45 protein-coding genes (2 of these 45 only partly in view) are annotated in these 57671 nt (G+C 64.2%); 22 read left to right on the top strand and 23 right to left on the bottom strand.

Annotation, left to right across the window (positions count from 1 at the left end; genetic code table 11):
- From VGN72_02175 to VGN72_02220, 10 genes are all read right to left on the bottom strand, one after another.
- Positions 1 to 131, bottom strand: the 5' portion of a protein-coding gene (locus VGN72_02175) for a hypothetical protein (protein ID HEV7298142.1). The gene continues 622 nt to the left of window position 1, outside the view; only the first 131 of its 753 coding nucleotides appear in the window; its start codon is at positions 129 to 131; its stop codon lies off the left edge, out of view.
- Between the two features lie 93 nt (positions 132 to 224).
- Entirely contained in the window at positions 225 to 1994 is a 1770-nt protein-coding gene (gene ngg / locus VGN72_02180) for an N-acetylglutaminylglutamine synthetase (protein ID HEV7298143.1), read from the bottom strand.
- A 9-nt stretch (positions 1995 to 2003) separates the two neighbouring features.
- Entirely contained in the window at positions 2004 to 3776 is a 1773-nt protein-coding gene (locus tag VGN72_02185; protein ID HEV7298144.1) for an N-acetylglutaminylglutamine amidotransferase, read from the bottom strand.
- Between the two features lie 357 nt (positions 3777 to 4133).
- The gene (locus tag VGN72_02190; GenBank protein ID HEV7298145.1) at positions 4134 to 5132 is read right to left on the bottom strand and encodes a DUF4886 domain-containing protein; all 999 of its coding nucleotides are present in this window, start codon (positions 5130 to 5132) and stop codon (positions 4134 to 4136) included.
- Positions 5133 to 5189: 57 nt separating this feature from the next.
- A complete protein-coding gene (locus VGN72_02195) occupies positions 5190 to 6536 on the bottom strand; it encodes a GDSL-type esterase/lipase family protein (protein ID HEV7298146.1) in 1347 nt (448 codons plus the stop codon).
- Between the two features lie 141 nt (positions 6537 to 6677).
- Positions 6678 to 7766 (bottom strand): right-handed parallel beta-helix repeat-containing protein, encoded by a 1089-nt coding sequence (locus VGN72_02200; protein HEV7298147.1) that lies wholly within the window; start codon positions 7764 to 7766, stop codon positions 6678 to 6680.
- Between the two features lie 16 nt (positions 7767 to 7782).
- The gene (locus tag VGN72_02205) at positions 7783 to 8532 is read right to left on the bottom strand and encodes a hypothetical protein (protein HEV7298148.1); all 750 of its coding nucleotides are present in this window, start codon (positions 8530 to 8532) and stop codon (positions 7783 to 7785) included.
- A 127-nt stretch (positions 8533 to 8659) separates the two neighbouring features.
- Positions 8660 to 10141 carry an alpha-glucosidase/alpha-galactosidase gene (locus tag VGN72_02210; protein ID HEV7298149.1) on the bottom strand — a complete coding sequence of 494 codons (1482 nt, stop codon included), beginning with the start codon at positions 10139 to 10141 and terminating at the stop codon, positions 8660 to 8662.
- A 50-nt stretch (positions 10142 to 10191) separates the two neighbouring features.
- Positions 10192 to 11133 carry a PEP-CTERM sorting domain-containing protein gene (locus tag VGN72_02215; protein HEV7298150.1) on the bottom strand — a complete coding sequence of 314 codons (942 nt, stop codon included), beginning with the start codon at positions 11131 to 11133 and terminating at the stop codon, positions 10192 to 10194.
- A 240-nt stretch (positions 11134 to 11373) separates the two neighbouring features.
- Positions 11374 to 12234 carry a DUF1559 domain-containing protein gene (locus VGN72_02220; protein HEV7298151.1) on the bottom strand — a complete coding sequence of 287 codons (861 nt, stop codon included), beginning with the start codon at positions 12232 to 12234 and terminating at the stop codon, positions 11374 to 11376.
- 164 nt (positions 12235 to 12398) lie between these two features.
- On the opposite strand from VGN72_02220, the gene VGN72_02225 reads away from it, so the two are divergent.
- The gene (locus VGN72_02225) at positions 12399 to 13562 is read left to right on the top strand and encodes a substrate-binding domain-containing protein (protein ID HEV7298152.1); all 1164 of its coding nucleotides are present in this window, start codon (positions 12399 to 12401) and stop codon (positions 13560 to 13562) included.
- Positions 13563 to 13679: 117 nt separating this feature from the next.
- Entirely contained in the window at positions 13680 to 14099 is a 420-nt protein-coding gene (locus VGN72_02230) for a RidA family protein (protein HEV7298153.1), read from the top strand.
- Positions 14100 to 14112: 13 nt separating this feature from the next.
- Here VGN72_02230 and VGN72_02235 read toward each other — a convergent pair whose 3' ends face one another.
- Entirely contained in the window at positions 14113 to 14766 is a 654-nt protein-coding gene (locus tag VGN72_02235; GenBank protein HEV7298154.1) for a tetratricopeptide repeat protein, read from the bottom strand.
- Positions 14767 to 14835: 69 nt separating this feature from the next.
- Complete coding sequence (locus VGN72_02240; protein ID HEV7298155.1) at positions 14836 to 15036, bottom strand: hypothetical protein; 201 nt, start codon at positions 15034 to 15036, stop codon at positions 14836 to 14838.
- A 152-nt stretch (positions 15037 to 15188) separates the two neighbouring features.
- Here VGN72_02240 and VGN72_02245 point away from each other — a divergent pair, with 152 nt between their 5' ends.
- Both VGN72_02245 and VGN72_02250 read left to right on the top strand, forming a co-directional pair.
- On the top strand, positions 15189 to 15887 hold the full coding sequence (locus tag VGN72_02245; GenBank protein ID HEV7298156.1) for a hypothetical protein: 699 nt from the start codon (positions 15189 to 15191) through the stop codon (positions 15885 to 15887).
- Positions 15872 to 16693 (top strand): methyltransferase, encoded by an 822-nt coding sequence (locus VGN72_02250; GenBank protein HEV7298157.1) that lies wholly within the window; start codon positions 15872 to 15874, stop codon positions 16691 to 16693. Before VGN72_02245 ends, VGN72_02250 begins: the two co-directional genes overlap by 16 nt.
- Positions 16694 to 17831: 1138 nt before the next feature.
- On the opposite strand, the gene VGN72_02255 is transcribed toward VGN72_02250, so the two are convergent.
- Positions 17832 to 19007 (bottom strand): response regulator, encoded by a 1176-nt coding sequence (locus tag VGN72_02255; GenBank protein HEV7298158.1) that lies wholly within the window; start codon positions 19005 to 19007, stop codon positions 17832 to 17834.
- A gap of 97 nt (positions 19008 to 19104) precedes the next feature.
- Complete coding sequence (locus tag VGN72_02260; GenBank protein ID HEV7298159.1) at positions 19105 to 21405, bottom strand: HDOD domain-containing protein; 2301 nt, start codon at positions 21403 to 21405, stop codon at positions 19105 to 19107.
- A 266-nt stretch (positions 21406 to 21671) separates the two neighbouring features.
- Between VGN72_02260 and VGN72_02265 the strand changes: the two genes are divergently transcribed.
- Complete coding sequence (locus tag VGN72_02265) at positions 21672 to 22040, top strand: metalloregulator ArsR/SmtB family transcription factor (protein HEV7298160.1); 369 nt, start codon at positions 21672 to 21674, stop codon at positions 22038 to 22040.
- 21 nt (positions 22041 to 22061) lie between these two features.
- Positions 22062 to 22508 (top strand): SRPBCC domain-containing protein, encoded by a 447-nt coding sequence (locus tag VGN72_02270; protein ID HEV7298161.1) that lies wholly within the window; start codon positions 22062 to 22064, stop codon positions 22506 to 22508.
- 90 nt (positions 22509 to 22598) lie between these two features.
- Here the strand turns inward: VGN72_02270 and VGN72_02275 are convergent, their stop codons facing one another.
- Together VGN72_02275 and VGN72_02280 are read right to left on the bottom strand one after the other, a co-directional pair.
- Positions 22599 to 23162: a response regulator gene (locus VGN72_02275; GenBank protein HEV7298162.1), complete on the bottom strand. Its 564-nt coding sequence runs from the start codon at positions 23160 to 23162 to the stop codon at positions 22599 to 22601.
- 590 nt (positions 23163 to 23752) lie between these two features.
- Complete coding sequence (locus VGN72_02280) at positions 23753 to 24352, bottom strand: DUF4202 domain-containing protein (GenBank protein HEV7298163.1); 600 nt, start codon at positions 24350 to 24352, stop codon at positions 23753 to 23755.
- 140 nt (positions 24353 to 24492) lie between these two features.
- Between VGN72_02280 and VGN72_02285 the strand changes: the two genes are divergently transcribed.
- The 3 genes from VGN72_02285 (at position 24493) to VGN72_02295 (ending at position 27060) form a co-directional block, all read left to right on the top strand.
- Positions 24493 to 25263 (top strand): YggS family pyridoxal phosphate-dependent enzyme, encoded by a 771-nt coding sequence (locus tag VGN72_02285; protein ID HEV7298164.1) that lies wholly within the window; start codon positions 24493 to 24495, stop codon positions 25261 to 25263.
- Positions 25264 to 25538: 275 nt separating this feature from the next.
- Positions 25539 to 25844, top strand: a complete 306-nt coding sequence (locus tag VGN72_02290) for a hypothetical protein (GenBank protein ID HEV7298165.1) — start codon at positions 25539 to 25541, stop codon at positions 25842 to 25844.
- A gap of 283 nt (positions 25845 to 26127) precedes the next feature.
- Positions 26128 to 27060: a hypothetical protein gene (locus VGN72_02295; protein ID HEV7298166.1), complete on the top strand. Its 933-nt coding sequence runs from the start codon at positions 26128 to 26130 to the stop codon at positions 27058 to 27060.
- A gap of 441 nt (positions 27061 to 27501) precedes the next feature.
- On the opposite strand, the gene VGN72_02300 is transcribed toward VGN72_02295, so the two are convergent.
- A complete protein-coding gene (locus tag VGN72_02300; protein ID HEV7298167.1) occupies positions 27502 to 27834 on the bottom strand; it encodes a KGG domain-containing protein in 333 nt (110 codons plus the stop codon).
- Positions 27835 to 28376: 542 nt separating this feature from the next.
- Between VGN72_02300 and VGN72_02305 the strand changes: the two genes are divergently transcribed.
- Positions 28377 to 31292, top strand: coding sequence for a 2-oxoglutarate dehydrogenase E1 component (locus VGN72_02305; protein ID HEV7298168.1), 2916 nt, complete (start codon positions 28377 to 28379; stop codon positions 31290 to 31292).
- Positions 31293 to 31573: 281 nt separating this feature from the next.
- Complete coding sequence (odhB, locus tag VGN72_02310) at positions 31574 to 32908, top strand: 2-oxoglutarate dehydrogenase complex dihydrolipoyllysine-residue succinyltransferase (GenBank protein HEV7298169.1); 1335 nt, start codon at positions 31574 to 31576, stop codon at positions 32906 to 32908.
- 428 nt (positions 32909 to 33336) lie between these two features.
- Here the strand turns inward: odhB and VGN72_02315 are convergent, their stop codons facing one another.
- The gene (locus VGN72_02315; protein ID HEV7298170.1) at positions 33337 to 33690 is read right to left on the bottom strand and encodes a hypothetical protein; all 354 of its coding nucleotides are present in this window, start codon (positions 33688 to 33690) and stop codon (positions 33337 to 33339) included.
- A gap of 366 nt (positions 33691 to 34056) precedes the next feature.
- Between VGN72_02315 and VGN72_02320 the strand changes: the two genes are divergently transcribed.
- Both VGN72_02320 and VGN72_02325 read left to right on the top strand, forming a co-directional pair.
- The gene (locus VGN72_02320) at positions 34057 to 35277 is read left to right on the top strand and encodes an FAD-binding oxidoreductase (protein ID HEV7298171.1); all 1221 of its coding nucleotides are present in this window, start codon (positions 34057 to 34059) and stop codon (positions 35275 to 35277) included.
- Between the two features lie 50 nt (positions 35278 to 35327).
- A complete protein-coding gene (locus VGN72_02325; GenBank protein HEV7298172.1) occupies positions 35328 to 36992 on the top strand; it encodes a glycosyltransferase family 39 protein in 1665 nt (554 codons plus the stop codon).
- 706 nt (positions 36993 to 37698) lie between these two features.
- Here VGN72_02325 and mutS read toward each other — a convergent pair.
- Positions 37699 to 40350, bottom strand: a complete 2652-nt coding sequence (gene mutS / locus VGN72_02330; protein ID HEV7298173.1) for a DNA mismatch repair protein MutS — start codon at positions 40348 to 40350, stop codon at positions 37699 to 37701.
- A 420-nt stretch (positions 40351 to 40770) separates the two neighbouring features.
- Between mutS and VGN72_02335 the strand changes: the two genes are divergently transcribed.
- The 5 genes from VGN72_02335 to VGN72_02355 all read left to right on the top strand — a co-directional run bounded on the left by VGN72_02335 (position 40771) and on the right by VGN72_02355 (position 46960).
- Entirely contained in the window at positions 40771 to 42219 is a 1449-nt protein-coding gene (locus tag VGN72_02335; protein HEV7298174.1) for a circularly permuted type 2 ATP-grasp protein, read from the top strand.
- A gap of 159 nt (positions 42220 to 42378) precedes the next feature.
- On the top strand, positions 42379 to 43416 hold the full coding sequence (locus VGN72_02340; protein ID HEV7298175.1) for an alpha-E domain-containing protein: 1038 nt from the start codon (positions 42379 to 42381) through the stop codon (positions 43414 to 43416).
- A gap of 147 nt (positions 43417 to 43563) precedes the next feature.
- Complete coding sequence (locus VGN72_02345; GenBank protein ID HEV7298176.1) at positions 43564 to 44556, top strand: transglutaminase family protein; 993 nt, start codon at positions 43564 to 43566, stop codon at positions 44554 to 44556.
- 545 nt (positions 44557 to 45101) lie between these two features.
- A complete protein-coding gene (locus VGN72_02350; GenBank protein HEV7298177.1) occupies positions 45102 to 45884 on the top strand; it encodes a hypothetical protein in 783 nt (260 codons plus the stop codon).
- Positions 45885 to 46084: 200 nt separating this feature from the next.
- A complete protein-coding gene (locus VGN72_02355) occupies positions 46085 to 46960 on the top strand; it encodes a M48 family metalloprotease (protein ID HEV7298178.1) in 876 nt (291 codons plus the stop codon).
- A 575-nt stretch (positions 46961 to 47535) separates the two neighbouring features.
- Here the strand turns inward: VGN72_02355 and VGN72_02360 are convergent.
- Positions 47536 to 50064 carry a DNA gyrase subunit B gene (locus VGN72_02360; GenBank protein HEV7298179.1) on the bottom strand — a complete coding sequence of 843 codons (2529 nt, stop codon included), beginning with the start codon at positions 50062 to 50064 and terminating at the stop codon, positions 47536 to 47538.
- Between the two features lie 267 nt (positions 50065 to 50331).
- Here VGN72_02360 and VGN72_02365 point away from each other — a divergent pair, with 267 nt between their 5' ends.
- The gene (locus VGN72_02365; protein HEV7298180.1) at positions 50332 to 52086 is read left to right on the top strand and encodes a hypothetical protein; all 1755 of its coding nucleotides are present in this window, start codon (positions 50332 to 50334) and stop codon (positions 52084 to 52086) included.
- Between the two features lie 192 nt (positions 52087 to 52278).
- Entirely contained in the window at positions 52279 to 53070 is a 792-nt protein-coding gene (locus tag VGN72_02370; GenBank protein ID HEV7298181.1) for a 6-carboxytetrahydropterin synthase, read from the top strand.
- A gap of 98 nt (positions 53071 to 53168) precedes the next feature.
- Here VGN72_02370 and VGN72_02375 read toward each other — a convergent pair whose 3' ends face one another.
- The 3 genes from VGN72_02375 to VGN72_02385 form a co-directional block, all read right to left on the bottom strand.
- Positions 53169 to 53369, bottom strand: coding sequence for a hypothetical protein (locus VGN72_02375; GenBank protein HEV7298182.1), 201 nt, complete (start codon positions 53367 to 53369; stop codon positions 53169 to 53171).
- 158 nt (positions 53370 to 53527) lie between these two features.
- Positions 53528 to 54985, bottom strand: a complete 1458-nt coding sequence (locus tag VGN72_02380; protein ID HEV7298183.1) for an ATP-binding protein — start codon at positions 54983 to 54985, stop codon at positions 53528 to 53530.
- Positions 54986 to 55239: 254 nt separating this feature from the next.
- Positions 55240 to 56040, bottom strand: a complete 801-nt coding sequence (locus VGN72_02385) for a response regulator (GenBank protein ID HEV7298184.1) — start codon at positions 56038 to 56040, stop codon at positions 55240 to 55242.
- A 230-nt stretch (positions 56041 to 56270) separates the two neighbouring features.
- Here VGN72_02385 and VGN72_02390 point away from each other — a divergent pair, with 230 nt between their 5' ends.
- Both VGN72_02390 and VGN72_02395 read left to right on the top strand, forming a co-directional pair.
- Positions 56271 to 56813, top strand: a complete 543-nt coding sequence (locus VGN72_02390; GenBank protein HEV7298185.1) for a cob(I)yrinic acid a,c-diamide adenosyltransferase — start codon at positions 56271 to 56273, stop codon at positions 56811 to 56813.
- Positions 56814 to 56940: 127 nt separating this feature from the next.
- On the top strand, positions 56941 to 57671 hold the 5' portion of the coding sequence (locus VGN72_02395; protein HEV7298186.1) for a TIGR02206 family membrane protein. It continues 82 nt past the right edge of the window; the window shows 731 of its 813 coding nt (coding positions 1–731); it begins with the start codon at positions 56941 to 56943; its stop codon lies off the right edge, out of view.

Here is a 57671-nt window from a genome sequence, read left to right on the forward strand (position 1 = left end):
CCGATCGCCATGCCGCCGGCGAACGACAACCACCTGCTGCGCGGCGTGCCGCGCAGCGCGTCGATGCCTGCCGCCACGATCAGCACGATCGCCAACACCGCCGTTGCGATGAAGGCCACGACCATGACCATGCGTAGCCACCTTTCACTGAACGAGAGGACACCAGCGCGAGCGGGCCGCATCTGGGCGACTGCGCTGCCCGGTGGGATGCCGTGGCACACAGCCTACTCTGGCGCGGCCGTCATCATCTGCGGAAAGAGCAGGTCGACGAAGCGCTCGGCGGTGGGCTGCGGTTCGTGGTTGGCCAGGCCGGGGCGCTCGTTGGCTTCGATGATGACGTAGTCGGGGCCGTCGACGGCGGGTACGAGGAAGTCCAAACCGGTGACGGGGATGTCGATCGCGCGGGCGGCGCGCTCGGCGGCGTCGGCGAGCACGGGGTGCAGCTGCGCGGTGACGTCGTGGATCGTGCCGCCGGTGTGCAGGTTGGCGGCCTTGCGCACGGGCAGGACGACGCCGTCGGGCAGGACGCTCGTCATCTCGTAGCCGCCGGCGCGGACGCAGCGGTCGGTCTCGGCGTCCATGGGCACGCGGCTCTCGCCGCCGGTGGCGGCCATGCGGCGTTTCGTGTGCTGCTCGATCAACTCTCGCACGGTGTGACGGCCATCCCCCACCACCTGCGCGGGCCTGCGAATGGCGGCGGCGACGACCTTGAAGCCGATCACGACGATGCGCAGGTCGACGCCCTCGCAGAACTGTTCGAGGACGACGTCCTGGCATTCCTGGCGGGCGAGCTCGATGGCGGCATCGAGGTCGGCCGGCGTGCGGAGGTCGACCGAGATGCCGCGCCCCTGCTCGCCTCGCGCGGGCTTGACGACGACGCGCTTGAAGCGGTCGAGGAACGCGTGGTTGTCGCTCGGCAGGCCGGCCATCTGCTGCACGGGCACGCGTAGGCCGGCCTTGTCCAGCAGGCGCAGCGTGCAGCGCTTGTCGTCGCAGCGGCTCATGGCGACGGCGCTGGTGAGCTCGGACAAACTCTCGCGGCAGACGATGCGCCGCCCGCCGCAGGTGAGCGCAAAGTAGTTGGCTTCCTCGTCGAGCACCTCCACGCCAATGCCGCGCCGGCGGGCCTCGTCGACGATGATGCGCGCGTAGGGGTTGAGCTTCGCCTCGGGCTGGGCGGGCACGAACAGCGATTCGTTGATCGCGTTCTTGCGCTTCAGGCAGAAGACGGGGACGCGCTCGAAGCCGACGCGCTCGTAGAGCCCGATGGCGCGCGTGTTGTCGTGCATCACCGACAGGTCGACGTACGCGCGGCCCGCGGCGGCGTAGCGGTCGACCATGTGCTGCACGAGCGCGCGGCCGATGCCCGGGCACGACGCCTGCGGGTCGACCGCGATCGACCAGAGGCTGGCGCCGTTTTCGGCATCGGCAAACGCGCGGCGGTGATCGACGCCGGCGGCGCTGCCGACGATCTCACCGGTGTGCGGGTCCTCGGCGACGATGAACTGCACGGCGCGGTCGGCGTGGCGGGCGGCGGCGATGTAGTCGGGGTCGACCTTCACCATGTGCCGCGTGCCGTAGATGCGGTTGATCTCGGCGGCGTCGCCGATCGACCGCGCCGGGCGGATGAGCAGCGACGAGGGCGACTCGGCCTGCCGTTGGTAGCGGTGCAGCCAGAGGCGGTACGTGTGCGAGGGGTCGAGGAACAGCTCGTGCGGGGCCATGGAGACCAGCACGTGCGGGTCGCGCACGTAGAACGCGACGTCGCGCTTCCCGACGCCCTCGGCCAGAATGGTCGAAAGCAGCGCGTCGTTATCGGCGAACGTGTGCGCGAAGATCAACCGGCCCCACCCCATGTCGACGACCACGTCCTGCTGCGCGCCGGCCGGCTCGGGCGGGCGCAGCCAGTTCAGGATCGACGGCCCCACCTGCGCCAGCGGGTCGACGGTGGCCGGATCGTTGATGTTGGAAGCGCCGTGTGACATGTCGGCCATCGCCATCGCTTACAACCCCTGCAATTGCAGCCACAGTTCCAGCGACGCCATCTGCCAGAGCTTCGAACCCCGCAACGGCGTGATGTGTCGCTCGGGCTCGCGCAGCAGCATTTGCACGTAGTCCGGCTTGAACAGTTGACGCTCGCGCGCCTGCTTCGATTCGAGCACGTCCCGCACCATCTCCAGGTACGGGCCCTTCAGGTATTTCAGGGCCGGCACGGGGAAGTAACCCTTAGGCCGATCGATGACGCCCGCGGGGATGACCTGCCGCGCGGCCTCCTTCAGCACGTACTTGCCCCCCTCCTTCACCTTGAACTCGGCCGGCACGCGGCCGGCCAGCTCGACCAACTCGTGATCGAGGAACGGCACGCGCGCCTCTAGGCCCCAGGCCATCGTCATGTTGTCGACGCGCTTCACCGGGTCGTCGACCAGCATGATCGACGTGTCGATGCGCAGCGCCTTGTTGATCGGACGATCGGCCCCGGGGCGGGCGAAGTGTTCGGCCAGAAAGGCCCGCGCGTGGTCCTTGGTGACGAAGCGGTCGTCGACGGCCTGGCCGTACTCGGCGAAGTCGCGATCGAAGAAGACGCGCGCGTAGTCGCTGGCGGCGTCGGTGCTGTTCATCAGCGGCGGGTACCAGTGATAGCCTGCGAAGACCTCGTCGGCCCCCTGCCCGCTCTGCACCACCTTCACGTGCCTGGCGACCTCCTGGCTGAGCAGGTAGAAGCCCATCGCGTCGTGGCTGACCATTGGCTCGCTCATCGCCGAGATGACCTCGCGAATCGCCGGCAGCGCGCGGCTGGAATCGATGAAGATCTTGTGGTGGTCGGTGGAGTAATGCTTGGCGATGATGTCGCTGTACTCGAACTCGTCCCCCTTCTCCTCGCCGACCGATTCGAAGCCGATCGAGAAGGTCTTCAGATCGCGCTGCCCCTGCTCGGCCAGCAGCCCGACCACAAGGCTGCTATCAAGCCCGCCCGACAGCAGCACGCCCACCGGCACGTCGGCGATCATGCGGCGCTTCACGGCGAGGCGCAGCGCGTCGAGCACGCTGTCGCGCCACTCGCCGAACGGGCGATCGTGCTCGTCGGGCCGCTGGTTGAAATTCGGTTCCCAATACGTGCGTTGGCGGCGCGAGCCGTCGGGCTCGATCGTCATCACCGTGGCGGGCGGCAGCTTGCGCACGCCCTTGAGGATGGTGAACGGCGCCGGCACGACGGCGTGGAACGTCATGTAACAGTGCAGGGCGACGGGGTCGATCGTGGTGTCGATCCCCCCCGCCGCCACCAGCGCGGGCAACGTGGAGGCGAAACGCAGCGCGCCATCGGGCAGCTCGCTGTAGTACAGCGGTTTAATGCCAAGGCGATCGCGCCCCATGATAGCGCGGCCAGTGTCGCGCTCCCAGATGCAGAACGCGAACATGCCGGCCAATCGGTCGACGAAGTTTTCGCCCCACGCGTGGTAGGCCTTCAGGATGACTTCCGTGTCGCCGGTGGAGAAGAAGCGATACCCCTTCTCCTGCAGTTCGCGGCGAAGCTCGGGGTAATTGTAAATCGCGCCATTGAAGACCAGTGCCAGTCCCAGTTCGGGGTCGACCATCGGCTGGGCGGCTTTGTCGGACAGATCGATGATCTTCAACCGGCGGTGACCGAACGCGACGTTCTTCTGCGCGTAAACGCCGGTGCCGTCGGGCCCGCGGCGGGTGAGGCGCTCGCTCATGCGCGTCACCGCGTCGGGCGTAGCCGAAGTCTCTCGTCGTAGTTCACCGCAGATTCCACACATGGGCTTGCCTTCGCCTTTCGGGCTCCGTTGGGTCGGTCGACTTGTGATCCGGATCGTTCGTACTACCAGAATGCTGGCGAGGGATGAACCCAAAAACAGGCCCGGCGGCGGCCTAATGTTTTGGGTGGCAGGCTCTAGGGAAATGCGAAACCGCACAACGTGCGGCCCCTGATGCTGCCGCTGTGCGCTCGTCGTCGCTGAATGCGACAGTATTATCGGTGGGAAACCACTAAACGTACCGCAGCAGGGCGCAGCGGGGTTCGCCGGCAGATGAGCCCGCCACTACCCTGAAGCCGATGCAAAAAAATTGTGAATAAGCGGCGACAGGTTCAGCCGGTGAGCGACGAATTCGATGCGCTATTGAGCGGTGACGGGCTGGGTGGTCGCGCCGGCGTTTCGCATTGTGTCGTGGGCGACCTGCTGCAGAAACGCCGCGTCGGCCGCTTCAACCTTCGCCGGCACGAACGTGTTGCCGACCGGGCTCTGGCCGAACAGGAACTCGTAGAACACGCACGCGCCCAGGTACGAGCCTTGCACGTTGGCGTGGAAGCCATCGAGCACGAAGCGATACGTGCCATCGAGCCTCTTGGCCCACCGCCAGCCGGCGTGCAGCGTGTGGACCTCGATCGGCACGAGCGGATAAGCGGGGTTGGCAAAGTTGAACGTCGAGTCCGGCTGGTACGTCCGGCTGGGATCGGTGACGGCGGTGTACATCGCATCGCCGACGGGCACGATGCGCAGGTCCAACCGATCGGCGAGGTTGTGATAGTTCCTGCGGATGGCCTCGTGCATCTTCTGCGGGTTCGACTTGCCATCCTTGAAGCGCGGGTGATCGAAGCGGTAGGCCCACGTCTGATGGATCAACACCTCAGCCTGGGGGGCGTGCTTCTTGATGTAGTCGTGCAGTTGGATCGCAAACGGGTAGTACGTTTCTTCGTTATCGCTGAGCGGGCTGGCCTGTTGGATGGTGACGTAGTCCCACTTGTCGCGTTCGAGCATCTGCCGAAGCGACGACTTGGGCTTGTTCGGACCGTTCGTGTAGAGCAGCCCGTTGGGGTCGGTCGGGTCGGCCTCGAACGCCTCTGCGTACTGCCAGTGCTTCTCGAGCGACGCGCCATTGGAATTGGCCCAACCGAGGATGACGGTGTTGCCATTGGCCTTGGCCAGATCGCGCAGGTATCGCGTCGAGTTGTACGCGAAGCTATTGCCCACGGTCAGCAGCCGGATCGTCCGCCCTTCGGTCGCGGCGGGCTGGGTGGCGGGCTCAGTGGTGGCCGGTTGCTGGGCGAATGCCGGCCCGCCGATCAGCAGGACGGCGAACAACGTGACGATGATGTTTTGAGCGCAACGCATCATGGTGCTGCGGTTCCTGAATGTGCGGCAGCCGATCGAAACTCAGATCGGTAGCCTGATCTACTCGATAGCCGACTTGATCAACGGCACAACGGCGTCGGCCCACTTCTGGTAGGCGGGGGTGGCCAGGTGCAGGTAGTCGGGCATCGTCTCCTTGCTGATCGTACCGTCGGGCTCCAGCAGTTGCTGGGTAATGTCAACGTAATGGATCGCCTTGCCGTCGGCCAGCTTGGCGATCCACTCGTTGGCGAGCGTTACCTTGCCGCGCACGGCATCGGTGGGCTTGGCGCTGCGCGGAAAGATGCCGGTGAGGATGATCTGCGCATCGGGCAGCTTCTCGCGCAGACGCTTCACGACCGCCTCGACGCCGTGCGCCACCTCCAGCGCGGCGTAACGGCCAGTGTTGTTCGTGCCGATCAGCAGGACGACGGCCTTGGGGTTCAGGCCATCCAGCGCGCCGTTGTCGATGCGCCACAGCACGTGTTGCGTCTGGTCGCCGCCGATGCCCAGGTTCAGCGGCCTCAGGGGCTTCAGCGTGTTTTCCCACACCGTCTTGCCCGCACTGCCCCAGGCGGCGGTGATGGAATCACCGAGGAATACGACCTGCGCGTCGGCCGTGTTCTTGGCGCGATCCAGCAGGTCCTGGTGCGACTTCATCCACTTCGGGTCGACCTCGCCACGCTTATCGGTGCGCGGCGACGCGACACCGGGATCTTCGGGCACGATCGACAGCGCCGAAGGCGTTTCGCCCGGTTGTTCACCCACCGGCAGGACGGCGATGCGGAAGTCGTAGCTGTAGCCGTCGGTGAGGTCGTGGCCATCGGGCCCGACGGCCACGTAAATCGTCTCGCCGCCGGTCACGTTGCCAAGGTTCACCGAGAACGTGCTCGGCTGTTCGGTCGACTTGAACGTGTCCTGTTGCTTCAGCTGATCGTTGAGGTAGATGCGAAGTTGCACCGTCTCGGCCGTCGTCGACGTTTCGGACGTCTTGCGGGCGTCGCGCAGGAGTTGGCCGTCGGTTACCCAGGCGACGCCGGTCTTACCGGCCGGAATGGTGTAGGCGGCGATCGCGTAGCGGTCGACCTTGTTCGGCGTCTGCGTCGCGCCGCGACCGGGGTGCCCGCCCCACTGGCGCATCGCCAGGTAAGCTGCCGGCGCTGGGGCGGGCAGCTTCTCGTCCGTGGGGGCGTAGGTCTTCTGATCTTCTGTCCACTTCAACGGTTCGTAGCTCTTCGCCGAGCCGATCTCGCCCTTGGCGTTCCACAGATAGGCCCAGCCAGCGGCAGGCTGCTTGGGTTCGAAGTCGCCACGGTAGCGGGCCAGCACCTCCGCTTCGGCCGCACTTGCGGTGGCAAGAGAAAGAGCGAACGCACAGGACGACACGATCAGACGAGCCTTCAACGACATACGCAACCTCCACAGACATGTTAACAAAGTTCTGCTGTACCACGGGCGGCTCGCCCGTGTCTTTCTTGTCGGAACAAAGACATGGGCAAGACGCCCATGGCACGGCCGGTCTGAAACGCCTCTTTCACTTTACCAGCCGAACTACTCCGCACTGGCCGGCGCGGCGCCCTTCAGGGTGAAACCGCTCTCGACGCCGCTCAGACCATTGGCATCGCGGCCGGTCGCCAGCGCCTTGGTGGCGGTGCCACCGTCGAGGTCGATCGTGTTGTTCTCGAACGTCGCGCCCTCCACCGCCGCTACGAAGACTGCCGCTGCCGGGTCGACACCGAAGCGCTTGCCCGACACGGTCGGCCCCATGCTCCACGGCGCGACGATCGTGTTGTCCTTCACCACCAGGTTCGTGGCGGACGACAGGAACATCGCCAGGCCAGCGGGGTTCTCGATGCGGTTGTTCTCGATCACGATATTGGCGTTCTCGGCCGCCGATAGCTCGCGGTCGAGCGTGAGCGAGCGCACGACGATCGCCGCGATGTCGGCGAAGTTGGCGTTGCGGCGCCCCTCGCCGCCACGGCCCGTGCCGCGGATCGTGTTGTTGCGCACGACGACGTTCTTGACGTAATCGCTGCCCAGCCAGACCGACAACTCGGGCCCGAGCGTGATGCCGGCGAAGTTGATGTCCTCGACGGTGTTGTTCTCGATCACGCCGTCGCCCGCCTTAATCTGAATGCCGCGGGCACGGTGAAACCGGCAGGTGTTGTTGCGGATGACGTACCCATTGCCGATGCGCTGCGGTGAGGTGATCAGATCGCCCACCTCGATCGCCGTCGGCCGATCGATGCTAACGGTGTAGAACTTGCGCCCCTTCTGGTCAACGCGGTACGTCTCCCAGAGCTTGTCGACCGCTTCCGACTCGCTCGCGGCCGCGGGCTCGGTCTTGGTCACCTTCGCGGTGGCCTTCACCTTGTAGGTCTTGCCGTCGACGATCGTCAGGTCATCGCCCACCTCGAAGGGCAGCTCGAACTTGGGCGACAGCGTGATCTGCTCACCGCCCGAGGCCGCGGTGGCCAGGGCGTAGGTGCCGTGGATGGCGATCGAGTCGTCGCCCATCCATTCGAACAGGCTGTCTTCAACGATCGGCCCTTTGGTCACGGCCGACGAGTGGAAGCCGTCGGCGTTCAGGCTGTGCAGACGCGGCGCGGTAGCGCCGGTGGGCGCGGGGCCGCGCGTCACCGTGAGCTTGAAGCGGTTACCCCCCCTTGCCGCTGGCCTCGTGCATGCCGATGCCACCGGCGGCATAGATGGTGATGCCGTCGACGTTCGTGTTCTCGCAGTAGTTCAACCGCACCGCCGACGATGTCCGCCGGCTGATGACGATGCGATCGCCCGCGACGCCGTTGTTACGCTTGAAGCTCTCGGGCGTGGCAAAGGTGAGGCGCACCGTGAGCGGCTCGACGATCTCGAACTTGCTCGGGTACATGTCGAACGCGTCGGTCTTCCACTTGCCCGATTCCCCGTCAAACAAGTACGCCGCCATGCGGCCACCGACGAACGTGTTGTCCGACCCGGCGAAGAACGTCGGGTCGGGCAGGTAGCCGTCGTCGATCTTGATCAGGTACGCGTTCCTGTCCGGCTCGGCGGCCACGATCGTGCCCTGCGTGAAGGGCAGCGGTTCGTAGTCGATCTTGAAGCCGCGCAGCGTCAGGCCGTTGCAGCGGTTGAAGTAGATGCCGTTCTTCTCGGGGTCGGTGAAGATCAGCGTGGCGCCCTCGCCGGCAATCTCGAGGTTCTGGGCCCCTTCGAAGACCAGATGGGCGGGCGCTTTCGGGTCGAGCGGCTGTATGCGGTGTTCGCCGGCGGGAATGACGACCTTCGCATGCTTGGCGGCAATGGCATCGTTGATGAGCTTGCGCACGTCCAGCTCCGCTGCGCTCGCGGCGACGGCTTGGCTGAGGCTGATGAGGGCGGTGAGGCCGATCGACAGAAGGTTCAATCGCATGATGGATTCCCTGTAGCGTGATTATACGTCAGGTGAGCGGCGCAGGGGGCCGCACGGCGGGGGCTCCCGGGGGGGGGGAAAAGAGCACACCCGCGCGTGCGGCTTGTCTGCGACCAGACGAACTTGCCTACCGATAGCCCGGCAGGAACTCCTTCTCGGCCTCGAACATCTCCAGCGCCATATCGCGAATCTGCTGCGGCGTGCAAACCGCCTGCGTAAGTGGGTCCAGCATGAGCGCGTGCACCGCCGCTTCCACGCCGCGCTCGATGCAGGCCGTGGCGGCCAGGTCGAACATGCGCATGTTGCTGTCGCACACTGCCGCCATCTGGGCCGGCAGCGCGCCGTAGCGGGTCGGGTGGATGCCGTTGCGATCGACCAGGCAGGCGACCTCAACGCAACCGTCGGCCGGCAGGTTGGTGATGAGCTGCCCACGGCCGGTGCCGTCGTTGTTCATCACGTTGCCGTGGATGCGCACTGGGGCGTCCTTTTCCCGACCCTCAATGATCCAGCTGGCATATTCCCAGCTACGCGGCCAACCGACCGGCGACTCGCCACGCACCATTTTCATGCGGCCCTCGTCGGCAGTGGTGCGCCACGTTGGCCAGCCACTGGCGTAGAACCGACTGCCGCCGCAATAGCCGGGGCCGGCGTACTTCTTCAGCGCGTCGGCGTTCTTGCGGTAGTACGGCAGGTACTCGGATAGGTGGCCGCTGCTCTCGGTGATGAAGGCGCCGAACTGCAGCATCATGTCCTTGCGGATCCAGTCGGGCCGGTCCTTCTCATGCTCGGCGACGACGCCGCTGGCCATTTCCTGCCTCGCCATCTCCATCAGGCGCGGGTAGAGGTTCTGACCGTCGTGCTCCAGCGTCGTGTACCACGCCAGGTGGTTGATGCCGGCGCACTCCCAGGTCATCTCGTCGTACGCGATGCCGGCGCGCTTGGCCAGCACGTGCCCGGTGTGCTGCACGCTGTGGCACAGCCCCACCACGTCCACCTTCGGCACCGCCCGCCCGGCGGCCAGGCAGAGGATGTTCATGGGGTTCGTGTAGTTCAGGATAATCGCGCCTGGACACAGCCGTTCCACGTCGCGGCAGATGTCGAGGAATACCGGCACGGTGCGCAGCGCCTTGAACAGCCCACCCGGTCCGATCGTGTCGCCGATGCACTGGTCGATGCCGTACTTCAGCGGGATGTCGTTGTCCCACTTCACGCAATCGACGCCCGACACCTCGATGCAGTTCACGATGTAGTGACTGCCCGGCAGCGCCTCAGTGCGGTCGACCGTCGAGCTGATCGTCCAGCCGGTCTTCTCTTCCTGGCGAATCAGGCGCTCGAGCACCTGGTGCATGGTGGACAGCCGGTCGCGGTCGATGTCGACGAGCACGACGTGACCGCGTTCGGCGCCGGGCATGTGCAGCAGATCGCTGACGAGCCGCGGCGTGAAGCCCGAGCCGGCGCCGAGCATGGTGACCTTGATCGCCCGGTTGAACTTGCCCGGCAGGCCCTGAGTTTGCTCAGCGGCCTGCGTGTGGGCGGCGTGACCGTTGGCGTTGGCCTTGTCCTTCACGGGGGCAAGGCGGCGTTCTTCCTCAACACTAATGGCGGACATTGGAGATTTCCCTGTTTAAGTAACGAACTCGGACGCGCTGCGTGCTCGCGTTACCGGCGACGACGCGCCAGCAACCCACACGCGGCCACGCCAATCAGACCGAGCGACGTAGGCTCGGGGACGGCGGTAAAACTCATGTTGTCCACGTAGATCTGACCCGTGCCGCCCTGCGGAAGCACGATGCCCATTGCGTCGGTCGGCGTCGCGCCGGCGAGCGCGCCTCCCTTGAACTCGAATTCAGACCCCTGGGGTAGCGACCGCGTGAATGCCACGCTGGACGAGTCGGAGAGCCGGGTAACCGCGCCATCCACCACGCCGCTGCCACCGGTGAAGGTGAGCGAGAAGCGGTAGAACTCGTCGTTCGTGTCGTTGGCGGCGGCGTTGGCCGAGTCATACTGGCCGAAGTTGAAGCCACTGGCGAACGACGTACCGTCCCAACCGATCGCCGACGCCGCCGACGACTCGATCGTCGAGGCCGACGACAGCGCGTCATCCTTCGCCAGGGCCTTCAGGAACAATTCGTTGCCCGTCACGCCGTCGATGTTGGCGTAGCCCAAGCCGATCGTCATCGTGCGGGCACGGTTGACGCCGGCGAGCTGGTACTGGTCCTGCAACGTGACGCGGAACGTGCTGATGTTCGAACAGACGAACGAGTCGACGCGGAAATCGAACGTAGCGGTGAACGTCTTCTGGCTCGGCAGGCTGGTGTCGAACGACCCGAAGCGCGAAAAGTTCACGAAGCTGCTCGAGCTGATCGATGTCGAGGTATCCGATCCCGAGTAAGCCAGGCTTCCGGTCGTGTTGGTCACCGTCTGCGATATGCCGGTACCCGTACCCACGCTCCAGTCATTCCCGGCGGTAATGACGTAGTTCTGCTTCGGCGCAGATCCAACGGTGTCGTCGGAGAAATCCTCGGTCCACACCGTCGCGCCTTGCGCAACGCCCGTGCCGCTGAGGACGGCGATCGTCAAGGCCGCGTGAAACTTGCTCATCTGCATCATCGTTCCTGTCTCCTGAAGGGTTGATCGAAAACTTCTTAAGTCGTCGTGATGGCGACGGGCGCAAGTGCGACGGGTGTGCTTAAATCCGGCTACGGCGCAGGCACGGCCTGTGCAGCGATGGGATGAACCGCTCCGGTCGCCAGGGACGCAGTGGCGGCTTGAGAGTGTCGGCAGGCAGGTTCAACATTAGCTGGCTGCTCAACCTCATCCATCAACAGTCGGAGGATCTAGTTAGGGATTCCGAGCCCGCGACCACCACGAGAGCCGAGTGTTTTTGTACGCGTCGCGTGGATCTTCGAGCGTCGCGTGACCATCAACCCACAACACGGCCATCCGCTTGCCGTGATGGGAAAACTCGTTGTTCCCATAGGTGAACTGACCCCCGGGAGCGAGGTCGCCCAGCCCTAAGTAGCCGAGAGTCCCACCATAGGCTTGGGCCCACTGATAGTTTTGCGTGGTGGCCGTTGAGAGGCGCTCGAAGATGTAAGCGCACTCTGTCGGGCGGCGGACATCCGTCACCTTTACCGGCCGCACACCGGCGTTGTAGTTCGTCTCTCCGAGCACCACGCCATCGAATGGCAGCGACGTCGGCTGATTGCGCATGAGGTTGACCGTATACGATCGTGCAAACCGGCCCGGCTCGAGACCGTCGCGCACGTCCCGCGGGCACTGGAGCACCTTCAGTTCAATTGCCGGAAAGGTGTTGGGCACCGCAACGCTCTGCCACTGCACCTGTTCAACTTTCACACCGAGGAATGGCGCGATGGCTCGGTCCCAGTTCGAATGGACCGCTCTGGCGTGCATCGGGAACACGCCCTTATTGGCATTCTGGTACATCGTCGTCGCCATGCCGAGTTGCCGCAGGTTGCTCACGCACTGGACGTCCTGCGCGCTCTTGCGGGCCTTCCCCAACGCCGGAAGCAAAATGCTGATCAGCAAGGCGATGATACCGATGACAACCAGCAGTTCCACCAAGGTGAACGCGCTTGAACGGGACGGGTGTCGAGCGGACATGATGGGAACTCCTCTTACGTACAGACCGACCCAACGCCGCGGATCGAAGGGAATGAACTTACGGGAAGTATGGGCCATGAATGGTCCATCGGCCAGTCGATATTGCGACCAAAAAATTAGGATTTGCGTCAGAAAAGAGGTACTCTGCGGGGTAACGAACAGACCGCTCTCTCGCGCGTAAGGACCGTAGCAGTAACGAACTAACGGTTCCCCGCGAGCTGCGGGTTTTCACGGAGGCACGGGTGGCTCAGGATCATGTGAAGGTCGCGGTACTCGTCGACAGCTCCACCGGCTGGGGTCGGCGGTTGATCCAGGGCATCCTGCAGTACGCGCGGCAACACGGTGAGTGGAAGATTTGGGTTGAACCGCGTGGCCAGCACGAGCATTTGCGCCCGCCGCCGGGGTGGGTTGGACATGGCGTGATCGCGCGCGTCAGCACGAAGTCGATGGCCGACGAACTGGCGGCGATGCGCCTGCCGATCGTGAACGTCTCCGGTTTGAAGCTGCCCAGCGTGACGTTCCCCACCGTCACCACCGACCCCGATGCCTCGACGCGCCTGGCGGCCGACCATTTTCTCGATCGCGGGTTTCAGCATTTCGCCTACTACGGCACGCCGCGCTTCCCCGCGGCGCGGGCGCACTACCAGTCGTACGCCGACGTGCTGGCGCAGCATGGGAAATCGTGCGCGTTTTACACCCCCTCGGCCGGCATCGCGGGCTTCGAGGCGCACCAAGCCGACCTGGCGCGTTGGCTGACGACGCTGCCGAAACCGTGCGCCGTCCTCTGCTGGGGCCTGCGTGGCTTGGCCTTGCTCGATGCGTGCGCCTCGGCGAAGCTTGACGTGCCGGGCGATGTCGCGGTGCTGTCGGGCGATTACGACGACTTGCTGTGCGAGGCGGCCACCCCACCGCTGTCGGGCATCGAGACGCCGTCGGAGTTGATCGGTCATGAGGCAGCGTCGCTGCTGGACCGGTTGATGCACGACCGGCCGATCGACCACCAGCGCGTGCTGGTGCTGCCGACGCGCGTCGTCGCACGGCAGTCGTCCGACGTGTTGGCGATCGACGACCCGGACATGGCCGCAGCGCTGCAGTTCATCCGCAACCACGCCGGCGAGCCAATCGACGTCGACGCGATCGTCGCCAGCATCCCCTGCAGCCGGCGGTCGCTCGAGCGCAAGTTCGAGCGGTGGCTCGGCCGCACGCCGGCGATGGAGATCCGTCGGGTGCAACTGGAACGGGCCAAGCAATTGTTGGTGGAGACCGACCTGCCGATCCCCCGCGTCGCCGCGGCGTCGGGGTTCGGCTCGGGCATGTACATGTCGCAGGCGTTCAAGTCGGCGATCGGGCTGACACCGTTGCGCTACCGTAGCCAGATGCGCGCACGATCAGCGGGTGGGCGGTAGCTGCAGCTTGCGGAAGTCGAAGGCCTGAAACCTCTGGAAACGGCGCGACTTTCCCCTTGGGACGGGTCGGCGTATCATGCCGCCCCACCTAACCTAACACCAAGGAGCCGATCGAGCATGGCCAGCAGCGACATCAACATCACCGTCACCCAGCGCGCGGGCCGCGCGACCGCCAGCAGTGGATCGAAGTGGGAGCCGCTGATGGGCTACAGCCGCGCGGTGCGCAGCGGCAACGTGATCGCCGTCACCGGCACGGTCGGCGTGAACGCCGACGGTACCTATTCACCCAACGTGGGCGACCAGGCCCGCCGGTCGCTGGCGATCATTCAGGCGGCCATCGAGTCCTTGGGTGGCAAGGTCGAGCACGTCATCCGCACGCGCATGTACGTGACCGATGTGACCCAGTGGGAAGCGGTCGCCAAGGTGCACGGCGAAATCTTCGGCGAGATCCGCCCCGCCACCAGCATCCTGGAAGTGCCCCGCCTGATCGACGCCGATGCGAAGATTGAGATCGAGGCCGACGCGATCGTCGCTTGAGATGTAGTGGAGCTTACCCTTCGCCCTTCAGCTCTTTGATCGTCTGCTTCACGCAATCCAGGTGCGGGTTCAGCACCAGCGCGCGCTCGTAGGCGGCGATGGCCTCGTCGGCCTGCTCGAGATGCGCGTAGCAATGGCCAAGGCCAGCCCAGGCGCCGAAGTGTTCGGGCATCAGTTCGACGGTCTTGCGGCAGTCGTCGATCGACTCGTCGTATCGTTCGCGAAGGTAGTGGACGATCGCCCGCTGGTTGTACGGCTCGGCAAAGTCGGGGGCGATCTCGACGGCGTGGGTGAAGTGGTCGGCGGCTTCGTCAAACTCGCGGCGGTTCAAGCACTGCAGGCCGTGCATTAGTTCCTTGTTGGCCTGCGGCGGGCCAAGTCGGAACCAGATCGACCAGAGCGCGTGCTCGGCCATCTGGTTCACGATCGGGTCGACGTCGCGCAACTGGCGGGCCAACTCACCGATACACCGTCGCCCGCCGACCAAGCTCAGCGCCAGTGCCGCAACCTTGCGCACGTCGCACTGGTTGCTCGACAGCAGATCGGTGATCTGCCGTGGCGTCCAGCGATCCTTCAGCAGGCCGCACAGGCCGGACAGGTCGCGCGCTTCCAGCAGCGGCTGGACCGCTTTCACGAAGGTCGCGGGATCGATGGGTTCTACTGTCATCACCGAAGAACGATAGGCAGCGTTTGCCGCCGGTTCCACGATTGCCGCAGCGGTTCAACCCGCTTTGGACTAATTCGTGTTCGGCCGGCGATGCATGGGCGCGGCGCGATCGGAATTGGGCACCTGCGCCTCAGGCGAGAACGGCGACGCGTAGTACGCCCGCCGCTGCAATTCGCTGTCGCCCAACCGGCGCGGCTTGTAGCCCGTCTCCAGGCGATCACCGCAACCGCAGGCCATCACAACGCCCACGCCGATCAAAACATGTCGCAAAATCAATGGCACGTTAAAACCATAACCTGCATTGGCGCTATCGTCCACGGCACCGGGTGACCTTGCGACGAACGAGCCGAATGGCGCTTATCGGACCCGATCGTGAAATTCATCACATTGCGTCGCGCGCAGTGTTGCGACAGAATGCCACGATGGCCAAGTACGAGCCCCCCGCTCACATCGAGATCGCCGCCTTGCGGGCACAGCAGGTGCAGGACATCGATTTGATGGCATCCGGTCCTGGCATTCCGTGGGAAGACCGCGGCACGCACGGTCCCGTCAGTGGATTCTTCAAGACGGCCGGCCAAAGCCTATCAAAGCCGGCCCACATGTACTCGCTGCTGCGCCGCCCGAACACAACCGGCGACGCGCGCAACTTCATCTTCGCCTGCGGCACGATGTGGTCGCTTGGCGCGCTGCTGCACGGCATCGTGACGGCTACCGGCATTCGCGGTGGTGACGCCGCGCGTAGCAGCCTGCTGCCGTACGCGCTGCTGATCATCGCGGCGCCGTTCGTGTTGTACGGGCTAATGTCAATCGCGACGGGCATCTTCAGCACGATCATCGAAAGCGAGCTGAAGAAGGGAACGCCGCGTTCGCTTGCGACCAACGTCTTCGCCTACGCCGCCGGCCCAAGCGTGCTGGCCCCCCTGCTGCTGCCGATCCACTGGGCCGGCGCGGCAATCGTGGTGCTTTGGATGACGGTGACGGTGATCGTCGGCGCGCGCACGCGCATGCGACTGAGCGTCACCGGCGGCACGATCGGCGCGGTGCTCAGCATGGCGGCGATCGTCGGCATTACCGTCGGCGCGTACTTTGGACTGAACCGCCTGTGGTGGATCATCTCCTAGTGAACCGCGCCGCCCCCCACGACCTCCGGACGCGCCGCGCCCGCCTGCTGGCGCGCATCCAACGCAAGTACGATACGGCCGACGATGTGCTGTCGATCGGGCCGTTGCGCGTGCCGTTCACGCGCGTGAAGGACCCGGACGTGGTGCTGGACCAGCTTGCCGAGGCCGCCGACCAACGCGAGCGAGAAACGGGCGAACGCATCGACCTCCAGCACCTGCCCTACTGGGCCGAACTGTGGGACAGCGCCTACGGCGTCGCCGAGCGACTGGTGGCGCGATCGAATGCATGGGGACTTGGCGACCCGAAGCTCGTGCTCGATCTCGGCTGCGGAATGGGGCTGACCGGCACCGTGGCGGCGCAGCTGCGGGCGAGCGTGATGCTAGCCGATCTGGAGGCTGAAGCGTTGCTGTTCGCGCAGTACAACGCCTCCCAGACCGGCGACGCCCACCTCGTCCCGCGGCACATTACGGGTCGCCATCGCAGGGGGCTGCAGTACAGGAATTACCGCCGATGGGTGCCGCGCGTGCGCGCCCGGCAGATCAACTGGCAGACCGACCATCTCGGCGAGCAGTTCGACCTGATCCTCGGCGCCGACATCCTCTACGACAAGACGCAGTGGCCTTTCCTGGACGCATTCTTCCGCGAACACCTCGCGCCCGGTGGCGTCGTTATCTTGGGCGAACCCGGCCGCGCCACCGGCGATCTATTCGTTAACTGGATTGTCGAACGCAACTGGTCGCTCGACCGCATCGAAGTGCTCGTGCCGACTCGGGGCAAGCCCATCCGTATTTTTGAATTGCACTGAAAAGCACTCGCTCGCGCCCAGCATTTATGCGCGTGCCGGTTCTAAGTCGTCCTGAGAGCGTGTCAGATAACGACGCCGCGTCCGCTCCGACCGTAGCATGGGTGTCCCGCCCATGGAGCCGCGGTACCCCGCGGTGTCGGGCCGTACTCGGCCCGAGGTAACGAGCGCAAGCGATCTGCTCTTCCATTGATACTGACAACCCCTTCGCTGGCGCAATTGCTATTCGGATGGTTTACCCTCCGACGTGTCGGCATAACGACACTATGGGCTCTGGCGTCCATGCTACGGTGACGACCGGCCCCGACCGCGTTCTTTATCACTCTCTGAGGTGCTCCGAAGGATCTCTTTCTTTTTGAGTGAATACGGGGGGGAGATCCTTCTGAGTACCTCAGGATGACGAACGGCAGTTACGCGGCTTTCCAAGCAGAATGCGCGTCCAAAGAAAACGCCCGGATCAGATGATCCGGGCGTTTCGAAGACAAAATAAAACAGAGTTCCGCACGTGCCGTGTGAGAGCGGTTCAGTCAAACCCATGTAAAATAAACGGGGCCAGTTCCGATCCGGAGGGTGCTCCGGTCTATCCCACCGTCAGTTTCCTGTCTATGGCCCAACGTCGCACAGACCGTTGGACACCGCAGGCTTACATCGGGCAGGCGGAAAGCCTCATGGGTTGATTATAGGTTTAACCAAATATGTGCCCTCAAGCTCGAACACTGAAGAACATCCGTTTCATTGAATACTATCGGTGCGAGTCGTCGTTGACAATCAGGAAATACGGCGATTCCCGCGTCGCATCACCGGACGCACCGGGATCGGCACCGCCGAGCGCGATCGCATCCGCATGACCGTTTCAAGCCGCACAACCAAGCCCACAAACAGGACGGCGGCCGCGATGAAGTACGAGGTGATAAGCATGTGAGATTATACGCCTGCTACATGCACGCGTTCGAGCGGGAACGGCGGATTTGAAAGAGAAAGTGGGATTTATTTTTTGGCTGCTGCAAGGCTCAATCCGTCATCCTGAGATACTCCGAAGGATCTCCCCCCGTCTTTGGCTGTGGGGCGGAAGAGATCCTTCGGAGTACCTGAGGATGACGGTGGTACGTGGGTGGCGCTGGCGGCTTGCCTTTGATCAGGCTTAGAACGGTGGCGCTTCGCCGCGCTTCCACCAGTCGGCATCGGCCTTCTTTTCGCGGGCCTTCTTCTCGCCGCTGTTGCTCTTGGTTGGCGGCTCGTTGGAATCGGGCTCAACGTCGAAGCCTTCGCCACCGTCGTCGCCCTCGTCGCCACCATTGACCATGCTGGCCAGAGACAGCGCGAACAGCGGGCCGATGCCCTTCATCGCGTCGACGTGCTCGTCCTTGAACGGCACCGACGCGTCGCGGAAGAAGACGATCGACGCGAGCGATTCGCCGAGGTACGTGCAGTTCATCGCCACCAGCGACTGCTTGTCGATGTAGTGGAACGCCTCCGGACTAACGCGTCCCTTCAGCTCGCTGGCCTGCAGTTGCACGAAGCCCTCACGGGTGGCCATGGGCAGCACGACGTCGCGGATCGCATCGGTCAGGGTGGCGTCGCCGGGCGTGGTGTACTTCATGTAAGCGCCAAGCTGAAATTCGCCTTCCTCGCTGGCGAGCCAGACGGCGCAATTGGCGTAGCCAAGCTGGCGAAGCAGCCAGTCCATGCTGTGACAGAGCAGTTGCTCGAGATCCTTCGAGCCTTCGATGGCCTTGCGGAAGCCTTCCTCGGTGCGAACGCTGCCCATCTGCCGGGAGAGTTCGCCATATGCGCCGATCAGGTCGTTGCAGAGCAGGTCGACCTTCTTGCTGATCGTCTTGCGCGCCTTGCTGAGCCGGCGGACGGCCAGCTTCAGGCGCTCGAGCTTGCGCTCGTGCTTGGCAGCGGCGTTCTGCCGCACCAGGGCAAGCTTCACGCGGTCGACCAGTTGTTCGCCGGTGAACGGCTTGGGCATGAAGTCGACCGCGCCCTCGCGCAGTGCCGAGACCGCGGTGGCGACCGTGGCGGCACCGGTGATGACGATCGCGCTGGCGGCCGGCGCGTTCCTGCGCAGGGCGGGCAGCAACGACATCCCATCGCCATCGGGCAGGTTCAGGTCGGTCAGCAGCAGGTCAAATGGTTCGTTGTCGGCCATGGCGGCGTGAGCGGCGGTAACGGAGTCGGCAATCGTCAGATCGCACGCGACGCCGGCGCTCATCACGTCCACGATGGCCTCTGAGACCGCTGGCTCGTCGTCAACGATCAGCACGCGTGGGCGGACTGCCTTGGTCTTGGTCGTGATCGTCGCGTTTGCCATTGCGTCTCCGAACAAATGGTGATTGGTCTCGTCTGCTACTGTCACTCGATCCGCTTCTCGCCACTTCCGACGTCCGCGTTCCCACTTCCACTTCACCTCACGCCAGCCTGCGCGTCTCCTGAACGGGCTCGGCGTGCGCCTGAACCGCTGGCAGCAGCACGGTCATGCGCGCCCCTTGCCCCGGGCGGCTTTCCAGGTGGATGGCACCGCCCGAGCATTCAACCCAGCGCATCGCCTTAGCCAATCCCATTCCGCGCCGGCGGCCAGCTCGGCGGCTGCTGAAGAAGGGGGCGAAGGCGCGCTTGAGCGTCTCGTCGTCCATCCCGCAGCCGTTGTCGGCGATCGTCAGCACCACGCGGTTCGACAGCGCGTCGAACGCGGCGTGAACGTCGATCCGACCGGCGCCTTCCTCGGTCGCCTGAATCGAATTGCCGATCACCTCCCGCAGCGCGGCCGACACCTGCTCGGGGTCCACCTCGACCTGCGGCACGTCGCCGATCGTGATCTCAATGTCTCTATCGGGCGTTTCGTCCAGCAACTTGGCGTCATGAATCGCACGACCGACAAGATCGGAAATCTCGCAAACCGTCGGCTTCGGCGGCACGGGTTTGGCGAAGTCCATCAGTTCGGTGATGATCTCGCTGAGCCGATGCGACTGGTCGTAAATGAGGCTGGCGGCGTGCTTCTGCTTCGGGTCGGTCAACTGCATCGCCAGAAGCTGCGATCGACCACTGATGACCGCCAGCGGGTTGTTCATCTCGTGCGCCGCCCCACCGGCCATCTCACCGACGCTGATCATCGCCTTGCCGCGCACGATCTCGGCCTGCGCGTTGTGCAGGCGGCGGTTGGCGTCGGCCAACTGCTCGGCGAGCGTGCGGGCCTCTTCGCGAATCTGAGCGGTGCGGAGCGCGAGGCTCCAGCCACCGGCGATCGCGGTGATTTCCTGAACTTGCGTGGATAGTCGTTGGGCTTCGCCCACGCCAGCGCCCCACACCACGCCGCCGACGCATTGGTTGTCGGCGCCTAGGCAGATCCAGAATCGATCGCTGCCGGGCAGGCGCGGCGAGACGGCTTCGGTGAGCCAGTCGAGCTGCTTCGGGGCGGCCATTACCGGGCCGTCGCCGGGGTCGGGATGCGTAGGCCGGGGGCCGGTGCAGTCGATGAACGTCGTATCGAAGACCTGCCCATCGGCGTTCAGCAGCAGCGTCTCGGCGAAGGCCTGAGTCGGGGGCAGCGAGAAGACGCCGACGCACGACAGGCCGAGCACCTCGACGGCGATCTGGCCGATCGCGCGCAGAATCATCTGCGGCGGCGCATCGGCACGCAGTTCCGATTGAAAGGTCGACAGGGCATCGAAAAATTTGGCCCGGATCGCCAGCTTGCGGTTGCGCGTCGCCAGTTGACCGGTCACCCGGCCCAGTTCGCGATTGGCGCGCGACAGCGATTCGCGGTACAGCTCGTTGCTGGTTTCCTCGCCAAGGCCAAGGCTCTTGGCGCGCGGCTCGACGCGGCCCATCAGGCGCAGCAGACACTTCTCGACCGACTCGGCGGTCAGGCCGACCGCGTCCAGCAGTGCGGCGCGCCCGACGGTGAACGTGTAGTTGCCGCTGTAACCGATGTGCTGCTCGCGCACCAGCACGTCGGCGAGCGTGACCAGGCTGACCAGGCGGGCATGTTTCACGTTGGCTGGCAGCGCTTGCGGCAGTTGGCCGTGGAGCCAGATCGATTCGCGCACGTTCAGCGGCAGCTGCCACTTCTCGGCCAGCCGTTTGCCGGCGATCGTGTGGTCCAGGCCGATCACGGTGCGCTCGAGGTCGGCGATGTTGCCGCGCAGCAGGTCGACCGCCTCGATTACCCGACCGAAGCTCTTGGGCAACGCCGCGTCGAGCGCGACCTTGCCCATGTCGTGCAGCAGCCCGCAGACGAACGCCTCGGATGGCGACGCCTCGCGCACCGCCGCCCCACCACCGCTGGGCTGTTCCATCAGCGCCTCGGCCAGCAGTTCGGCGCAGCACGCGACTGCGATCGAGTGCTTCCAAAATTCGTCTCGGTTTAGTTTGCTTTCCTTCGACTGGGCCGACAGCGCGTCGAACACGCTGACCGCCAGCACGGCGCTCCGCACCGCGTCGAACCCCATCAGCACGACCGCCCGCTCGACGGTGTTCACCTCACCCCGCGCCCCCACGTCGGCCCGGTGGACGAGCTGCAGGATGCGCGTCGTCAGCGCGACGTCGGCCTCGATCAGCTTCACGAGGTCCTTGGAGTGCGTCGATTCGCTGCCGGTCGCCTCCAGCACGCGCACCGCCACCGTCGGCAGCGTCGGCAGTTCCTCCAGTTGCTGGAGGATCAGCTCAACGCGTTTGCTGCGGAGATTGTTGACTGCGTCTGATGATTCCATCGCGAGACGGTGGGTGCGACTTCCGGTCGTGCCCGTTATCCGTTCTATCGTGAGGATTGATGCGAGCGCTTAAGACGATCTCCCCTACCCAGTTCGCGCCACTTAACATTCGGCGATTAATGCAGGTCCGATAACGAGACGCTGGCGTGGTTAACTGTGTTGGCCAAGCCGATCGCGGCTCCCAGCACCGCGCGGTTCGGACGAATTATCAGACGGTGGGATCATGCCTCTTGAAATATAACCATATAGGCATATCATGCATCGACATGGCAAGGGCTGCGACAACTTCAGACACCTATAACGCGATCGCTGAGCCAAGGCGTCGGCGGTTGCTAGAAGTGATCGCGGGCGAGCAGCTGGCCGTAAACGACATCGTTACGCGCCTCGGTTGGTCGCAACCGTTGGTCTCCAAGCACCTACGGGTGTTGCGCGAGGTCGGCCTCGTCGACGCGCGACATCAGAACCGGCAGAAGATCTACTCGTTGAATGCCCAAGCCCTGAAGCCAGTACACGAGTGGGTAGGCGGCTTCGAGCGGTTTTGGCGCGACCACCTGCACAACATCAAGACGAACGCGGAGCACCGCGCGGAAGCGCGCGCAGAGAAGACCCAAACATCCAATCCACCGACCAATTAACCCTACGAAGGAGAGATATTCATGATCGAGACAGCCGACCGTATTGCTGAACTCCAGTTCCGCGTCCACCAGGAGATCGACATTGCCGCGCCGCGGGCCGACGTGTTCGAGGCGATCTTTGAGGAGATCACCACGGGCATCAAGGACGCCAACGGCGGGTCGATGAACTTGCGCATCGAGCGGTGGCCAGGCGGCCGTTGGTACCGTGATCTGGGCAAAGACGTCGGGCACTTCTGGGGCCACGTGCAGGTCATCAAGCCGCCGGTGGTGCTGGAGATCTGTGGCCCGATGATGATGTCCTACCCCGTCGCCGGCCACATCGCGTACCGTTTGACCGAGACGCCCACCGGCACGCGTCTTACGCTCACGCACCGCACGTTCGGCGAAATCGACCCGGCGCACCGGGAGGGTGTGAACCAAGGCTGGGACGTGATCATGAAGGCCATCAAGACGAGGGCCCAGGGTTAAGCGATCGCTTCAACTTCAAACACAATGCCCTCGCGCGACAGCGCGAGGGCATTGTGTTTGAAGTTGAAGGTTTCCAGCCGTGCCGAGCGATTAGATCGCCAGCAGTTCCCCGATGCGCTCGATGAGCTTCTCGATGTTGAACGGCTTCTTCACGAACTCGTCGGCGCCGGCCTTCAGGAGGTCGTTGACCTCGTCCTGATTCACCACGCCCGAGACGATGATGATCTTCATGTGCTCGAAGTTGGGGTTCTTCCGGATCGTCTGGCAGACCACGTTGCCGTTGATGTCGGGCAGCATGTAGTCCAGGATGACCAGGTCGGGCATGAACTCCTGCGTCATGATGCCGGCGTCGTACCCGGTGCCCGCGGTCTTCACATCGAAGCGGCCGTCGCGCTCGAGGACGTCGACGAACAGTTCCACGATCTCCGGATCATCGTCAACGACCAGGATCTTGTGCTTGCCGCTGTCCAGCGCGTCCGGCGGGATGCCGTTGTCACGCATGAACGCGATCAGCGCCTCACGCGGAATGCGACGGAAACGGCTGCCCGGCACGCGGAATCCCTTCAACCGTCCGCTGTCGAAACAGCGGATGATCGTCTGCTGCGAGACCTTGCAGATCTCCGCCGCCTCGCCCGTGGTGAACACTGTCTTCATGGGTTCCTACCTTGGTCCAAGCCGTTCAATCCTTTACGGCTACGCGACACAACAAAATGCGCCATTTTATCCAAACTACCCATCTTCCATCGGGCGTGTTTCGGGGAGACTTGAGGTAGATGGTCGTCGCACTATCAAAATTGGTGCGGTTCGCTCGCTATCTGACGATTTTCGCAAACAATCGACACAAAACCACTCGCGCATCCTCTATATCCACTAAATCGGGCGGCACACCGCCCCCCTCGTGCACTGTTCTATGACACTTGATACAGCGGGATGTCAGTCACAGGAGGGCGATCCGCACACCATATTGTAGTCGACCATTGCCCGCGCGGCGTCTCCTCGCCGCGGTCGATCCATCAATACGGGGTGGCGCAGAGTAGCGTGGGGCAGGAATTTGCTCAAGTGCTGTTGGGATGGGGGTGCGCGTAATTCCGGAGGAATGCGCATGTAAGGACCCATGCAATAACGCAGTCCGAGATATAGCCACGGACTTGCCCGCGGACATGGTGTGGAGTTGCGAAACCTCCCGGGCAGGCCCGGGGTTATGTAAGTGCGATCAAGGTTGTTGTGTTCGACGCGACCCCCGGTCACGCGCCGGTTAAGGCCCGCCCGATGAGTTCGCGGGCTTTGTCGGGCAGGGAGAGCGTCATCGCGGCGTTGTGACCGTGGGGTGACATTTTCACCCATGTCCGCCGGACGATCTCGATGACTTTCTCGTCCTCGTGCCCAGCCGCGAAGCCCGCGAAGTAGTTTTCCAGAAAGACGAGGCAGGCGATGTCTTCCAGCGCTTGCGTCTCGGGATCGGACTTGAGCTTCTCCTTGCGCAGCAGCGCCCGCACGCGCTCGATCGTGCGGTCTTCGTACCCCACTTGCCGCAAGATTCCCTCGGCGACGTCGGCGTGAAACGTGTAGAGCCGCGTCCGCCAGCGGTGGTAACCGGCGCGGTCCATCGGGAACGAATCGCGCGGAATCTCCCATCGCCGAATGTGCTGGGCGCGAGCCGCGAGCTTTAAGGCTTCGCTGGCGCTGGGGTAAAGCTGCTGCTGCCATGCGGTCATCTGCTGCGCGTACAGCAGGGCCTTGGCGGTCTCGACACCGTCGATAATGGTGACGCTGGGATCTTCGGCATTGGCGGCATCGAAGCGGTCGAAAGCGCGTGACAGGCGGATACGGTCATCTTCGGTCATGTCATCCTGAGTATATCAGCGTGAATGGGTTCAGAGGGATGAACCATGAAGACTCGAATGGGAGCCCTTTGTTCTCCAAAGCCCTTCATTTACGTATACTAGCGTGACAAGGCAGGATGGGAGCAGGGAAGGAGCCGTGCGTGGCTAAGAGATCGCCGTTACTGGAAAAACTGGATGAGGTCCGCGAGCGGATCGCCGCCGCCGCCATCAAGGCCAAGCGCGAGCCGGCGGAGGTGACGCTCGTCGCCGTCACGAAGACCGCAGGCCCGGAGCAGATCCGCGAGATCCTGCAGCTGGGCGTCGCCGACCTGGCCGAGAACCGCGTGCAGCAGCTGACCCAGCGGGCCAGCCAGCTCAACGAGTTCCTCACGCGCCGCCTGCAGCACGGCGACGCCACGGTGCCGCAGAAGATTCGCTGGCACATGATCGGTCACCTGCAGCGCAACAAGGTCAAGCCGATCCTGCCGCTCGTCAGCCTGATCCACAGCGTCGACAGTTTGCGCCTGGCTGAGGAAATCGACGCCGCCGGCGCCAAAGTCGGCCGGAAGATCCCCGTGCTGCTCCAGTTGAACGCCAGCGAGGAATCGCAAAAGTCCGGCGTCGCCGTCGGGGCCGCGGTTCACCTGGCAGAGCAGATCGACTCGATGGAGAACGTGCAGTTGACCGGCCTGATGACCATGGCCGCGTTCGAAGCGACCGAGGCCGAGGTGCGCCAGACCTTCAGCCGCACGCGCGAGATCTTCGAAGAGATGAAGTGGAACAAGATCGGCGGGACCGCCCTTCGCCACCTCAGCATGGGCATGAGCAACGACTTCGAACATGCCATCGCCGAGGGCAGCACGATGGTGCGCATCGGCAGCCTGCTGTTCGGTGGCAAGAGCTGGGACGGGGCCGCGGAAGACGAAAAGTGATGATCTGGTCCCTCTCCCATGGACTCGTGGGAGAGGTGAGGATGATTTGAAGTAACCAATAACCAATGACCAAACCCGAATGACCAATCAAATCCCAATGAACAATGTCCAATGGGAAATCTTCATTGGACATTGGTGCTTGGGCATTCATTGGTCATTCGGGTTTGGTCATTGGTCATTGGTCATTGTCATCGCTCGTCGTTCGAAGCACCCTCACCTAACCTCTCCCGGCGTACCGGGAGAGGGACCGGATCGCCGATGACGCATACCACCCCATGCCCGACGTCGATTTCTTCACCTTCTTCCGCTACACGCTCGGCACGGTTGTGACGATCTACGCGTCGATCGTCACGCTGCAGGGCCTGTGGGGCTGGTGGGTCTGGCTGGCGGGCGATGATAAGCACATCTCGATGCTCCGGCGGTACATCCTCGTGCACGGCCTGCGGTTACGCTTCAAAACCTTCTGGGGTGACGTCATCATCTGCGGCCTGCTCTGCGTGACATTTATCATCATGTGGCGGGCGCACCTGAAGCTGGAGGAACTGGCAGAGGCGTTGCGCGGCATTTCCACGGTATACTGAGCAACGACGAAGCGCTGGTCGAACCAGCGCGGTGGGATGTGGAATCCGGTCCCTCTCCCATGTACTCATGGGAGAGGCTAGGTGAGGGTGATTTCGTTCTGACTAAAGCGGTCAGCAGTTCGAAATCACCCTCACCTAGCTTCTCCTAGAGCATGCGGGAAAGGGACCAGAGGGCTTTCTTCCGACCCTAGGAAAACTGCACACGATTAGAATGCGAGCCCGCAAGCGAATTGCCTAACGGACCGATAAGATCGACAGGCGACCCGACTGAACCAACCTCCCAATGTCCCCAGTTCCCAGCAATCCGAACGATCTGAAGATGCTTCCCGAAAGCACGCCTGCGCGTCCACCCGTAACGCCCGCCGAGCCGGTCAGCCTGGCATCGTTGCCGACGGCGGTGCGGCAACTGGTCGAGTTGCCACGCGAGGAACTGGATCATCTCGCGGAAGATTTCGGGCTCGACCCGACCCGCTTCAAGACGCGCCAGCACTTGGTTGCGGCGCTGCACGACCGCAGGCAGATGATCGCGGGGCTCAATCGCGAGGCGATGCTCGACGTCATCCGCTGGGGCCGCCGGCCGATCGCCCAGAACGCCAGCAACGAGCAGATCGCCCAGGAGATCGCCCGCATCACGTCGATGCGCTTCCACGGCCTCAGCCAGCGCGGCCTCATCGTGCTGTCGCGCATGCGCGGCGTCGATGCGCGCGACGACGACCCCATTCCCCTGCTCGTGCGGCAACTGAAAAAGCAGGAAGGCTTGTTCCAGAAGTTCGCGCGCAAACGCCGGGCAATGGTCGGCTCGATCGTCGCCAATCTCGTGGGTGAAGCGGAACCGACGACCGAATACCAGTACCTGCCCCCCGCTGCCCCCAATGGTCAGCAAGGCCAGACCGGTGGCACCACGAACGTGCCGCCACCCCGACCGGCCGCGGCGCAACCGTCGTTAAAGCGAGACATCGAGGACAGTGGCCTGTTCGGCGGCATCAGCAACCGCATCAAGAAGACGGCCGACAACTACCTGAACCAGAAGCTGGACGAGGTGGAGGCCCGCATCGACCGCAAGCTCGACGAGATCGACCGCCGGCTCGCCGAGTGGCGCGACAAGGAAGTCGCCAACCGCATCCGCATCCTCAAGATCACCCTCTGGGCCAGCGTGATCGTGGCGGCGGTTTCGCTGATCTACTCGTACATCAAGATTTATTTTGTTGGGCCGTAATTTTCTGTAGAACTTACGGCCGCGTTCCCCGTCGTTCTGTCTAATACGGTTTTGGGGTGCCGACGTTCTTGTCGGTGTGTGATGTCTCGCAGGACGGGGATTCCACACGTAGCATGGGCGTCTCGCCCATGCCCGTTATGAGGCCAGACTTGATTGCCAGCGAACCGCTTCGTCGGCGCAGGCCGCCACTAAAGATACTCCTCGTTCCAATCCACAGTCATGGGCGAGACGCCCATGCTACGTGCGGAACGGCTACAGACCTGCTTCTGAGACAGTCGGAATCTCGGACGCACCCCACTCATCGCTTGCGGTTTCGCGGGCGAACACGTTCCAGAACGTGCAACTTCCGCGAAACCGCAAGTGACGGGCGCGAGCGTTGGCGATGGTCGATCGAGCAGGACGCCCCTGCTGAGACGCGTTTGGGGCAACAACCGATCGTCGTTACGTCGGGTTGCCTTCTTCGGCCTCCACGCGTTCCGTACCGGGGTTTTCCGGCGCATCGGCTCCTGGGTTCGGCTTCGTCTCTGCCGTCGCGTTGCTCCCGCGACGGCCGGCGGAACGGCGGCCACCCATCCGGCCGATCGTGGCCATGTGGTTGCGGTCCTGGCTCACGCGCTCGCCACCCTTGCGGCCGGCGGCACGCGCCTCATCGCTGGTAAACTGGTGCGCGGTGCCCTTCTCGTGGGCGGCGCGACCCCCCTTGCGGGCGATCTCACGCTGGCGCTCGGCATTCATTGACGCGAATCCTCGATTTTGGCGATTGGTCTGCTGCATGGCGACTCCCTTCTGGCCTACACCCACCATCGTTGTTCGGCCAGTCGATAACATCTCGACGGCAACGCCGCGGTGACCGAGGCAACAATTTCCTTACCCTCCGCGTGCCGGGGTCGACACGTCCGATAAGTCCGTTCAAAGCAACTTACGTACCATCGGCAACATCCGGCAACGCTTGGGCTCGGATTAGCATTTTAGCCACCGAACGCGGCCATTCTCCTGATGCCCAGCCTCCTTCGGCAACATGCAAAACGGCCAAAATGGCAAACCAAACCGTCGCGGTGCGCGTCCTATGCATTGACGCTGCCGCGCGCTGCGGTACGCTCATACGACTTGGACGAAACGTCTTTTGGTGACATTTCGCGGATTGCGATTGTCGCTGGCGCGTGGTACGGGTTGGCATCGTATGGTGTACCTGCCTACAATCTGCGAGAGACGCGACGCCAACGCCCCCGCCTCACCATGCGGCCCCGACCCGAAATCATCACGGGGCCAGTTCATGCCGATAACAGGTTAACGCACCCAACCCGGAGCTGACTCCGATGCACATGTTCGACTTCGTGAACCGATCCAACGCCGACTACATCGACCGCTTGTACCAGCAGTACCAGAAGGACCCTCGGTCCATCGACGAGCCCTGGCTCAGCTACTTCGCCGGCTTCGACGCCGGTGTCGGTCGGTCCGGCGTCGTCTCGCCCGCCAGCACCCTTCCCTCGGGCAACGGCGCCGATGGTGAGGCCGCGGCGCATCCGGCAATCCAGCTCGGTGACATCGGCGTGCAGAACCTCGTGCACACCTACCGCGAGCTCGGGCATACCGTCGCCAAGCTCGACCCGCTCGGTCACGATCGCCCGAACCACCCGCTGCTGGAACTGTCGCAGTTCGGCATCAGCCCCGCCGACCTCGATCGCAAGGTCAGCAACACGATGTTCTACGGCCAGTTCGACGGCACGCTGCGCGACCTCGTGCAGAAGCTGCGCGACACATACTGCCGCTGCATCGGCGTCGAATATCAGGACATCCCCGACAAGACTCAGCGCGAGTGGCTCGCCCAGCGCATGGAGCCGGTGCTGAACAAGCCGACCGTCTCCCCCGACCGCAAGCGCGAGATCCTCTACCAGATCACCGCCGCCCAGGGCTTTGAGGAGTTCCTGGCGACGAAGTACGTCGGTGGCAAGCGATTCAGCGTGGAAGGTGGCGAGGCGGTCATCCCGCTGCTGAACACGGTGATCGACGAGGGTGCCAACCATCAGGGCGTCGAGGAGTTCGTCACCGGCATGGCCCACCGCGGCCGGCTGAACGTGCTGGCGCACGTGATGAACAAGCCTTACGAGCAGATCATCAGCGAGTTCGAAGGCACCGCCCAGAACGGCAGCGACGAGGGCGACGGTGACGTGAAGTACCACCTGGGCTACAGCCAGGAACGCACGACCGCGGCCGGCAAGAACGTCCACCTGGCGCTGTCGTTCAACCCCAGCCATCTCGAGCTGGTCAACCCGGTCGTCGAGGGCATCGTGCGCGCCAAGCAGTACATGCGCGGCGACGACAAGCGCACGAAGGTCGTCCCGATCCTGATCCACGGCGACGCCGCGTTCGTCGGGCAGGGCATCGTGCAGGAAACCCTGGCGCTGTCGGAGATGCCCTACTGGCGCACCGGCGGCACGATCCACGTCATCGTGAACAACCAGATCGGCTTCACGACGATGCCCAAGCAGGGCCGCTTCACGCCCTACCCGACCGACATCGCCAAGGCCATTCAGGCCCCGATCTTCCACGTCAACGGTGACGACCCCGAGGCCGTCGCCTGGGTGGCCAAGCTGGCGATGGAGTTCCGCCAGCAGTTCCACGTCGACGTGATCATCGACCTCTGGTGCTACCGCCGGCACGGTCACAACGAGACCGATGAGCCGTCGTACACGCAGCCGCTGATGTACAAGGAGATCGATGCCCACCCGCGCCTGCGCGAGCTGTACGGCCAGCGCCTGGTCGGTGAGAACGCGATGAGCGAGACCGACCTCGACGAGATGAAGGCCGCCGCCCGCGCGCGCTTTGACAAGGCCTACGCGATCGCCAAGGAGAACCGCCCGCGCCCCGGCACCGGCACGTTCGGTGGCGTGTGGAAGGGCATGACCCGCGCCGGTGGGGACTGGACCGCCAAGACCAACGTCAGCGCCGACGTCCTCCGCCAGATCGCCGACGCCACCAGTAAGATCCCCGACGGCTTCACGGTCCACCCGAAGCTCAAGAAGCTCGTCCAGAACCGTGGCGACATGGGCCGCGGCAAGTTCCCGATCGACTGGGGTGGCGCTGAGCAGTTGGCAATGGCCAGCCTGCTGCTGGAGGGCACGCCGATCCGGTTTACCGGCCAGGACGCGCAGCGCGGGACGTTCAGCCATCGCCACGCCTGCCTGCACGACTACGAGACCGGCGCCAAGCACTACCCGCTGGCCAACATCAGCCCGAAGCAGGCGCCGTTCATCATCGTCAACACGATGCTGAGCGAGCTGGCCGTGCTCGGCTTCGAATATGGCTTCAGCAGCGCCGACCCGCGCAACCTGGTGATCTGGGAGGCGCAGTTCGGCGACTTCGTGAACGGCGCGATGCCGATCATCGACCAGTTCCTCGTGGCCGCCGAGAGCAAGTGGGGCAAGATGTGCGGCCTCGTGATGCTGCTGCCCCACGGTTACGAGGGCCAGGGTCCCGAGCATAGCAACGCCTACGTTGAGCGCTGGCTGCAGCTGTCGGCCGACAACAACATCCAGGTGGTCTACCCGTCGACGCCGGCGCAGTACTTCCACGTGTTGCGCCGCCAGATGAAACGCAGCTTCCGTAAGCCGCTGGTCATGTTCATGCCCAAGAGCATCCTGCGCTCCGACCAGTACGCGTCGCAGCTGGAGGAACTGACGCAAGGCGGCTTCCAGAACGTGATCGACGACCCGAGCGCCACCGACGCCAAGAAGATCAAGCGGCTGCTGCTGTGCAGCGGCAAGGTCTACTACACGCTGGCCAGCGCCCGGGCGAAGGCGAACATCACCGACACGGCGATCGTTCGCGTCGAGCAGCTCTACCCGTTCCCGCGGAAGGAGGTGGCCGCCATCCTGACCAAGTACGGCGCCGCCGAGGAGATCGGCTGGGCCCAGGAGGAGCCGAAGAACCGCGGCGCCTGGACGTACATCGACCCGCTGTTGCGTGAGATGCTGCCCGACTGGGCCACGCTGACCTACTTCGGCCGCGAAGAGGCCGCCAGCCCGGCGACCGGCTCGATGAAGATGCACAAAATTGAAGAGGAAGAGCTGATCGACCACGCGCTCGACCTGACGGGTCGCAATCGCGACGACGATGGCGGCGACGGTGCCAGCGCCACCCAAGGCGGTCCCAGCGGCGGCGGCAACGTCGCCAAGCAGGTGGCCGCCCAAGTGCCCGCGACGGCGCCGAAGAAGCAAGGCGTGAGCGGTTAAGGGCGTAGGGGATCGGACCCGGCGAGGGGCCAATTGTCATCCCGAGGGGAGCGGTAGCGACTCGAGGGATCTCGAACGACGGACCTTTCCGTCACTGAGATCCCTCAGGTCGCTACCGCTCCCCTCGGGATGGCACATTAGAACTGGCGGCCTCTAACTTCATTCTGTCTTCGGACTTCTCCGCTATCTCGGCCTCTTCATTCGGGCTTCCCAACCTTCCCCGTTGACAACGGCGCCCCCGCGCCCGACAACAACATCTGGACTTATCAAGGATTACCGAAATGCCGACCAATGTCGTTGTGCCATCGATGGGCGAGAGCGTGACCGAGGCCGTCCTGCTGCGTTGGATGAAGAAGGACGGTGACACGGTCGCGGCCGACGAGCCGATCGCCGAGCTCGAGACCGACAAGGCCAACGCCGACCTGCCCGCCCCGGCCGCCGGTGTGCTGCGCACGGTGAAGAATCCGGGCGACACGGTGCACGTGGGTGAGACGATCGCGCGCATCGACGAGGGCGGCGCCAAACCGGCCGCCAAGGCCGCGCCGGCCGAAGCTGCCAAGCCGCAAGCCGCCGCCGCGGGCGCATCGCCGAAGGGGCAAGGCTACGGCGACGGTGGCGCGACCGCCGCCCCACCATCGCTTGAGAAGGCCGGTGGCACGACCAAGCCCGAAGACCTCTCGCCGGCCGTCCGCAAGGCGGTCGCTGAGGGTGGGCTCGACGCGTCGAAGATCAGCGGCACTGGTCCTGGGGGTCGCATCACGAAGGAAGACGTCGCCGCCACGATCGCCGCCGGCACTGGCGCGGGTGGCAACGGTAGCGTCGATGCCACGAAGGACATCGCCCCGCCCGCCACCCCCAAGGCCGCGTCCCCGTCCCCCGGACCGCAGTCGCAGCCGCCGTCCAGCGGCTACGAGTCCGACGGCACCAAGCGCGTGCCGATGAGCAAGATCCGCAAGAAGATCGCCGAGAACCTCGTGCGCGCCCAGCAGACGGCCGCCATCCTCACGACGTTCAACGAGGTCGACCTCACCGAGATCATGGCGATCAGGGGCAAGTACAAGGAACGCTTCAACGAGGTCCACGGCATCGGCCTGGGCCTGATGAGCTTCTTCGTCCGCGCAACGGTGCTGGCACTGAAGGAGTTCCCCCGCGTCAACGCCTTCCTGGACGGCGACGACATCCTGTACCACGACTACGTCCACATGGGCATCGCCGTCAGCACCGACCGCGGCCTGGCCGTGCCGGTGATGCGCCACGCCGAGCAACTGTCGTTCGCCAAGATCGAAAGCGAGATCAAACGCCTCGCCGGCGCCACCCGCGAGGGCAAGCTGGCGCTGTCCGAACTGGGTGGCGGCACGTTCACGATCACCAACGGTGGCGTGTTCGGATCGATGCTCAGCACGCCCATCATCAACCCGCCCCAAAGCGGCATCCTGGGCATGCACAACATCGTCAAGCGCCCCATGGTGATCGGCGACAAGATCGAGATCCGGCAGATGATGTACCTCGCGCTGTCGTACGACCACCGCATGGTCGACGGCAAGGAATCGGTCAGCTTCCTCGTCCGCATCAAGCAATACCTGGAAGACCCGTCGCGCCTGATGCTGGAGATTTAAAAACGTCGAAAGATCGATGTGAAACAAACCGGGCGTGCTCAATCAATTGAGCACGCCCGCTGTTCGTTACGGACAATGCGATTGACGCAGCCAATCCAGGCATCGTCATCCGGAGGTACACCGAAGGATCTCGCCCTGTATTCACACGTAAAGCGAAAGAAGTTCTTCGAACTACCTCAGAGGGTGTTAAAGAACACGGTCGCGGCTGCCTTGCCGTGGCATGGGCGTCTCGCCCATGCATGTGGACTGGAATGCGAAGCTTCATTTGTTGGCCGCTGCGCCGACCAAGCCGCTGCAACCAATGCTGTCTTCTGGCCTCACCACACGCATGGGCGAGACGCCCATGCCACGGTCGGAGCGGACGCGGCATTGTTCTTTAACACCCTCTCAGGATGACCACATTCTGTCGAGTACGCAGATCGGTTTCATTATCTCCGCGGCGCGTCGAAGAACTCGACCGTCTCGGCGTTTCCATTGCTGAACCGAATCGCCATGCCCATGCGTCCGACGCGCGGAATCGGGTAGTACCAGACGTCGGCGTCGCGGTAATCGCGTACGGGCCGTTCCGATCCCACGAACGTCGCGATGCGCGGCGGACCCAGCACCGCCGCCACCACCGTCCGGCTGTTGCCGACGATCGCCTTGGCCAGTTGCGGCAGTGACATCCGCGCGTCGGCGATGCGCCGGCTGCCGAGGCGCATCATCAACCCCGCCACTACCCCCGCGGCCAGCATGGCGCCGCCGAGGCAGGCAATCAGGACATCGACGTTCGGTCGTCGCATGTACTCAATTATCGCGCGGGCCGGTGCTTCCGTACAAGTCGAAAATTCACGGCGGAGCGGTCGAGATGGTGGAGCGATCTTCCGCAAGCACCGTCATAGTAGTGGGCATGTACGAAGCGAGCACGGGATCGCTCCGACCGTGGCATGGGCGTCTCGCCCATGCGTGTAGTGAGGCCCAATTGATGGATTTGAGCCAACGGCTTGATCAGCGCGGCAGCCCACAAATCGCGTTCTCTGTTCCAGTCCACATGCATGGGCGAGATGCCCATGCCACGGCAAAGGCGAACGGGAACGTGCTACTGTGAGTCGTCCATGTATTGACGCGTTCGACTTTGCCAAGCTCATCCGCCGCGCCAATAATGACCCATGGATCTCCGTTCCGGTCGCCTCTTCTGGCCCAGCGTCAACGAACCGGCCCCCGACTTTCGCGCGATCGAATCGGATACCGCGTGCGACGTGGCGGTCATCGGCGCAGGCATCACCGGCGCGCTTTTGGCCGATCGGCTATCACAGGACGGCCACCGCGTGGTCGTGCTCGACCGCCGGCCAGTCTGCAGTGGCAGCACGCCGGCGAGCACGGGGTTGCTGCAGTACGAGATCGACACGCCGCTCATTCGATTGCGAAAGCTCTTCGGCGACGACCGCGCCAAGCGCGCCTACCGCGCTTCGTTCCGCACGCTGGCCGACTTTCGTGACCTGATCGCGGGGCTGGATGACGACTGCGGCCTCACCGGGCGGCCCAGCCTGTACCTCGCGTGCGAGCCGGACGATCTGGACGAGTTGCGCGCCGAGTGCAACGCCCGCCGATCGATCGACATCGCGGTCGACACGATCGATGGCGAAATGCTTCGGCGATCGTTCGGCATTGATCGGCCCGGGGCGCTCTGGTCGACGCAGGCGATGGAGGTCGACCCGCTGCGCCTGTCGCTGGCGCTGCTTCGTCGGGCCGTGTGCAACGGAACGCGCATCTTTCCCGGCACGGAAGTCGCGCAGTACGAGCCCGATGCCGACGGCGTCACGCTTCGCACCAGCCGTGGCTTCACCGTTCGCGCCGCCCACGTCGCCTTCGCCACGGGCTACGAGACGCCGGCGTTCCTCGACCAATCCGTCTGCACGCTCAAAAGCACGTATGCGCTCGCCAGTAAGCCGCTGGACGGCTTCCTTCCCTGGCGCGAGCGCTGCCTGATCTGGGAGAGCGGCCAGCCCTACTTCTACGCCCGCACCACCGGTGACGACCGCATGATGATCGGCGGCGAGGACGACGACTTCGCCGACCCAGTCGCCCGCGACGCGCGCATCGGCAGTAAGGCCGACAATCTCGTCGGCAAGTTTCGCGACCTGTTCCCCGCGCTCCCAATCGAGCCCGAGTTCCGCTGGGCCGGCACATTTGCTGAGACGAAGGACGGCCTGCCCTACATCGGCACGACGCCCCAGTTCCCCCGCGGTTACCTCGCGCTCGGCTACGGTGGCAACGGCATCACCTACAGCCTGATCGCCAGCCAGATCATCGCCGACCGCCTGGCCAGCCGCCCCAACGCTGATGCCGAGCTGTTCGCGTTCGACCGGGCCATCGCGCAACAGGACTGACGCGCGCGCGTCCCTTGTTCCAAGGGTCGGCCTTCTGCACAATCGCGTGCGTGCCCCAGACCGAACTTTCCCCCACGCATCGCCGGTTCATGCTGGCCACCATACTCGTGCTCGCAGCGCTCATGCGGCTGGTGGGCAGCGCGCCGCCCGGCGTGCACGTGGACGAGGCATCCAACGCCTGGAACGCGTGGTGCCTTCTGAACCTTGGCACCGACGAGCACTTCCAAACGCTTCCCACCTTCTACACCGGCTCGTTCGGCGACAATCGCAGCGCGCTGTACCTCTACTTCCTCATGCCGTTTCAGGCGGTCTTCGGGTTCAGCGCGTACACGACGCGCCTGCCAGCGGTGTTCGGGGGCATCGCGTCGGTCGGGCTGATGTACGTCGTGGGCAAGCGCCTGTTCGACGCGCGGGTGGGCCTGGCCGCGGCGTTCCTGATGGCGCTGACACCGTGGCAGGTCTTCAGCAGTCGCTGGGGCCACGAGTCCAGCATCGCGCCGCTGCTCGTGCTAAGTTCCGTCGCTGCGCTGTTGTGGGCCGGCGCGCCGTTCACGGGTCAGGCACGGCCGATGACGCCGATGCGCGGCTTCGTCGCCGGCGCGATCTGCGGCCTGGCCTGTTACGGCTACGCCGCGGTGCGGATCGCGCTGCCGGTGCTGCTGATCGCGATCACGCTGGCGACGCTGAAGCACTGGATCGACGCGCTGCGCGACCCGACGCGCCGCTGGGGCGTCGCCGCGATGGCGCTGGGCGTGCTGGTGACGTTCGCGCCGCTCGTTCATCGTCATCTGACCGATGACGGCATCAACACGCGCGGCAACCTCACGTGGGTCTGGGACGCGTCCGACCCGACCACCACGCGCATCGCGAAGGTCGTCGACCGCTATCCCGCCCACTTCGGCCCGACGTATTTGTTCCTGGACCGCAACGACGATCCGACCCAGTCGATGCCGCCGGGCTTCGGCGTGCTGCACTGGTACGCGCTGCCGTTCCTGCTGGTGGGCGTGGTGGTGCTGGCCCGGCGAACGTGGTCTTCGCCGGCGGCGCGGGTGGCGGTCGTCGCGCTGCTGGCGTACCCGGCCGGTGACCTGCTCAGCAGCCACGCCGGCCCGAACACGCTGCGCTCGCTGGCCGGCCTGCCGTGGATGGAATTGACCACCGGCGTCGGCCTTGTGGCGTGCTACGTGCTGCTGCGCGAGCGATGGCGCTGGCCGGCCATCGCCACGATGGGCGTCGTGGGCATCGCGTTTGGCGGCCTGTTCCTGTGGCAGTTGGACCGCGATTTCCGCACCGACCCGGCCCGCTGGAGCGTCCGCACGATGGACATCGCCGCTGCGGTCGACTGGCTGCAGCCGCGGCTGCGCGATTGCGATGCGGTCTTCTGGACGCAGAAGGACACGTCGTTCGTCTACGCGCCGATGCTCGTCTACCTGCAGGCGTCGCCTCGCATGTGGCTGGACGAACCGGTGGCCCGCTCGCGCAGCGTCGGGGAACGTTTCCAAGCCGCCGACCTCGTGTGGCAGGTGGGCAAGCACCACTTCATGTTCACGCACGAGTTCGTCGGCCCCGCCGTCGCCGGCCTCGGTCGCGGTCCACGCGTGGCGTACATCGTGCGGCCGGGCGAGCTCGATCTGGACAAAGACGTCAAACCCAGCGCCGAGATTCTCGGCCCCGATGGGAAGGTGAGCCTGCAGCTGTTCGACCTGCAGTATTGATTGGGCGCGCCGTTGGTAACCCCTGATCCGCCGTTCGGAACCGGGACGCCGACGAGTTCCACCCCCGTCGGCGATCACGTCGCCCATTGCGACACCGCTCGCCCCTCTTCTGTAGGACAGGCATTCCTGCCTGTCTCTCCCCCCGCTCTCCCCCCGTATTCTCTTTGCCTCTCTTCTGTGGCACAGGCATTCTTGCCTGTGTGGCGCTAGCCGCGATAACGAAGAGGCAGAGACGCGAAGGCGCGAAGGAGGACACGAAGAAAAGTGCAGCGCGTTGCGCGGGTTTCACCGCAACTGCGCAGCGCGTCCGTAGAGATGGATAGTTGGCTCTTTGACAATTGAATAGGCGATGCCGCGGACAAGGCCATAACCCGTCGTCGTCACCCGATGGTGCACAATGGTGCAAAATGGTGCACGAAATCGCGTTCTGCCTTACCCAAACCGCCGCCAGGGTATTGTGTTGCGGTTTCCTTCGCGCTTCCTTCGTGTCTTCGCGCCTTCGCGTCTCTTAAATCCTGTCGATGGGAGCGCAACGCAAAGAGAGAGAGAGAGAGAGACAAGAATGTTCGTCCCACCCTATGAAGGGCAAAGGCAGAAGAGACACAGGCAGGAATGCATGTGCCACAGAAGACAGAATACGGGGGGAGAGGCAGACGGGGGGAGAGACAAGCAGGAATGCCTGTCCTACAGAAGAACGACGCCACGGTCACTTACCGTACTTGTCCTTCCACGCGCGCAGGAGTTCGTGGGCCTGCAGGGGAGAGAGCGAATCGAGTTGGGTTCCCGCCAGCGTCGTCAGCAGCTCTTTCGCGGGGTCGACGAACAGGGTGAGCTGCGAATCGTCCACCTCGCGGTCGGCCTTCTTGCCGCGGCTGATGCGGGGCTTGCCGACGTGCTGGACGGCCAGTTCACCCAGCAATTGGCGGGCGCGTTCGAGGACGGGCTTCGGGACGCCGGCGAGGCGGGCGACGTGAATGCCGTAGCTGCGGTCGGTGCCGCCTTCGACGATGCGGTGCAGGAAGATCACCTGATCCTCCCACTCGCGCACGGCCACGTTCAGGTTCTTCACGCCGGTGAAACGGTTGGCCAGGTCGGTCAGCTCGTGATAGTGCGTCGCGAAAAGCGTGTGGCACTTCACGGTGGCCGCGACGTGCTCGCTGATCGCCCAAGCGAGGCTCAGGCCGTCCAGCGTGCTCGTGCCGCGACCGATTTCGTCTAAGACGACGAGGCTGCGATCGGTGGCATTGTTGAGGATGTTGGCCGTCTCGGTCATCTCGACCATGAAGGTCGATTGGCCGCCATGCAGTTCGTCGCTCGCGCCGATGCGGGTGAAGAGGCGATCGCGTAAACCCACTGTTGCGCTCTTGGCCGGCACGTAGCTGCCGACGTGCGCCAGCAGCGTGATGAGCGCAACCTGGCGGATGTACGTGCTCTTACCGGCCATGTTCGGCCCGGTGATGAGCGAGAGCGAGTCCCGCTCGCCGAACGTGGTGTCGTTGGCGACGAACTCGCTGCCGAGTTGTTGTTCCAGCACGGGATGGCGCCCATCGATGATCGACAGCACGCGGTCTTCCGTCACCATCGGTCGGCAGTACTTGCGTTCGGCTGCCAGAGAAGCGAGCGCGCTTAGCACGTCGATGCGCGCCAAGGCCAGCGCCATCTCTTGGAACGTCGCGACATGAGGCAGGAGCGTTTGCCGGACGTTCTCAAAGAGTGATTGCTCGAGCGCGATCGCCTTGTCCTGCGCGCCGAGGGCCTCGCTCTCGAAGGACTTTAGCTCGGTCGTGATGTAGCGTTCGCTGTTGGTCGTGGTCTGCTTGCGGGTCCAATTGGCCGGCGCCTTGTCCTTGTGGACGTTGGTTACCTCGATGTAGTAGCCGAAGACCTTGTTGTACCCCACTTTCAGGTTGGGGATGTTCGCCTCGGTCGCCAGTTGCGATTGGTAACGGGCGAGCCATTGCTGGCTGTTGGTGCCGATGTCGCGCAGGCGGTCGAGTTCGGCATCGAACCCGGTCGCGATGACGCCGCCCTCGCGCAGGTGTGGGGCGGGTTCGGGCTGGATCGCGCTGCGAAGGTAGGCCGCCTGCCCTTCCACGAAGGGTCGCAGTTGGGCCAGATCCGGCGCGACGGTCTCGGCGGCCCGCAGGGCGGCCAGGCGGTCGATCAGCGCCGGTAGCGATTCGAGGCAACGCCCCAGCGACGCCAGATCGCGCGGGTTGGCCCGCCCCACCGCGATCCGGCCGACGATGCGCTCGATGTCGCAGACGTCGTCCAATGCCGCGGCGATCTCTTTCAATGCGGTCGGCTCGTCCAACAGCGCCGCGATGGCGCTCTGCCGCGCCAGGATGTGTTCCAGATCGCGCAGCGGTGTGCGCAGCCATTGCCGGAGCAACCGGCCACCCATCGTCGTGCGTGTGCGGTCGATGGCGGATAAGAGCGATCCCTCGGTTCCACCGCTGCGCACGGTGCGGTCGATCTCCAGGCTGCGCCAACTGGCGGGGTCGATCAGCAGATGATCTTCAATCGCGTGACGGCGCATCGGGCGGATGTGGGCCAGCGCCGACCGCTGGGTTTCTTCGAGGTACGTTAGCACCGCGCCACAGGCGAGCACGGCGGCGTCGTCGTCGGTGAAGCCAAAGCCACCAGCGGTCTTGGCCTGCCATTGCCGCTGCAACTGCTCGCGCGCATGGTGCGGCGTGAACTGCCAGCCGGGTCGGGTGGTTACGGTACCGATGCCCAGCTTGCCGATCGCCGCCCCCACCGCGTGCGGTTGGCCACTGGGCAACTCGGGGATCAGCACCTCCGCGGGCCGCAGGCGGGCGATCTCGTCGATCACCTGCCCCTCGTTGCCGCTCATGGCGACGCAGGCACCGGTCGACAGTTCGACCCAAACCAACCCGGCCCGGTAACCGTCGCTCTTGCTGACGCCAAACGCGACGGCGGCCACGAAGTTGTCGTTGCGGCCGTCCAGCAGCGCGTCGTCGGTCAGCGTGCCGGGCGTCATCAGCCGCACGACCTCGCGCTTCACCAGACCCTTGGCCAGGGCGGCGTCTTCCATCTGCTCGCAGATCGCCACCTTATGACCGGCGGCGATCATCTTGCGCAGGTAGTTCTCGACGGCGTGGAACGGGATGCCCGCCATCGGGATCTCGTCCGGCGAACCCTTGTTGCGACTGGTGAGCGCCACGCCCAGCACCTTGGCGGCGGTCTTAGCGTCCTCCCAGAACATCTCGTAGAAGTCGCCCATGCGAAAAAACAGCACGTAGCCCGGGTGCTGGGCCTTGAACTGCTGATACTGCCGCATGGCTGGCGACAGCGCTTTTTCCGGGGCTGGAGTTGGTACGGCGGCGTCGTGCATCGGGGGCGAGCGAGGGTACGCCGGGCGTGGTTTGCGATCAAGAAACAGAGGATGAACCGCCAAGAACGCCCAGGAAGAAGAGCGAGGATGGAGGAATGAGAAACGAACGTCCGCACTCCGGTTGCCGCTTGCGGCTTAGGAGTGGTTTCAAGACGTCTCGTTACCCGTACCACGGGCGGCTCGCCCGTGGTCATTTGCGAAGAAACGGGCGGGCCGCCCGTTGTACGGGGGGTTTTGAAAGAGCTTCTTAGCCGTCCGCGCTTTCCATCCTCCATCCTAAATCTTCCATCTTCGTTTTTTCTTTCTCTTTAGCGTCCTTGGCGGTTCGATCGCTTTTTCCTTTCCCCCTGCCAATGCATCCCTTATGATCCGACTTCCCGGTGGATGGAGTGAAACGAGGAACTCACGAGGGCCTCCGGGATGTTTGAAGGATATGAATCTGACGGCCTGTACGACGAGATGTTCGCGTCGGCGGGGGTTCCGCGCGAACATTACGGGCCCGTCACCACCCGCCTGCAGAGCATGGGTCACGACGCCGTCACCCGACGGCTTCGCATGGCCGACGTCTCGTTCCGCAATCAGGGCATCACGTTCGCGGTCTACGGCGACAATCGCGGTGTCGAGAAAACGATGCCGTTCGACCTCGTGCCCCGCATCGTGCCATCGGACGAGTGGGCCACGATCGAAAAGGGCCTGGCCCAGCGCCTGACGGCGCTCAACATGTTCTGCCAGGACATCTACCACGAACAACGAATCCTGCGTGAGGGCGTGATTCCGCCCGAGCTGATCTACGGCGCCCAAAGCTTCCGCCGGGAAATGTTCGGCGTGAACGTGCCGAAGAACGTCTACATCCACATCTGCGGCACCGACCTGATCCGCGGCGCCGATGGCCTCTACTACGTGCTGGAGGACAACGGCCGCACGCCCAGCGGCGTGTCGTACGTGCTGGAGAACCGCGCGGTGATGAAGCGCGTCTTCCCCGCCCTGTTCAGCGCCTACCGCGTGCGGGCGATTGAAGATTACCCCTACAACCTGCTGCAGTGCCTGAAGTACGTCGCCCCGCCGCACGCTGAGAATCCGCACATCGCGGTGCTGACGCCGGGCATCTACAACAGCGCGTATTTCGAGCACAGTTTCCTCGCGCGGCAGATGGGCGTGGAACTGGTGGAAGGGCGCGACCTGCTGGTCGACAACGCCTTCGTCTACATGCGCACCACCAGCGGCCTGCGGCGGGTGGACGTGATCTATCGCCGCGTGGACGACAATTTCTTGGACCCGCTCGCCTTCCGCCCCGACAGCGTGCTCGGCGTGGCCGGCATTATGAACGCCTACCGGCTGGGCAACGTGGCCCTCGTGAACGCCCCCGGCACCGGCGTCGCCGACGATAAGGCGATCTACCCGTTCGTGCCGGACATGATCAAGTTCTACCTGGGCCAGGACGCCATCCTGCCCAACGTGCCGACCTACATCTGTGCCCGCGATCAGGACCGCAAGTACGTCCTGGACAACCTGGACAAACTCGTGGTGAAGGCCACCAACGAGTCCGGCGGCTACGGCATGCTCATGGGCCACCAAGCAACCAAGGACGAACGCGCGAAGTTCGCTGAGAAGATCAAAGAGGACCCGCGAAACTACATCGCGCAGCCGATCATCCAGCTCAGCCAGCACCCGAGTTTGGTCGGTGACCATTTTGAAGGTCGACGGATCGACCTGCGCCCATATCTACTGTACGGCGAGAAGGTCATCGTCATGCCGGGCGGCCTGACGCGCGTTGCGCTGCGAAAGGGCAGCCTTGTCGTCAACAGCAGCCAAGGGGGTGGCAGCAAGGATACCTGGGTGCTGGACGATGGGTCGGAGGATGAGGAGTAAGCAAGTTCCCTCTCCCGGTACTCCGGGAGAGGGTTAGGGTGAGGGTGATTTTGATGGACGGGCGTCGCCAGCCGTTCGAAATCACCCTCACCCAGCCTCTCCCGGAGTACCGGGAGAGTGGCCGGAACAAGCCAGCAGCGCCGATGAAGCGTTATGAACATGAACAGCCCACAATCCCAACTCACCTCCGGCCCGGCGACAGCGTACGGGGCGAAGGTGAACCAGCACTCGCGGCCGATCCTGGCGCGCGACGCCGACTCGATCTATTGGATGAGCCGTTACGTCGAGCGTGCCGAGCACGTCGCGCGGCTGCTGCTGATCAACACGAACCTGCTGGTCGACGTCGGCGACCTGGCGCCGGCGCTGGAGCAGCGCATGTGGCAGAGCATGCTGACGATCATGCACTTGCCGCCGCTGGAGATCGCCGAGGACGACGAGCGCAACGTCGGCCAGCTGATCGCGCGGCACATGACCTTCGACCGCGAGAACCCCAACAGCCTCTACAACTGCATCTGCCGGGCCCGCGACAACGCGCGCGGCATTCGCGAGCACATCTCTTCGGAGATGTTCGAGAACATCAACACGCTCTACTGGTTCATCCGTTCCGACGAGGCCGTGGCCCGGTTCGAGGAATCGCCCGAAGAGATCTACCGGCAGGTGATGGCCGGCGCGATGCTGTTCGAGGGCCTGACCGATCAGACGCTGGCGCACGACCAGCGGTGGCAGTTCGCGCAGCTGGGCAAGTTCCTGGAGCGCATCGACGTGACCACGCGCGTGATCGACACGAAGTTCGCGATCCTCAGCAGCGCCGAGGCCTCGCTGGAAACGCCGCTGCGCAACATCCACTGGATGGCGGTGCTGCGGTGCTGCTGCAGCATCGAACATTACCGCCGCATGTTCGTCGGTGACATGGATCCGCTGAACGTCGCGGCATTCCTGATTCTGCAGCGGAACTTCCCGCGCAGCATAAGGTACTGCGTCGAAGGCGCCCACGAGGCGATCGCCGGCATTCGCGGCGACGCCAACCCCGGCAGCATCGACCCCGCCGAGCGCATCCTCGGTCGCCTCGATACCCAACTGGAGTACGCCGAGCTCCAGGAGATTCTCGCCGAAGGCCTGCCGGCATATTTGCAGCGCATCCAGGCCGCGGTGAACGACACGGCGCTGGCGGTGCAGAAGACATACTTTTTACATTAAGCCCTAAACCCCAAGCCCCAATGACCAACAAAGGCTCAATCACCAATGACCAAGAAAGCCACGCCACAGAGATGGTGCCTGGCCTGATTGGGATTTGGTCATTGGTCATTTGTTGGTCATTGGGGCTTGGTCATTGAGTCGTCCAACATGCTTCTCAAGATCAAACATCAAACCGACCTCCTCTACTCCGACCTGATCAGCGAGAGCGTGATGGAGCTGCGCATGGGGCCACGGCAGGAGAACGACCAGCATCGGTTGTCGTTCAGCCTGGCGATCGGGCCGGCGTCGCCGGCGGCCAGTTACTTCGACTGGCTGGGGAACATCGTGCACGCGTTCACCGTCAACGCGTTCCACGCGAGCATCCGCATCGTCGCCACCAGCGTCGTGGAGATCGATCGACCCAAAGCCGAGGTCGAACGCTTCGCCGACCAATGGCCGTTGCCCCCCGGGGCGGCCGGGTACACGTGCTACGACTACCTGCACTTCGGCGGGCCGATCGTCGACTCGCCGGCGCTAAGGCAACTGGTCGAGATGATCAACCCGAAACCGGGCGCGTCGCTTGGCGAGTTGGCGCTGCGCATGCTGCATTTGATTGACGAGAAGTTCGTCTACAAGACCGGCGTCACCAACTTCGCCAGCCCGATCACCGACGTGCTCGACAGTGGCGCCGGCGTCTGCCAGGACTTCACGCACCTGATGATCGGCATGAGCCGTGCCATTGGCGTGCCGGCGCGGTACGTCAGTGGATACGTGCACCCCGACAGCGACAACTTCCGCGGGTTCACGCAGACGCACGCCTGGTGCGAACTGTTCTTCCCCTCGGCCGGCTGGGTGGGGTTCGACCCGACGAACAAGTGCGTGGTCGGCCCCAACTTCATCAAGGTCGCCATCGGCCGCGACTTCCGCGACGTGCCACCCAACCGCGGCGTCTACCGTGGCAAGGCGAGCGAGTCGATCGACGTGAAGGTGCACACCGAGGTCCTACCCGCCATTCCCGGTGAGCTCGCCGCCGAACGCGTGCACTCGTTGCCCGTCCCCACCTACCCCGCCGGCTACAACATCCACCGCGAGATGATCAACCAACAGCAGGAACAGCAGCAGCAACAAAACAGCGGCGTCCACTTCGCCCGCACGGTCTGACCCTCGCGCGTCCCCACTCTCTCTTCTGTAGGACAGGCATTCCTGCCTGTCTCTCCATCCCGTCTGCCTCTCCCCCCCGTATTCTGTGGCACAGTCATTTCTGCCTGTGTCTCTACCTTTTCGTGGGACGGGCATCTTTGTCTGTCGCTCTTTGCGTTGCGCTTCTATCGACAGAGAGTAAGAGACGCGAAGGCGCGAAGACGCGAAGGCGCGAAGACGCGAAGCAAACGCGAAGGACATCACAACCTGCTGTCGTGGCGGCGGTTTGGGTAAGCCGAAACGCGAATCCGTGCACCATTGTGCACCATTTTGCACCATCGGGTGAACGGGACAGGGCTGGCGGGTTCTCGGGCGTCGGCTATTCACTTGTCAAAGAGCACACTATCCATCTCTACGCTCGCGCTGCGCGATTGACGTGCAGCAGGCGCAACACCCACTGATTTCCTTCGCGTCCTCCTTCGCGTCTTCGCGCCTTCGCGTCTCTGCCTCCCCCTCTCACTCAATCGCCCTACCGCATCCTCCACGATCGCCGTACCATGCGAACCATGGCGGACGTTTCCCTTCAATCCTTGTGCGAGTTGGGCCAGGCGCAGCTCGTTGAGACGCAGTATTTGACCTCGATCGCCACGTTCGTGCAGGCCGAGCGGATCGCGTGGGAGTCGGGCGATCTGGAGACGCTGTCGCGGCTGTACTTTCCCCTGCAGGAAGCCCGGCGACAGGCACGGCAGCGATGCGGTGAAGGCATCGTCAAGCTGGACCTGATCGCCAGCGGCCCGAACGACGCTTCGATCGATGCCGACCGAATCGTCGGCCAATGCCCGCACGGCCAACTGCTGGTGGCGGGTTGGGGAAGCATTCGACCCGCGATGGACGTGCGCAACCTCGCGATGGCGCGCGGGCTGTACCTCGAGACCTTCCTCGGGGCCGTCTACCCAATCACCGGTGGCGGGCGTGCGGTGGCGATCGTACCGCTGGACGACGCGAAATTGCCGGAGCCGACCGAGCGGTCGATCGACGCCCTGCTGCCGTTGCTGCCGCCGCACAGCATGGTGTTGCCAGCGTCGCAGTTGCCCGCCGGCGAGCGTCGCGGCACCACGCAGACGTTCGCCGAGACGATGGCGATGTGGGAACAACTTCACGCGCCGTTCCTGGCCGCGGCCGACGCGAGCGTGGATCTGCTGCAGCGCATGCAAGGGTATCGAAAGACGCTGCGCGTGGATGGCGGGTGCGAACTGGCGCATCAGCGCCTGGCGATCACGGCGCGCGAGCTCGATCGGACGCGACGATCGCAACAGGCCTCGCGACACGTCCCGTTCGATGCGGATTAATTTGGGATTCAGTTTCCTCCTCATATAGCCCCGGGCTTGCCCGGGTTCTTCTTGCGAGAACGAATTCCCCGGGCAAGCCCGGGGCTATATCGCGCCACGAACAGACGCCCGTCATCCCGATCATCGTGCCCCACCACTTCTCGCGTTAACGCCCAAGCTCGCCCGTGCTACAACGGTTGCCGATCTACAAGGAGCGGACGATGCGATTCGGCATGGGTGGCCTCGGTGGTTTCGGTCGTCGGCCTCGCGGAGGTGGCGGTGGGCGCGGGCGGTTGATGATCGGCGTGGTCATCGCGATCGTCGCGCTCGTGAGCTACTTCGGCAAGGAGAAGATCACCAATCCTGAAACCGGCGAGTCGTACCGCAGGGCGATGAACGAGGACCAGCAGAAGGCGCTCGGCCTGCAGGCGGTGCAGGAGATGGTGCCCCAGATGGGTGGCGAGATCGACCCCGCGCGCGACCCCGCTGCCGCGCTCGTGGACGAGGTGGGCGCCAAGCTGGTGCGAGAGAGCGGCGCTTCGAAGACACCGTTCGCCGACAACTTCAACTTCTTCCTGATCAACGACCCCAACACGATCAACGCCTTCGCATTGCCCGGCGGGCAGGTTAGCATCACGCGCGGCCTCTATGACCGATTGGAAGACGAATCTCAGGTCGCCGGTGTGATCGGTCACGAGATCGGTCACGTCGTTGCCGAGCACAGCGCCCAACAGATGGCCAAGGGCGAACTCGGCCGGACGTTGGCGGTGGCGGTTGGTGTGGGCAGCGAGGATAACCGCGTCGCCATGGCCAGCATGATGGCCAACCAAATGCTCCAACTAAAGTATGGCCGCGACGACGAACGCCAGAGCGACGAGCTCGGCCTGAAGTACATGGTGCAAGCCGGCTACCACCCCGAAGGCATGCTTGGCGTGATGAAGGTTCTGCAGGAAGCCAGTGGCGGCGGCCGCCAGCCGGCGTTCATGGCGTCGCACCCGCATCCTGAAGAACGGCTGAAGACGATTCAGAAGTTCCTGGATGAGAACAAGGAGAAGTTAGCTGAGATGAACCTCACCCGCGGGCGGAAGCTGCGGTGAGCGTTCGTCCCAATGTTTGATCCAGCAGTCAATACGCCTTTGGCAACAAGCCACTCCCTCTCCCTCCGGGAGAGGGCAGGGGTGAGGGCCGTCGTTACGAGCGGCTCTCGGTACCGCACGCTTCGCTCCCACGTTCGCACTCCGATAAGATCGCTTCCAACACCGCGACCAGGTGCAGCCTCACATCGACGTTGAGAAATCGAACCACCCGCATCCCATTTCGTTGCAAGTACGCAGTTCGCGATGCGTCGTACGCCTCGCGCTCGTAGTGCGACGCCCCATCCACTTCTACGATCAGCTTTGAACCATGACAGTAAAAGTCCGCGATGAACGGTGGATGGGGATGCTGCCGGCGAAACTTGAACCCGTTCAATCGGCGGTTGCGCAGACAGGACCAGAGCTTTGCCTCCGCGGGGGCTTGCTCGTGGCGCATTGAGCGGGCGAAAGCTAAAGCCTCTTCATTGAGTGCGGGCTTGCGAAGAAAGTCCACTTCTGTAACCCCGCCCCTCACCCCTGCCCTCTCCCGGAGGGAGAGGGGGGAAGGTTCTAGAAGAAGCGACGCTTCGCCCACGTCCTTACACGTCCAGATTCTTCACTTCCAGCGCATGCTCCTCGATGAACTGCCGACGGCGTTCGACGTCTTCGCCCATCAGCACGCTGAACATGCGTTCGGCCTCGGCGGCTTCGTGGAGGGTGACGCGGAGGAGGACACGGACCGACGGGTCGAGCGTGGTTTCCCAGAGTTGGTCGGCATTCATCTCGCCCAGCCCCTTGAAGCGCTTCACCTCGACGCCGTGCTTGGCGATGCGGTGGATTTCGGGCAACACCTGACCCACGCCGGCGACCTCGGCGAACTTGTCGTCGTTCAGCAACGCGTAGCGGGTCGCAAGCTTTTCGCCGCTGACGGATTCTTCTTGGGTTAAGAAGTAGTCGTCGATCGGCAGGTTCAGCTTTTCCAGCTCGATGAAGATCTTCTCCAGGTCACGCACCTCATGCAGTTCCTGGTTCTTCTGCAGGCGTTGCGGCACGGCCTTACCATTGGTTTTTGGCGCCGGGATGGTGAGGTCGGTCGGCAGCGTCTCCGCCTTCGGAAGCAGGTCGTTGGCCTGCAGGAAGCCGTCGCGATCGGCGATCGTGTGGAAGAAGTGGTCCTCGCCGTCGGCGATCACGCGGAACAGCGGCAGCTTGCCCTCGGGGTTGCGCTTCGACAGGAAGTCGGCGAAGTCGATGCCGCGCCGCTGGACGACCTTCACCAGTTCCTCGAGTTTCGCCAGCAGTTCCAGCACCTTCACCAGCTGCGGCCCTTCGATGCGCGACGTCTCTACCATGGTCTCGCTGTCGCGAATGATCAGGCTCGTGCCTTCCAACCCAAGCGAGGTGTAGATCTCGCGCATCCGGCGGTCGTTCAGCACGTACTCGACCTTCTTGCGACGCGAGACTTGGTACAGCGGTGGCTGGGCCACGTAGACGCGCCCCGCACGGATGAGCTCGGGCATGTGGCGGAAGAAGAACGTCAGCAGCAGCGTGCGAATGTGCGAGCCGTCGACGTCGGCGTCGGTCATAATGATGATCTTGCCGTACCGGCGCTTCTCGAGGTTGAAATCATCCCGAATGCCGCAGCCCAAAGCGCTGATGATCGTGCGGATTTCCTCGTGGCCCAGCATCTTCACAAGGTTGGCCTTCTCGACGTTCAGCAGCTTACCGCGCAGGGCCAGAATGGCCTGCACGTTGCTGTCGCGCCCTTGCTTGGCGCTGCCACCGGCCGAATCACCTTCGACCAGGAACAGCTCGGTCTCCTCGTTGCTCTTGCTGCGGCAGTCGGCCAGCTTGCCGGGCAAACTGTTGCCCTCCAGGCTGCTCTTGCGGCGGGTCAGCTCGCGCGCCTTACGGGCGGCCTCGCGCGCTTCCGCAGCGAGCATGCCCTTTTCGAAGATCGTCTTGGCTTCCTTGGGGTTCTCTTCCAGGAACGACGCCAGCCGTTCGTTCACGGCCTGCATGACGAACGACTCCACTTCCACGTTCAGCAGCTTGTCCTTCGTCTGGCTTTCAAACGACGGCTCGGGCAGCTTCACGCTGACCACCGCCACCAAACCTTCGCGCAAGTCGTCACCGCTGGGGCGGCTTTCCTTCAGCCAGCCCTTGGCCTCGGCGTAGCGGTTGATGGTGCCGGTAAGCGCGGTCTTGAAGCCGCTGGCGTGCGTGCCACCGTCGTGGTTGTTGATGTTGTTGGCGAACGTGAGGATCGTCTCGCTGTAGCCGTCGTTGTACTGCATGGCCACTTCGACGACGAGCTTCTGGACCGGGTCTTCCTTGTGGAAGCCGATGATGCTCGACATGGTCGTCTTGCCCTCGTTCAGGAAGGCGACGTATTCGACGAGGCCCTTCTCGAACCGGTAGACGTCCTTCTTCCCGACGCGCTCGTCCTCGTAAATGATCTCGACGCCGGCGTTCAAAAACGCCAGCTCGCGCAAGCGCGTGCCGAGCGTTTCGTGGATGAAGTTGACATCGGGGAAGAGCGTGGGGTCGGGCTTGAAGGTCACCTGCGTGCCGGTGCGCTGCGTTTTGCCGATGACGGTGAGGTCTTTGCTCTTGATGCCGCGCTCGTACTCCATGTGATGGACCTGACCATCACGGCTGACCTCGATCTCCATCCATTCGCTGACGAAGTTGACGACCGACGCGCCCACGCCGTGCAGGCCACCGCTGGTCTTGTAGGCCGACTCGTCGCCATGGTCGAACTTGCCACCGGCGCCAAGCGTGGAGAAGACGACCTCAACCGTGGGAATTTTCTCGGTCGGGTGGATGCCCACCGGCACACCACGGCCATCGTCGAGCACGGTGCAGGAACCGTCGGCGTTGATCTTCACGTGGACGTTCTTCGCAAAGCCGGCCAGGGCCTCGTCGATCGAGTTGTCGACGATCTCGTAGACCAGGTGGTGCAGGCCGCGTGCGTTGTAGCCACCGATGTACATGCCGGGCCGGGTGCGGACGTGTTCGACGTCGTTCAGCACGCGGATCATGGACTCGGAATAGACCCCGTCCCCACCGGTGGGCAAGGGGACGACAGTTCCATCGGTAGCGGGGTTCGGCGTGGGTTGCGACATGCGGTTTCGTTTCTCCTGGCAAGCTCGTCAGCAGGCACCCAAATCGCAAGACAATCACGCGAAAATCGGGTCGTCCCCTCGGCCCGTCGGCGGGCTTTATCTGACCCTTATATTATGGCGATTGGCGGTCCGATTTCCATTGTTGCGGCGGTTTGGGGGAGGATTGATTTTCCGCTCTGGAAGGTGAATTTTGCGGCGTTTGCCATGGCCGGCAAATCGGGTCGTTTCACCACTTGATCCCTTTCCCCTTGCGACCTTTCATTGACCATGCCACCATGGCCCGCCGTGCGTCGTAAGTCCCGATTTGTCGCCGTCCTGTTGCTGGCCTGCATGGCCGCTGCGCCCACCACCCGGCCGGATGTGGCGGGGCTGATTGACAATCTCGCCAACCGCGACCCCATGGTCCGCGCCACGGCGACAAAGCAACTTCAGGAGATCGGCCCACCGGCGCGCGAGCAACTTCTGGTGGCGACGCAGGACTTGGACCCGGAAACCCGCGCCCGGGCGGCGGCGATTTTGGCGGGCATGTCGCTGGCCAGGCCGGGCGATCTGCCACAGGTGCGGGCGCGGCTCGAGCAGTACCGCAAGGCCGAGCCCTCGGAACGGCAAAGCATCATCGAACGCCTGGCCCGCCCGGGCGACGTGACGGCGGCGACGGTGCTGATGCGCATCCTCGCTGAGGCCACGAGCGAGGAGGACCGCTGGGCCGCCAGCAACGCGCTGATATCGCCGCCGTCCCCCTACCGGCTCAACGCCGACGTGCAGCGCAGCATTCGCGAGTTGGACACCACCGGCCGCAATGTGCCGTTGCTGGTGGCGGTGGGCATCGCGTGGCAGGGGCGCGATTCGACACGGTCGAACGCGATCCTGCGCCGCGCCGTCGACATCGCCGCCGAGCGCGGCGCGCCGGCGGACGAGGAAGTGCTGTCGGTGCTCGATTCGCTGCTGGACCACGCGATGATGGCCGCCACCTACGACGACGCGGCCCACCTGCTGCGCACGCAGATCAGCCTGGGCATGCCGTACATCCCGGGTCGCCCGTCACCGGCCGTCGAACTGCTGGGCCTGCATGCAGCCGTCGGACCGTTGGACGGCATCGCCGGTGATGTGCGCTCGCTGAACCGCCAGCAACGAACCGGCCCCCACGCGCTCTACGCCGTCGCCCATTTGCTGCAGCGCAGCCGTCGACCCCTGCTGGCTGAGGGGGTGGCGCTGATCGCATCGCAGGTGGGCGAGCAGACGCCGACGCGCCGTCTGGAGGTGGGCCAGCTGCTGTCCTCGCACCGCCACGACCGCTGGGCCCGCCGTGAGCTGACGCGGGCGCTGGAACGATCGCCCGACGCCGACGAGTACGATGGTCAGTCGATCGACGCGGCGATGCGGCTGGCGCTGATCGCGATCGACCGTCTCGCCTATTCCCGCGCCGCCGAGTTGCTCGATCAAGCCATCGAAGAGCTGCCGGCCGGGTCGCGCATGGTGCGCACCGATCGCACGGGCCGCCAACAGTGGGTGGACGTCGACCAGCTTCGCGTGGAGGCCGCCTACAACCGCCTGCGCGCCGCGCGGCTGGCGGGCGACGCCGCGGGGGTGAAGCAGCAGCTGGACGAGCTGATGCGCCTTCCGCTGGACGACATGGACATCGTCTGCGACCTGCTGCCGGTGCTGCGCAAGCACAAGCGTGACGCCGAGGCACAGGACCTGTTCGACCGGCTGTACGCGGTCTACAAGTCGGCTCTGGACCTCGACCCCGAGCACCCCGAATACCTGAACAACGTCGCCTGGTTCTGCGCCCGCAGCGGCGAGCGGCCGCAGGAAGGCGTGGAACTGGCGACGAAGGCCATCGCGACCGACAAAGACAACGGCGCCTACCTCGACACCGCCGCCGAGGCCCACTTCCGCGTCGGCAACCCCGCCGAAGCGGTGCGGCTGGAACGCCGGGCGCTGGAACTGCGCCCAAACGACCGATTCATGTGGGGCCAACTGCGGCGGTTCGAACGGGGTTTAGCGCAGAATCCCCAGTAATCGCTGCGACCGTGGCATGGGCGTCTCGCCCATGCTCGCAGAGAGGCCAGAAGATAAGATTTGATTCAGCGGTTTGGTCAGCGCGGCATCCACTAAATCGGATTTCCCATTGCAGTCCGCACGCATGGGCGAGACGCCCATGCCACGGTTAAACGTTCACGCCCCCGCCCGCTTGTGCCTATACTTCGAAACGTGCTGCGCCTCACCCGACAGGTTCGCTTTGCGATCAACGCGACGCCCGACGATCAGCGGTCGCACGCGCCCGCGAACTCGCACGCGGGGTACCCGGCGCTGACCGGGCTCGGTTACCACTTCGCGCTGGACGTCACCCTGGTCGGCGAGCCGGACCCTAAGAGCCAATACCTGCGCAACATCAAGGACATCGACACCGTCGTCCGCGACCGCGGGATCGACATCGTCGAGCGCCATGTTGCGCGTGGCACGTTTGGCGGCGGTGGGCGTGTGGTGGCCGAGTTGTTTACCAAGATGGCGGACGCATGGCCGGGCAGCAGGCTGGCGTCGATTGAGTTGTCGCTAAGCCCCTTCCTCTCGCTTTGCGCCGCGGCGCCGGAGTTACACATGGTCCGACTCAGCCAGCGATTCGAGTTTTCCGCGACACATCGCCTGCACAACCCGACGTTGTCGGACGACGACAATCGCCGCACGTTCGGCAAGTGCAACAACCCGCTCGGCCACGGGCACAACTACGAGGTGCAGGTGACCGTGGCGGCCGAGCCGGACGCAGCGGGCAAAGTGGTCGACGTGACGGCGATGCAGCGAACGGTTGCGCAGCACGTGATTGACCGCTTCGACCACAAGAACCTCAACGCCGAGGTGCCGGAGTTCGCGTCGACCATCCCCAGTGTCGAGAACATCGCCAAGGCGGCCTACGGCCTGCTGAAGCCGCACTTCGCGACGCCGGTAAAACTGGTATCCGTGACCATTTGGGAAACGCCCAAGACGTGGTGCGAGTACAGCGAGTAGCGACCGCCCCTTGGCCACGCATTAAGACGGGCACGCGGCCGCCCCACCCCTGTTGATCGATGGCACTGCCGGAACAAGCGGGCGATAACGTCGAACGGCTATCGCTTGGGGCTAGCCACGGGCTCGATCAGGCGGTCGCCGAACCGCGTGTTATCAGTCAAGAACGGACACCGCCGATTGATCGTTTCGCTGCGGGCGAGCAGCTTGTCGGATAGCGCCCGAAGCGCTTTCACCTCTCGCCGTAACCGCTCGAGTTGAAGATCGTCGCCCTCCCACTCTTGAGGGTGTTGTTGATCCATGATGCATCCATTATACCCGCGCATTCCTACCACGGCACACAAATTTAGCAATTAACGATTACGCTGTGGTTGCGAATGGCTAACAGAACCACAAAGTTTACATCTGAAGCTGATGCACGTTCAGGCACGTGTGAACGTTTTTGAGTTGGCCAGTAGGCCTACTTCTTCATCGGCATGTCCGCCGGCGCGGAGTTGTGCAGCGCCACCGTGACGGTCGTGCCGACCCCGACCTTCGACCGAAGGCTCAGCGCCCCACCGAGCCCGGCGACGGCGTGCTTTACGATCGCCAGGCCCAGCCCGGTGCCGCGACCGGCGCTGCCGCTGCGGGCGGGGTCGACCTGGTAGAAGCGCTCGAAAACGCGCTCCACATGTTCGGGGGGAATGCCAATGCCGGTGTCGATCACCGAGATGCGCGTCTCGTCACCGCTCTGGCGAAACTCGAGCGTCACGCTGCCGCCGGGCGGCGTGAACTTGATGCTGTTCTCGACCAGGTTCTTCAGCACCAGGTTCAACAGGCGCTCGTCGGTCTCGAACGCTGCCGGCGTGTCGGGCGAGTCGGCCAGCTTCAGCTCGACCAGCTTTTCCCGCGCGAACGCGCCCAGCCCGGAACGCAGCAGCGTGAACACGTCGACCGTCTTCACGCGCTGCAACTGCGGCTTGAGGTCGGGGCTTTCCACGCGCGACAGATCGAGCAGATCGCGCAGCATCTCCTCGAGCCGGTTCAGGTGCCCCTCGATGATGTTGATGCAGCGCATCGTCTGCTTGGCGTCGTCGTCGTACACCTCGCGCAGCGTCTCGAACGCCATCTTGATGGCGGCCAGGGGCGTGCGCAGCTCGTGGCTGGCGTTGGCGACGAAGTCGGTCTTCATCTGCACGGTTGCGCTGAGCTGCGTGATGTCGCGCAACACCAGCAGCACGCCCCCACCGGCCGTGCGTGTGGCGAAGGCCTGGAAGGTCAACCGCTGGCCGGAGCGCATGAGCTGCATCGTCCGCTGAACTGACCGCGACACCGCCAGCGCGGCCGTCAGTTCCTCACTGGCGGGCAAGGGGTCGTGGGCGTTCTGGATCGCGGCGTCGAAGAGCTCGACGATCGCGTTGTCGTGAACCACCGCCACCAACTGCATGCCGCGCGCCATGTCGACCGCCACGCTCAGCAGCTGCGATGCCGGCTGGTTGATGAGCACGATGCGGCCGGTGGCGTCGGTGGTGATGATGGAATCGGGCAGCGTGTCGACGAGCGTCTGCAGGTCGGCCCGCTGCATGCGCAGGCCGCTCAACTGCGTTCGCACCTGCCGCGCCAGGTCGTTCAACCGCCCGGCCATCTGCTGTAGTTCGGGCGCGCCCTGCGGCGCGGCGCGCAGCTTCCAGTCGCCCTCGGTCAGCTGATCCATCGCGCGGTTCAGTTCGTCGACGGGCCGCGTCCAGCGGATGTGCCGCCACGCGAACCAGATCCCGGTGACAACGAGGCCGACGATGATGGCCGTCAGCCAATACGCGCTCTCGGTAAACCCCTGCCGCCGTTCGTACGCCGCCACGGCACGCAACGCGCCGCCGCACACGAGCGAGACGATGACGAAGAACAGGAGTTGTCGAAACACCGACGATCGCGCGTTCATGGAGACCACATCCTAGCGAAGTGATAGTGAAATGCGTGGTTGCGCCACATTTCCTGGCCCCCGGTAGAAGGCTAGGTGCAGCCTCGCCGATCAGATACGGCGCCCAAACGACCAAGTTGTCATTCCGATGGGAGCCTCAGGCGACCTGAGGGATCTCGAACACGTACGGTTCGCGGCCATGGGAGATGGGTCAGGTCGGCAAGCCTCCCATCGGGATGACACGTCACTGATCAACGCAGGGGTTTTGCCGCCCCTTACTCCTCCGCGTCCGGCGACTCCTGCAACCGGTAACCAACACCGCGGACGGTGTGAACCATCCAGCTGGCGACACCGAGCTTCTTGCGGATGGCGGTGATGTGCACGTCGATCGCGCGATCGGTGACGAACACGTCGGTACCCATGGCCTTGTCCATCAGCTGGTCGCGCGTCAGCACGCGCCCGCGAGCGGTCACCAGGGCGCTGATGAGCTTGAACTCGGTCAGCGTCAGTTTGATGCTCTCGCCGTTCACCGTCACGTCGTGCTTGCTCGTGTCGATCGTCAGCGGCCCGGCCTTCAGGATGGCCCCCTCGGCGATCGGTTGATTGGCGGTCTCCGTCCGGCGGAAGACGGCGCTCATGCGGGCCAGGAGAATCTTCGGGCTGGCGGGCTTGGTCACGTAATCGTCTGCGCCCAGCGTGAGGCCGACGACCACGTCGGTCTCTTCCGCCTTGGCGGTCAGCATGATGATCGGGATGCCGGCCGTGCGCGGGTCGCTCTTCAGGCGGCGCGTGACCTCGGTGCCGTCCAGGCCGGGCAGCATCAGGTCCAGCAGCAGCATGTCGGGCAGCTCGCGCTGCGCGATCTCGACGGCCTGCAGACCGTTGCCGCTGGAGAGCACGTCGTACCCGTTGCGCTGCAGGTTGTAGGTGATGAGTTCGAGGATGTCCTTCTCGTCGTCCACGACCAGAACGGTCTTCTTGCCACTGCCGCGCGAGGCATGAGCCGATCCAACGGCCGCTGGGGCATGGGCGTTGGCGCGGGACGGTTCGGATGGACGGGAATCGGCGCTGCGCATCGTGGATAAGCTCCCGGAAAACCTGGGCCGGAACGAGTAGGATGGGCTGACGGTCGAACTGGTCATCCGTGTCATGCCCGCACAGCGTCGTCGCGGGCCGCGCATCGTCAACAACTTAACAAGGGCTTAGCGCACTCTGAAGACGAGGCTTACGCGCCACCACCGGCGTTGCGGAATGTGCGGATTGTACCCTTGATCTGCCGAGATTCGCGATCAATCATTTGCAACAGATGAAGATCTACACGAAAACCGGGGACGACGGAACGACGGGCCTGATCGGTGGCGACCGCGTGCGCAAGTGCGACCCGCGCATCGAGTGCTACGGCACGGTCGATGAACTGAACGCCGCCATCGGCATGGCAATGGTGACCGCCACCGGTGAGCAACACGGTCACATGGCGGCGATCCAGAACGACCTGTTCGTCATCGGATCGCATTTGGCGATGCCGGAGGTGGGCGCCAAGTCGAGCCACCTGCCAGCGCTGGACGACGCGATCATCGCGAGGCTGGAGATGCAGATCGACGCCGCCGACGCCGCCCTGCCACCGCTGCGCAACTTCATCCTGCCCGGTGGTGGTGAGACGGCAGCCCGGCTGCACCTGGCCCGCACGATCTGCCGCCGGGCCGAGCGGCTGTTGGTCGACTTCGCGCTGGACCGCCCCGTGCCGGGATTGATCGTCACCTACATGAACCGTTTGAGCGATTGGCTGTTCGTGCAGGCCCGGCTGGCGAACCAATCGGCCGGCATCGCCGACGTGCCCTGGCGCCCGTGATCCTGTTCTAACGCTCAATTTCCTCTCACCCGTCGCCTCAGTCACGCGCATTTTCTGCCGATGGACCTAACTAGTGGCGCAATCCCGTTACCAGGGGTGCAGCCACGTTTGTTATCGGTCCTTCAGAATGCAACCTGGCGATCTTTATCACCTGCTGGCCATCGTGATGTTGCTGGCGGCATCGGTCTGTGCCATTCAGATACGAGCCCAACGCCCCGACGCCGCGGCGAAGCGGCGGGTGGACTTTTGCCTGGGGATGCTCTGCCTGATTGCATGGCTAGGCGTGGTCGCCAGCGATCTGCTGCCGTCACGATTAAGCTGGTCGGATTCGTTGCCGCTTCACATTTGCGACTTCGCCGGGATATTTGCGGCGTTGTCGTTACTGACCAACTGGCGGTGGGCGAGGTCGCTGTCGTTGTTCGTGGGCTTGGGATTGTCGGCGCTGGCGTTCGTATGGCCGGTGGTGACGAAGGGACCGTGGCGGCCAGACTATTGGGTGTATTTCGGTGGCCACGGCGCGATCGTGCTGGCGGCGATCTACGACCTGACGGCACGCGGTTTCCGCACCACCGCGGCCGACCTGCGCGTCGCTGTCACGTCGATCCCGATCTACGCGATCATCGTTGTGCCCCTGGATGCAGGGCTGGGCGTCAACTACGGCTATCTCGGAGATGTCTCGACCAGCGCGCGGCCCATTTTCGAGGCGTTTGGGCCGTGGCCGTACCGCATTCCCTCCCTGCTGCTGGTCGCGGCGAGCATTATGTGCGGCCTGCACCTGCTGACGAAGGTACGACGTGCCCAACCGTGGCAGACCGCCCCCGAACCGGTCACCGCGACGACCGGCCGACCCTCACGCGC

The organism is Tepidisphaeraceae bacterium (assembly GCA_035998445.1).
GTDB lineage: Bacteria > Planctomycetota > Phycisphaerae > Tepidisphaerales > Tepidisphaeraceae > DASYHQ01.

Bases quoted from the DNA above. Each gene is read 5' to 3' on its own strand.
- VGN72_02290 (HEV7298165.1), top strand. From the start codon at position 25,539: ATGCCCGACGTCGATTTCTTCACCTTCTTCCGCTACACGCTCGGCACG.
- VGN72_02230 (HEV7298153.1), top strand. From the start codon at position 13,680: ATGGCCAGCAGCGACATCAACATCACCGTCACCCAGCGCGCGGGCCGC.
- VGN72_02190 (HEV7298145.1), bottom strand. From the start codon at position 5,132: ATGATGCGTTGCGCTCAAAACATCATCGTCACGTTGTTCGCCGTCCTG.
- VGN72_02210 (HEV7298149.1), bottom strand. From the start codon at position 10,141: ATGTCCGCCATTAGTGTTGAGGAAGAACGCCGCCTTGCCCCCGTGAAG.
- odhB (HEV7298169.1), top strand. From the start codon at position 31,574: ATGCCGACCAATGTCGTTGTGCCATCGATGGGCGAGAGCGTGACCGAG.
- VGN72_02315 (HEV7298170.1), bottom strand. From the start codon at position 33,690: ATGCGACGACCGAACGTCGATGTCCTGATTGCCTGCCTCGGCGGCGCC.
- VGN72_02345 (HEV7298176.1), top strand. From the start codon at position 43,564: ATGCTTCTCAAGATCAAACATCAAACCGACCTCCTCTACTCCGACCTG.
- VGN72_02265 (HEV7298160.1), top strand. From the start codon at position 21,672: ATGGCAAGGGCTGCGACAACTTCAGACACCTATAACGCGATCGCTGAG.
- ngg (HEV7298143.1), bottom strand. From the start codon at position 1,994: ATGGCCGACATGTCACACGGCGCTTCCAACATCAACGATCCGGCCACC.
- VGN72_02390 (HEV7298185.1), top strand. From the start codon at position 56,271: ATGAAGATCTACACGAAAACCGGGGACGACGGAACGACGGGCCTGATC.
- VGN72_02375 (HEV7298182.1), bottom strand. From the start codon at position 53,369: ATGGATCAACAACACCCTCAAGAGTGGGAGGGCGACGATCTTCAACTC.
- VGN72_02280 (HEV7298163.1), bottom strand. From the start codon at position 24,352: ATGACCGAAGATGACCGTATCCGCCTGTCACGCGCTTTCGACCGCTTC.
- VGN72_02385 (HEV7298184.1), bottom strand. From the start codon at position 56,040: ATGCGCAGCGCCGATTCCCGTCCATCCGAACCGTCCCGCGCCAACGCC.
- VGN72_02260 (HEV7298159.1), bottom strand. From the start codon at position 21,405: ATGGAATCATCAGACGCAGTCAACAATCTCCGCAGCAAACGCGTTGAG.
- VGN72_02215 (HEV7298150.1), bottom strand. From the start codon at position 11,133: ATGAGCAAGTTTCACGCGGCCTTGACGATCGCCGTCCTCAGCGGCACG.
- VGN72_02270 (HEV7298161.1), top strand. From the start codon at position 22,062: ATGATCGAGACAGCCGACCGTATTGCTGAACTCCAGTTCCGCGTCCAC.
- VGN72_02365 (HEV7298180.1), top strand. From the start codon at position 50,332: ATGCCACCATGGCCCGCCGTGCGTCGTAAGTCCCGATTTGTCGCCGTC.
- VGN72_02380 (HEV7298183.1), bottom strand. From the start codon at position 54,985: ATGAACGCGCGATCGTCGGTGTTTCGACAACTCCTGTTCTTCGTCATC.
- VGN72_02255 (HEV7298158.1), bottom strand. From the start codon at position 19,007: ATGGCAAACGCGACGATCACGACCAAGACCAAGGCAGTCCGCCCACGC.
- VGN72_02275 (HEV7298162.1), bottom strand. From the start codon at position 23,162: ATGAAGACAGTGTTCACCACGGGCGAGGCGGCGGAGATCTGCAAGGTC.
- VGN72_02360 (HEV7298179.1), bottom strand. From the start codon at position 50,064: ATGTCGCAACCCACGCCGAACCCCGCTACCGATGGAACTGTCGTCCCC.
- VGN72_02295 (HEV7298166.1), top strand. From the start codon at position 26,128: ATGTCCCCAGTTCCCAGCAATCCGAACGATCTGAAGATGCTTCCCGAA.
- VGN72_02245 (HEV7298156.1), top strand. From the start codon at position 15,189: ATGGCCAAGTACGAGCCCCCCGCTCACATCGAGATCGCCGCCTTGCGG.
- VGN72_02220 (HEV7298151.1), bottom strand. From the start codon at position 12,234: ATGGCCCATACTTCCCGTAAGTTCATTCCCTTCGATCCGCGGCGTTGG.
- VGN72_02335 (HEV7298174.1), top strand. From the start codon at position 40,771: ATGTTTGAAGGATATGAATCTGACGGCCTGTACGACGAGATGTTCGCG.
- VGN72_02185 (HEV7298144.1), bottom strand. From the start codon at position 3,776: ATGTGTGGAATCTGCGGTGAACTACGACGAGAGACTTCGGCTACGCCC.
- VGN72_02300 (HEV7298167.1), bottom strand. From the start codon at position 27,834: ATGCAGCAGACCAATCGCCAAAATCGAGGATTCGCGTCAATGAATGCC.
- VGN72_02305 (HEV7298168.1), top strand. From the start codon at position 28,377: ATGCACATGTTCGACTTCGTGAACCGATCCAACGCCGACTACATCGAC.
- VGN72_02350 (HEV7298177.1), top strand. From the start codon at position 45,102: ATGGCGGACGTTTCCCTTCAATCCTTGTGCGAGTTGGGCCAGGCGCAG.
- VGN72_02320 (HEV7298171.1), top strand. From the start codon at position 34,057: ATGGATCTCCGTTCCGGTCGCCTCTTCTGGCCCAGCGTCAACGAACCG.
- VGN72_02355 (HEV7298178.1), top strand. From the start codon at position 46,085: ATGCGATTCGGCATGGGTGGCCTCGGTGGTTTCGGTCGTCGGCCTCGC.
- VGN72_02195 (HEV7298146.1), bottom strand. From the start codon at position 6,536: ATGTCGTTGAAGGCTCGTCTGATCGTGTCGTCCTGTGCGTTCGCTCTT.
- VGN72_02205 (HEV7298148.1), bottom strand. From the start codon at position 8,532: ATGCGATTGAACCTTCTGTCGATCGGCCTCACCGCCCTCATCAGCCTC.
- mutS (HEV7298173.1), bottom strand. From the start codon at position 40,350: ATGCACGACGCCGCCGTACCAACTCCAGCCCCGGAAAAAGCGCTGTCG.
- VGN72_02235 (HEV7298154.1), bottom strand. From the start codon at position 14,766: ATGACAGTAGAACCCATCGATCCCGCGACCTTCGTGAAAGCGGTCCAG.
- VGN72_02340 (HEV7298175.1), top strand. From the start codon at position 42,379: ATGAACAGCCCACAATCCCAACTCACCTCCGGCCCGGCGACAGCGTAC.